Raw genomic sequence first — 43,889 nt, 5'->3', positions numbered from 1 at the left:
GGCCAGGCCTCAGCATTTTATTATGGTGATCCCCTGGGCGAAATGCGCCTGGTAAGCAGAGTTTTTGAAATGTAAGGCCTTTGAATAAGACAAAAGGCTGCCTCATCGCTAACTTTGCAACAGTGCCACAATGTGCGTAATGACCCCCCTGACCTCCAACCCGTCCTCATCGTCATCAGGTATAGCCCTGAAGTTATCCAGCTTATCGAGTTCCTGGAGACACCGCTTGGGGTGTAGTCGCAATCGCATGATCCTGAATTCTTGTTCCAGGACACAGAGCACCAAAGACCCGTCAACGGGCGTGCCCCCAAAATCTACTATGAGCAGCGCACCAGGCTTTATCCCTTCCCGGAAAGAGTAGGTATCACTTCGAAAAAAGAATACTCCCGGCGCTCCTGTATTACAGTGCTGATCGAGTGACAGCCTGTTTTCCTGGTAGTCGGTTGCTGGCGATGGAAAACCCATTTTTAACGGCCTCCGTTGGGGTTAAAAAGCATGAATGTCCGGTTCTCTCCTTCCTGAGTGGAAATGTCTTTAAAAACGGTCACGTAGGTTTCAATCCACTGATTTGCTTGGCGACAACTCCAGTGAAAATTAATCAGCGCAAGCTGGCTGACAAAGGCTTCTGTCGTAACTGTCTGACGACCGTTCGGCTCACGCTTAATGCTCGCACGCCAGGCTGAGTCAATTTCATAGTGTCTAGGCATGAAAAACCTCCGATCAATATAGCTGTATGCATATGGGTCTTCCCTTGTTGTGGTGGCTGAAGGCATGATAATGGTGTATTTAATCGCCAGAGGTCACCGCCATGGACGAAAAGTCCCTCTACGCTCATATTCTCAACCTGTCCGATCCGTGGCAGGTAAAGTCCCTTTCTCTCGATGAAAATGCCGGTTCTGTTACTGTCACTATTGAGATCGCTGAAAACACCCGGCTAGCCTGTCCGACCTGCGGTAAATCCTGTTCTGTTCACGATCACCGTCATCGTAAATGGCGCCATCTTGATACCTGCCAGTTCACCACTATTGTTGAAGCCGATGTTCCACGAATTATGTGTCCGGAGCATGGCTGCCTGACGTTGCCTGTTCCGTGGGCTGGCCCCGGAAGCCGGTATACGTTGCTATTCGAATCGTTCGTTCTCTCATGGCTGAAAATCAGCACCGTTGATGCTGTCAGGAAGCAACTTAAGCTCAGTTGGAATGCGGTTGACGGCATTATGACCCGGGCAGTTAAGCGAGGTCTTGCCCGGATAAAAAAGCCATTATCCGCCCGTCATATGAATGTGGATGAGGTCGCCTTTAAAAAAGGACATCGTTACATAACGGTGATCTCCGATCGCGATGGTCGGGCGCTGGCCTTAACGGATGATCGCGGCACAGAGAGTCTTGCCGGCTATCTTCGCACGCTCACTGATGGGCAGTTGCTGGCTATCAAAACGCTCTCAATGGACATGAACGCGGGCTATATAAGAGCAGCGCGTATCCACTTACCCAGTGCGGTTGAGAAAATCGCCTTTGACCGCTTCCATGTGGCGAAGCAACTGGGCGAGGTAGTTGATAAAACCCGTCAGAATGAACATCCGCACCTCCCTGTTGAAAGCCGACACCAGGCAAAAGGAACCCGCTTCCTGTGGCAGTACAGCGATAAGTGGATGACCGAATCCCGGCAGGAAAAGCTGATGTGGCTGCGTGCACAGATGAAGCTGACGAGCCAGTGCTGGGCGCTGAAAGAGCTGGCAAAGGATATCTGGAACAGGCCATGGAGCGAGGAAAGACGGAGTGACTGGCAGAGATGGTTGGCGCTGGCGGCTAACAGTGACGTTCCCATGATGAAAAATGCCGCGAAAACGATAGGAAAAAGGCTGTACGGGATCCTGAATGCGATGCGACACAGTGTCTCAAACGGAAATGCGGAGGCACTTAACAGCAAGATCAGGCTGCTGAGGATAAAAGCCAGGGGATACCGAAACCGGGAGCGCTTTAAACTGGGGGTGATGTTCCACTACGGAAAGCTGAATATGGCGTTCTGAGCCTTCCCACCATGATCGGGGAAGACCCATGCATATACAGTATAAAGAATCAGTTTTATTCTTCAACACACTGTTTATTATGTTGTAACTACTCCCTACCTTCAGGTTCATGGTTCATTTTGTTAACGGTCTGTTGCTTCACAGCTTTGCTGATAGTCGCCCGGCTACAACCCAGCACTTTTTGAATCTGGCTCCAGGAGCTGCCGCTCGCAATCAGCCTGTTTATGGCGTCATAGCGAGACTGATTAACCTGGCGGCCTTTATACTTCCCTTCCCTTTTCGCCCTGGCGATCCCCTGCTGCTGCCGTTCCCGGCGCTGTTCATAGTCTCGCCTGGCGACGGCGGCCAGCATATCCAGCAACATATCGTTTATGGCCGAAAACATTCGGCTGTCAAAATCATTGTGACCCGATGCGAGCCAGGTTGTCGGAACGTTGACGGCCACAACCCGGATATCTTTCTGCCGGATCATTTTCTTCAGTGTGTTCCAGTCCTCCCCTACCAGGCGTGAAAGCCTGTCCACATCCTCTACCAGCAAGATATCGTTTTGCTGACAATCTTTCAGGAGCCGGAACAACTCAGGGCGTTCAAGCTTAGAACCTGATTCATTTTCAATGTAGTAGTTACAGATGCTCAGGCCGCGCTCGATGGCGAAGGTATTTATCGTGTCCAGGGCGCGTGTTGCATCCTGTTCAGTCGTGGATGCGCGTAAGTAAGCTCTGACAAAGCCTTTCGGTACTGTTTGAGTCATTATAGGGAACCAGTTCATTTTGAGTTAACCAGACACACCCATACAGTACCCATTTCAGTTGGTTCAGGGAAGGCACACTCAAAAAGAACCAGCAAACAGACCCCAGCCCTATAGTGACAACGTCACACTAAAAATTTACAACATAAAGATGATGTAAAGACACACCAAGATTTACACCATAAAGCGCACATAAAGACACAGCAACATTTACCATGTAAAGACACCATAAAGATAAATATATCTTTATTTGTGCTTTACATGGTAAAGCCATTGCATTATAAAGACACTGTAAAGACAAAAGTATCTTTACGAAAAACACACCATGTAAAGACATTCATATCTTTACATGAGCTTTACAACATAAAGAGAGGGATTCTGAAATGGGTAAAATCTTGCTTGTCGTATCAGATAAAGGTGGGGTAGGCAAAAGCACCTACGTGGCTAACACAGGCTCAATGCTGGTCAACAAAGGTAAGTCGGTAATTATCCTGAAGACAGATAAAAACCACGATCTGTTGAGCTGGAACGAAAAGCGGACAGATAACGGCTTACTCACTATCCCGGTTCACGCAGCTTACGGAAACGTCAGCAACGAAATTAAGCGCCTTAGTAAGCTGTGTGAAGTTCTCATTGTCGATTGCCCCGGCCACGACAGCCAGGAGTTCCGTAGCGCCCTGACAGTATCAGATATCGTGGTGACACTGGTTAAGCCGTCCTCTGATTTCGAAAGCGAAACACTGACCAGTGTTACAGAGAAAATCCGCACCGCTCAGAAAGCTAACGCAGCTCTGGAACCGTGGGTGCTGTTCACCAGAATCAACTCAGCGAAACCCCGCCACAGAAAAGCGGCCATTGATCTGGATAAATTACTGCGTTCGGACAACATCTGGATTCAACCTCTGAAAACCCGGATATCCGAGCTGGATGTGTATGAAAGCGCCTGTAATGAAGGGGCAGGGGTACATGACGTTAGCCGGGCATCGAGCCTTTCAACAGCGAAAGCACAGATTGAACTTGTGGCACAGGAAATTGGCATTTTATAGAAATATCAACAATATTCATCGAAATCTTTACATTGTAAATACACCATAAAGATACTATGATATTTACAATTAATGCATACCGTACAAGGGGAAATTTTCATGGCTTTAAAACTAAACCGCCCGAACATCGATGAATCTCAGCAACCAGCAACAAACGCAGAAACCGCGCGTTTTATCTCCGGCGCTACCAGAGCGCCTGTAGCGGGTAAACCAAAGTTGATGAACTTCAGACTGCCAGCGTACTTTGAGGAGATCCTGGAAGCGGAGGCGCAGAGAACAGGCCAGAGCAAGACAACCGTTCTAAAGGCAGCGCTGGCCGCATTCGATAACCTGGACGAGAACCTGAAAAACCACTGGCTGCTTGAATCTGCAAAATTAGGGTAGCGTTATGGCTAAGAAAAAGAGATATGTTGTGATGGTTAGAGATAAACCAAATACAGCGGCAATCAGCGATTATTAGCCTGGTTAGTATGGTTCGCTAACAGGCATAATAAGGCCGTTGCCTATGACTGCGGAGAATGGATTGTCGAACCATCACATTGGTTAAGAATTGGAAATCCAAAATAGAAAGAAACCTAAGGAAAGAAAAATGTTCATATTCAGATATATTAAAACTCTTATTAATATCTACTTGTTATACATCCAACCGATATTGGGGATGTTCCTTATAGGTATAGGCTTATGGGGGTTCTATGCACCTGATGAGGGAACTTGTACTAATCTCAATATTGAGTTATGCGCTGTATCAGCTATTGATGTTCTGAAGCCTGCTATTTTTGTATTTTTAGGCATTATTACCGTTGCCGGATGGTACTTTACCGAACTTCAGCCGAAGCTAAGGGGGGAGGGCAAGTATATGAAGGTAAAAACAGGTGTAAAACCGGAAGATTTCGTTAAGTAAAAACCGAGCCTAAAGACGTTAACCGTGGGGGATTTATGAATAAATCATGGCTTGAACAACAGGTGCAAAATGAAAAATTAAAAAAAGTACAGGAAGAGAAAAAAGATGGCACTATCCAAAAAGGATTGTACAGGGTTCGTATAAAAGACAAATACAGGTGGGATTTGTGGGAAAATGATTTCAGAGTTGTTATTGCTTATTCGAAAGATGATGCAGAGCTAAAATTTACAGAAATGACAGGTTTTAATGAGCATTACTATATAGAAAGCATTGAAAAAATAGTGCTTTCAGATATAGAAAAAATCTTACTGGAAAACTGAAAAGATAGTTATCCAGAGGTTTAGTTAAATAATGGCGTCAGTTTTTCAACCAGTAGCAGATCGCTTAAACCGTCTAAAGAAACAACTTCTATACCAGAATCAACAAGTGAATCAACTCCACATACTTCACCGAAGCCGATAACCATAATCGGCTTTCGGTCTATCAAATCAAAAATCACCAAAGGCAATATTACACTGTTAATCGCTTCAAACTCCTGAAAAAACATTTCAGAGCCGTATTCGCTGGCAGGAAAAAGAATCTCACTTAATCTCAAACCATAAAAAATATGGTAGTGTTCTTTAAGGTTATCCTTTAAAATATTAACAGCCTTAGAATATTTTTCGTTAATAAACTCTTTAACCTGATATTTCATAACTCTCTCCAACAAGAACCGACTGTAGGTCACCGGGCAAACGTTGCGGAATGGCGTCAGAGACGTCATTTTGCGGCGTTTGCCCTATCCTGCATCGCAGTGAAAAGAACTCGCCTCGTGCGCTATGATTAACCGATGATAAAAGGCTGAAAGAAGCACTGCAAGCCGACTGGATAACATTGTTGCTTCACGGCTGATCATCATTGGTTGCCTCAGTGCTAGTGTGCTTTGCATCAGGAACCAGAAGACGATACCACGGCATTTTTTTGTTAAGCAGCTCCATCAGGGGAGTGGCAAACAAACTCAATCCCCACAGCGTTACGATTACTGGAATCGTGAAATTTTGCGGCGTCCAGAACTGGCGCTCAAGGTGGAACCATGTAACAACACAGAGCATTCCACCAATCCAGAAAATAGCTTTACTGAAAGCCCCCAGGACTGCCAGAGAAATAACAGAGACTAAATGCAGTGCGCCAGCCGTAGCAAGACGTAGATAAAACCAGAACCATTTAGCGTGCCGGATAACCGGGTTACCGTTCGTTTCTCGCAATCGTTTTTTACGTTCCCGGATGATTTCTTTTTTCAGCTTACTTCGTTCGGCTCCCTGCGGAAACTCATATATTTTAGCCATGTTTTGCCTCACTTATTCTTTTTTGGTGGAACGACTTTGTCAAACTCCTCTAAAAATGCCATATCATCTTCCGAAAAGGATGAGGATTTTTCATTTATACTAAACTCAAATCTAAGCATGTGAGCCATTCTCCCTTTTTTCCCAACAACAGAGAAAGATAACTGATTTATTTCCGTTTTCTCAATTATCTCATTAATGCTTTTATTGATAACATCACGAACAAAAAATGAGTATTTAGGATACTTATATTTCTTCTCCCCTTCCTCAATAGTATAAAGTCCCATTTCCTCTTTTAAATCATCCACGGATATATCAAAAGATTTTTTTGAACTATTCTGACTGTAATATTTCCTAATGACTTGATAAAGGTTTGTTGAGTTTACACTGTTCAACAACACAACTGATTTCAATACCTGAGTGGTATATCTATTTTCAGAACCAATCAACTTAGAAAAATATCGCTTAGCTGTATTTGTGAATTTTATCCGTACAGTTGCAAGATGATCGTAATAGGCACAGAATTCTGTTAAGTTTAAATCCAAGCGATCAGGTATTTTATTCTTAGATGATAGTATCCCAAGTTCATCAGCCAAATTTTTTAAATCATCTCTGTTTAAAACTAACGTAGTTGAAGAAAGAACTTTAGCTCCCTCTTTCAGAGCTGCATAAGAGGCATATTTATCTAAAGAAGTAGCTTTTGAAAAAAAGTCAGCATCAACCTCCAAAATATCATCATCTAACATTTCCTTTGTATCAATCTGGCAAAGAGCCAGAAAAAGCACTCTTTTTGCTGAAAGGGAAAGGGATGCAAGAGTTACCCCAACTTCATTTCTATGTCTAACTTTCGTTAATCCCGTTACTGTCTTCACGATAAGCCTCATATAACCTTTCCTATGTAGGCAAATCATAACCCCACAAAGGTTGTAATTCAAGACAACAATACAACCTTTAATTAAAAAACCTCTCACCTTTAGATATGAAGATCTGAGGATCTTCATATCTAAAGATAGCAACAACCGCATGTTTCACTTGATGTTCAGTCAAACTGTGGAAACCGTTAAAAATCTTCTCACCTTACGTGAAAAATCCTCTCATCTTTAGTGAAAAATCTAACTACCTTAACTTAAAAATCTTCTCACCTTACGTGAAAAATCCTCTCACCTTACGTGAAAAATCCTCTCACCTTTAGCAATTTTTTTCCATAATTTTCAGGTAATTGAAGCGAGCTAAGTTTTTAAGTTTTTAAGATCAAGAAGAAAATATAAGGCTTTTAATGCACAGCGTCTGTGGATAACTCAGCATAAATCCAGAGGATAGATCCGTCTGGCCTCCCTGAGCACTGCACCACCAAAAATTGAGCAAATATTAACCTTAGCGCGTAAGTGCTCTATTGAAACCCCGTGGAAATTCCGCTTCCTCGCTCACTCGCGGGCTTCGCCCTGTCGTTCGGCTGCGGCGAGCGGTGTAATCTCTCTAAAAGATCCAGACGGGATCCTTTTCCGATCCAATTCTTAAATGCTCTCAAAAGCCCTCAGAGGCGTTTTAACCGCTTTAACCCGGTCATGGTTCAACGGAGCGGGTAAAATGCGCTTAGAACGTCATACAGCTCGTTTTTAACCTGATCCCTAATCAGGGGGTATAACAGAGGCGGCCAAAAAATCCGGCCTTGCTCGTCAGAGTATCTACCGCGCATTATCCCCGAACGGAAACCCGACCATCACAACACTTGCACAGCTTGCAGCAGTAGCCGGGTTACAGTTCACTCTCAGTAAGCCCAACCACTAACCTTTCAGACAAGCCCCTCATACCGGGGGGATTATTTCTTACGCCAGCAAAATTTCACGACCGGCGAGGATGGCCAAGTGTTTTTTGCTGGCAATTTTCGTGCAGCAGCTGGCGCCCGGATTCATTTTTTGCTGTCAGGCATCAATCGGTTTCAGCAACCCGCCCCGTAATTCGCTGCTAACGCATCTCATAACGCGCAGATACAGCGCCCCGCGCCAGTGTTTCACACTGACCCGGCGTACCGTTCGCAAGCTCACGCGCTAACTGCGACAGGCTAAACATCGTCTGATAGTCAGAAATTGGCCTGGCAGGGGTGAGGGGGGTTATCGCTCTCATTCGGGCTTGTTGGTTCGCCAGTCCTGGCGAACGTCTCCGGCGCGATGTTACGACAGCGCATTATGTAACTACAGTTCGCGCCTCTTTCGGAAATCCCTTCATGCGCGGTAAAGCAATATACATCTTTATGTAATCTTTACAATGTAAAGCATTAAAAATGATTCCATAACCATCATTTGATGGTATAATGAATTTGTTGGTTGGGAATGGTTCCCTGCCAGATTCCAGAAGCCCACACGGGCGGGAGCGAAAAATGAATATTCAGGAAGCATTAAACGTTTTTGGTTTATCCGGTGATCTGACTGAAAAGGACATCAAGGCGGCATACAAAAAAGCGGCTTTAAAATATCATCCAGACCGCAATCCATTGGGTGCCGAGCTGATGAAAGCAGTAAATGCTGCGTTTGATTTTCTCATGGCTAACATTGATAAAATCAATCAGTTTCAAAGCACTGATGAAAACGCACGTTACAACTACGGTGAAGATCTGGAAAAAGTTCTGAATACGCTTTCCGGCCTTACAGGGATTGTCTATGAAGTTATTGGTAATTGGGTCTGGATTAGCGGAGAAACTAAAGAACACAAAGACATTTTAAAGGAAATGGGCTGTAAGTGGGCATCTAAGAAAAAACAATGGTTTTACCGTCCTGAAGAACACAAAAGCCGCTGGAACCGTAAAGAACACAGCATTGAAGAAATTCGTGAAATGTATGGTACAGCGGGTAAACGTAAGGCGTCAGGCTGGACACGTGTAGAAGCAAGCGCATAACCGGAATGGGGGCGAAAGCCCCCTAGAACATGGCAAAGATTGATTCGGAGACACGTTGATGAAAAACAAGACCATAACGGAAGCGGAGCTGATAAACATTTTTGAAAGTTACGGAGCCTACATTTGCCCGGATGAGATCGAAGTTACAGCCAAAGAATGCAATGAAAATGGTTCAGTCTTGCACCGTGGCTTAAACGCAGAAGGATGGGCGCATCTTTTTGCGAAGGAAGAAGCATATCAGCAGGAATGCGAAGCCCAGGAAGCTGCAAGTGATGATGGACACTTTGATGAATAGTCTTAAAACTGCCGTAATTCGATTTACGGCTTTTTTATTGAGTTCAAAAGGCTGAATCGATGAAAGAACAGAAAAATTTCTTTGAACGGTATAAACCGGTGTTTGAAATCGTTTGTCGAATCCTGGGGAACGGCTGGCGTGTAAATCTGCTCGATGATTGCCAGTACAGGATTAAGCTAACCTCACCTGATTTTAAAAATTACTCTATACATATTCGAATGGAGAAAGGAAGGTTAGTTATCATTGGAAGCGTAGATAGTCGCAGCTGGAGAAGTCCTTACCATACTTGCACAGTATCGCCAGAGCGTAACCCTGTAGAAATCGCCGCCGATATTGAAAAGAAAATCCTGTCGGATGCTTTAGATAATGTAGATATGGCGCGAGAGTATGAACAACAGTTACAGCAAAAACGCGAGAAAAAACTGATCCTGAAAGGAATGCTATCTCGTTTAGTGCATCTTGAAAGCTGGCATGGGACATTGACCGGGTTTAAAGTTGAGAATGGGTTAGATGGTAACGTATCAGAACGGGGCGACGGATATGAAATGGTAATTCGTGGCCTGAGTGTAGATCAGCTCATAAAGGTAGCGGGGTTTATTAAACAGCTATGAGGCAAAAAATGAATGAAGTCCTGAGCGACAGGAAAAACAAAGGTAATGTAACATACAGGATTGTTGTGTCTGAAGATGCAACACGTTTGTTTATTGAACTTGAAAAACTGATGAAGGTACGCTCTAAAGAAGCGGATAAAAAAACAACTAAAAAGATTGTTTTCCAAAAATCATTTTATTACGAAGAATTCTCGAACGTTAAAGATGAAATTGATGATCCAATTTTATTGAAATTCTATACAGATACTATTGTGAAGGTACAAAATCATGAGTTTTAAGCCAACACCTGAAGAGGTGAAACAAGCACGTATTAAAGCTGGCTTTACGCAGCAGGAAGCCGCTGAACGGTTTGGTTTTACGTTATCAGCCTGGCAAGCCAAAGAAACATCCGGTAAAACGTCTCGTGGTTTAGCCGCTGGTACGTATGAATTACTTTTGCTCCTGGCTGATGAACATCCAGATTACCAGCTCGTTAAGAGAGAAAAAAATCAGGATAAAGTGACTAAATAAATTGCATTACCATCATATGATGGTATAATTTATTTGTAGGTCGGGAATAGTTCCTTACCATGATCCAGTAGCCCAAACGGGCGGGAGACTAAAATGAACACGTATGTTATCACTTTCCAGGCTTTAAACACTAAGAAAGAAAAAATCACCTGCTCTGCTTTTGTCCATTCAGAAACTCTCTTCCTTGCCGTTCATTCTTTCGAAGATAAAAATCGCGGTCGTGGTTATGTTATCACGTCTGTTAGTGAATTGTTGTCCGAGGAACTGACGGCGAAAAATTCCCTCAAGAAAAATATTAACTTTTGGTTTAATGAGTGTGGTTTAAGTAAATCTGAGGTTATAAACGAAGTAATTAACTGGAAGAATTTCGCATATACCCTTAAAGAACTGGAGGAAGCCAAAAATGAAGCGATAAGAGAACTGCGGAGTTAATCAATTAGGGGTGGTATCAGGTTGTGGAGGCAACCTGATACCGTGACACTCAATTCCCTCGCGAGGAATATAAAATGTCGGAACGCATGTTATCAGCAATACAGACTGTTGAAAAGGGTGGGCGTCCGGTTTTTCCCTTGATGCCATTCTCTGCTTTTCCTGAGTACATGGCATTACTCAGAAAAGCCCTGGAAAAGAAAGAAACAAAAGCACTGATAGAAAAACAGGAGGTGCTATGAAAAAACAGGAGTTTTTAGATTTTATCAGTGCAGAACAGAGGCGGGGAGCTGTCCGGTTTTCGCTGGGATTTAACAGCAAAGGGGAAATTGTATTGCACTGGACTAACGAGGCCGGGTTAAGAGTCTGGAGTATACTAAGCGGTAACAGGGGAAAAAGTCCCAGCCGGGCAAACCGGGAAAGAATGAGTAACCTCCGCCGCTGGCTCCATGATGCCCGGCAGGGCATGGAAGGCGACACACCAGAGGCAGAATAAAATTCCCGTTCCTGAATCGCCGAAGCCCTCCCGTTTACGGGAGGTGCTTTTTTTGTATATTCCGTAAAACAGCGCTCGCGCCCCCTGCCAGGCCATTCGCGTAGCGAATTTATTTCCGCCCAAGTTAGCCGCGAATCCGTTGTCTCCGGTCGCAGACGCACCAGATCACAGCCACGATAGCCTTTCATTTTTTGCATTTCGATGGACGCTGAAGCACAATTTATGTGTGGAGGTAGTTCACTGCGATGCAGGATAGGGCAAACGCCGCAAAATGACGTCTCTGACGCCATTCCGCAACGTTTGCCCGGTGACCTACAGTCGGTTCTTGTTGGAGAGTTTTATGAAAAAAGTTCAATTCAGGATTGAAGAAAGCCAACATGATGATCTACTTGATTGTCTTAAAACACTTTATCCAGATGAACCGGGTTTAACCGTGGCAAAAGGAATGAAGCTGCTTGCCAATGCTTTACTGAAAAGCAAGGTTAAAAATGAAGATGTTAATGTGTCAAAAGACAATGATGATTTTATCAAAACCACAATGTATTTGACAGGGAAACAAAGAACTTTAATAGAGAAAGCGGCTCATCGTCATGGCTGGAATTTATCCAGAGAATGTCGTTATCGAATCCAGACGACACTTGAAAATGAACTTGATTTTTTCGATCAGGAACTTCTGGTGATGAATCGTTGCCGTAATGCAATAGATAAAATAGGGCGAAACTTTCATTATATTATCGTTAATGATAATGCCAGAGTACTTGATAAAGATGGGTTCTATCAGGACGCTGAGCGGTTGAGTTCAGAGATAATGAGTCTCAAAAGTGAGTTTGAAAACTACATTATGTTATGCAAAGGGCGAACTGTTTCTAACAAGGTTGAGGTGTAATCATGGGCGTTTATGTTGACAAGGAATTCAGGGTTAAGCGTAAGTCCTCTGAAGCTGGCCGCAAGTCTGCTTTCGCCCATAAAGTTAAAAATGGTGGTAAAAACTATCAACGCAACGTTCAGGAACGTATCAACCGCAAGGGTGCCAGTAAGGAGGTTGTTGTCAAAATCTCAGGAGGTGCGATTACCCGGCAGGGAGTTCGAAACAGTATTGACTATATGAGCCGGGAGTCAGAGCTGCCAGTGATGAGTGAAAGCGGTCAGGTATGGAAAGGTGATGAGATTCAGGAGGCTAAAGAGCACATGATAGATCGTGCTAATGACCCTCAAAATGTTTTCGATGATAAAGGTAAGGAAAATAAAAAAGTAACCCAAAATATTGTGTTTTCACCGCCTGTATCAGCAAAGGTAAAACCTGAAGATCTGCTTGAGTCTGTCAGGAAAACGATGAACAAGAAGTACCCAAATCATCGTTTTGTGCTTGGCTATCATAACGACAAAAAAGAACATCCACACGTGCATGTCGTTTTTCGTATTCGTGATAATGACGGTAAACGAGCTGATATCAGGAAAAAAGATTTACGGGAAATTCGTACAGGTTTTTGTGAAGAGCTGAAGATGAAGGGCTATGACGTTAAAGCCACTCATAAGCAGCAGCATGGACTTAACCAGTCTATTAAAGATGCGCACAAAACAGCGCCAAAACGACAGAAGGGCGTTTATGAGGTTGTTGATGTTGGCTACGACCATTATCAGAACGATAAAACCAAACCAAAGCAGCATTTCATAAAGCTTAAGACACTGAACAAGGGCGTGGAGAAAACATATTGGGGGGCTGATTTTGGTGAGTTAACCACTCGCGAGAACGTTAAGAAAGGTGATCTTGTTAAGCTGAAGAAGTTAGGACAAAAGGAGGTGAAAATCCCTGCACTTGATAAGAACGGTGTACAGCATGGCTGGAAGACTGCACACAGGAATGAGTGGCAGCTAGAGAACCTGGGGGTTAAGGGCATAGACAGAATCTCTTCATCCAGTAAAGAGCTGGTGCTGAACAGCGCGGAGATGATTAAGAAACAGCAACTCCAGATGAGAAATTTCTCGCAAATAAAACAGTCGATGATTCAAAGCGAACAGAAAGTGAAAATCGGAATTCGTTTAGGATAATTCATACTCTCCGGTAACTTATTGATTAAGATCGATTTATTTATCTTGTTAGCAGAGTTTTTGTAAAAAGTAACTAGCGGTAAAAAATTTAGTTAACTTGACTATAAAATAAGCGCATGGTGATCAATCGATCTGCTTTTTTGTTATCAAATAGCATATGTATCTAGATATAAATAAAATACAAGCACAAACAAAATGAAATGTGTCGTAAATGCGATCTAAAGATCTGCTTGTGTGGTTGAACGCAGCACATGTAGCTGATAAAGTTTTTATGAGATGTAAATTTGTCCTTTTGTTTTTTTTCTCTGATTCGGGGTCATCCGAGTCGAGAGAGCGCCTGAAAGGAAAAACTATGGAATGGTATGTTTTGCAATTCACCACTACGAGATTTGCAGCAGTTTTTGCTCATCTCGAACGCCTGAACTTCTCTTACTTCTGTCCTATGGAGACTGAAAGGTATCGTCGCCCGGATAAGATAATTTCATATCGAGAAAGACGTTTGCCGCTTTTTCCCGGTTATCTTTTTATCCAGGCAGATTTTGAAGAGGTTCATTCCACTACAATAACTGCTATCCCTTACGTACAACGCTTTATCTCATTTGGCGGTGAGCCTTTACCTGTACCAGAAGATGTGATGGCGGAGCTTTTGTACAGACAATCACATACAACAGCTCAGGCAAATCTTTTAAGGAAATCAATTCCACACGATTTTGCTGAAATTCTACTCATGGATAATCCGCAGCAAAGAAGTATGGCTTTCATCCACTACATCACAGAGAGAAGCTTAACCCACAAAATGAAACGGAAGAAAAATGACTGCTACCCGAAAAAAAACCGCAACGAGACGCAAGCCCCAACGTAATACACTCTACCTGCCCTCAGCTTCTCGTGAGGAACTGGATAAAATTGCTCTGGAGATTGGCTATCGCAGGGGGCGACGTATTTCAAGCTCTGGTGTTGTCCAGTACCTCATAAAAAAATATTCCAGCCAGGCTATTGAGGAGCTGATAAACGAAGACGATGAAGACGATGACGACTTCGATGACTAACCATTCAGTCTAAACTTTCCGCGCTGTTCTGGCCGGGAGAAAATCATGTTATCTACTACTGCTTTTGCGGCGCTTGCTTTGCAATGCGCGGCCAGCGTTCATCCCGATACTGCGCATGAAGTTGCAAGGGTTGAATCTGGTTTTAACCCATATGCTATTGCCGAGATAATACCGAAGGTTGAACGTAAGCCCGGTGACAAAGGCGTAGTGTCCTACTTTCCCAAAACTAAGGAGGCTGCACTCCAGATCGTAAATCAAATTGAATCACGAAATCATCGTTACTCAGTCGGTCTTATGCAAATAACGAGTACGAATTTTGCAAACTTCAATACAACCGCTGAGAAAATGTTTGACCCCTGCGAAAATCTCAAGGTTTCAGAGCAAATTTTGGTGGATTGTTATAAACGTGGTGGCGATATTTTACGTGGCCTGAGTTGCTATTATTCCGGCAATCCAGAAACAGGAACTAAACCTGAATCAGATTTTAATAACACCAGTTATATACAGCGCATAGGGTTTAATCCGCCTGATAACAAAAAAAACTGGGTGGTTCCTTCAGTTAAAGATGCAATCAGAAAGGAGAATGTAACACAGAGTATCAAACCTAAAGAAGTTACCGTATATCCCCAATATGCCATGCGTGGCACTGTTTTAGATGAAAAGGAAACAAACGATGTTAAAACTCAATAAACGTTATTTAACTCTTTCTGTATTTATGGCTGCATTGATGCTTTGTGTAGCAGAACCCGCCTTTGCTGATGATGTATCCACTAAAACAACTGGCTTCTTGCAGAAGATTATCGATTTTCTGACGGATATCCGTAAGCCAGCAATCACCATCATTGCGCTGGTAATTGGTTATATCGCTATCTTCTCACGCCAGCATGCAGCGTGGATTACGCCTTTAATTATCGGGATTATCATCTTTATTGTTGCGCCATATCTGCCTGACTGGTTAGCGTAATATGTAATAAAAGGGGGCGTAAAAATGAGTACCGTTTTTAAAGGGCTGACACGCCCCGCTTTGATTAGGGGGCTGGGCGTTCCGCTCTACCCCTTTCTTGGAATGTGCGTTATCTGCGTTTTGCTTGGTGTCTGGATTCATGAGGCTATGTATGCCCTCATCCTCCCTGGCTGGTATGCCATCAAGCGAGTTACGAAGATAGATGAACGCTTTTTTGACCTGCTTTATCTGCGAATGCAAATCAAAGGTAATCCTCTGGCAAACAAGCGCTTCAATGCCGTCCATTATGCGGGGAGTTCGTACGACGCAGTCGATATATCGAAAGTGGACAATTTTATGAAGCTTAAAGACCAGTCTTCTCTTGAAGAGTTAATCCCGTATTCATCACACATCACTGATAACCTCATTGTTACCAGAAACCATGATCTACTGGCGACCTGGCAGATTGACGGAGCTTATTTTGAATGTGTAGATGAAGCGGATCTAGCCTTGCTTACTGACCAGCTCAATACGCTGATACGTAGTTTTGATGGGAAACCCGTTACCTTTTATACGCATCGTATTCGGGTTAGAAAAGAAGTGCGACCTGTATTTGACAGCAAGATCCCATTCGTCAACAGAGTGATGAACGATTATTACGAATCGCTTTCGGCGGCTGAGTATTTTGAAAACAAATTATACTTAACCGTATGCTATAAACCGTTCAGCGCTGAAGATAAAGTGACGCATTTTCTTTCAAGGAAAAAGGGTAATAAAAATATCTTCGAAGAACCCATTAATGATATGAATGAAATATGTGGCAGATTGAGCACCTATCTCTCCCGGTTTCATTCCCGTCGTCTTGGGTTATATGAAGAAAATAATATAGTTTATTCAGAACAGCTTACGCTGTTCCAGAAACTGCTATCCGGGCGCTGGCAGAAAGTCAGAGTCACCAATAGTCCGTTTTATACATACCTGGGTGGTAAAGACCTGTTCTTTGGTAACGATGCTGGACAAATCACTGCCTCTGACCATGCCCGGTACTTTCGTTGCATCGAGATCAAGGACTACTTTCAGGAAACGGATGCCGGAATTTTTGATGCACTGATGTATCTCCCGGTTGAGTATGTACAGACTTCCTCTTTAACTCCGATAGACAAGCAGTCTGCAATCAAGGCGCTGGATGATCAGATCGACAAACTCGAAATGACCGATGATGCCGCTAAATCCTTGCTCGCTGATTTGAAAGTTGGTCTCGATATGGTCTCCAGCGGCTATATTTCTTTCGGGAAAAGTCACCAGACACTGATTGTTTACGCAGATTCGCCGGAGCGTCTGGTGAAGGACACCAATATTGTAACGACGACCCTGGAGGATTTAGGGCTGATCGTAACCTATTCAACCTTGAGTCTTGGCGCAGCGTATTTTGCTCAGTTACCTGGTAACTACACGTTACGGCCACGCCTGAGTTCTATCAGCAGTCTGAACTTTGCCGAAATGGAAAGCTTCCATAATTTCTTTACGGGCAAGGAGAAAGGAAATACCTGGGGTAACAACCTTATCACCCTGGGCGGCTCAGGAAATGATATTTATAACCTGAACTATCACATGACTACCGAGCATCAAAATTACTTCGGTAAAAACCCCACGCTGGGGCATACCGAAATTCTTGGTACGTCAAACGTGGGTAAAACGGTAGTGATGATGACTAAGGCTTTCGCCGCCCAGCAGTTCGGAACGCCGGAGTCTTTTCCACCTGAGAGGAAATTAAAGAAGTTAACTACAGTATTTTTCGACAAAGATCGGGCAGCGGAACCCGGTATACGTTCAATGGGAGGTGCTTACTTTCGGGTGAAAGAAGGAGAGCCGACTGGCTGGAACCCTGCGGCTTTGCCACCAACCAAACGAAATATTTCCTTTATGAAAGACCTGGTGAGGCTACTTTGTACGCTTAACAGTGAGCCGCTTGATGATTACCAGAACCGCCTGATTTCTGATGCCGTTGAGCGCCTGATGCAGAGGTCAAACCGCTCTTATCCGATCAGTAAGTTGCGACCACTCATTCTGGAGCCTGATGATACTGAAACCCGGCGGCATGGGCTTAAAGCACGCCTGAATGCCTGGGTGCAGGGAGGGGAATTTGGCTGGGTGTTTGATAACCCGGACGATACGTTTGATGTGGACAACCTGGACGTTTTCGGTATAGACGGAACGGAGTTTCTGGATAACAAAGTACTTTCCAGCGCCGCTTCATTCTATCTCATCTACCGTGTCACCATGCTGGCTGATGGCCGCCGACTCCTTATCTACATGGATGAGTTCTGGCAATGGATTAACAACGAAGCGTTCAGAGATTTTGTTTATAACAAACTCAAAACCGCGCGTAAGCTGGATATGGTGCTTGTCGTAGCGACACAATCGCCGGATGAACTAATTAAATCACCTATCGCGGCTGCCGTTCGTGAGCAGTGCGCAACACATATTTATCTGGCGAACCCCAAAGCGAAACGTAGTGAGTACGTAGACGAGTTGGAAGTGAGAGAACTTTATTTTGACAAAATTAAAGCCATTGACCCGTTATCTCGTCAGTTCCTGGTCGTCAAAAACCCACAGAGGAAGGGGGAAAGTGATGATTTTGCGGCTTTCGCAAGACTGGATTTGGGAAAAGCGGCGTATTACCTACCGGTTCTCAGCGCATCGAAACCCCAGCTTGAACTGTTCGATGAAATCTGGAAAGAGGGTATGAAGCCGGAAGAGTGGCTTGATACCTATCTGGAACGTGCAAACCTGATTTAAGGAATCCCTATGAAAAAGCATATCGTTGCGGCACTTATCGCCTCTGTTACGGTTATTTCTGGTGCTCAGGCTGGTGTTCCCGTTGCCATTGATGCAAACCCTGAATGGGCTGTCGAAGCGCAGCGCTGGACAGAACGCCTCAAACAGTGGCAGGACACCGTGAACCACTACCAGAAACAGATTAATGCCTATAAGCAGGAGCTGCTGACCAAAACGGGCATTCGTGATGTTCAGGGACTGGTGCAGTCTGCGCAATCTGTCAGTAAGGAGCTGGAGAATATTTACGACCAGGGGAACTCCTTCATTGATGATTACATTAAGAACCCGGAAGCCACCCTGTCTGAGCAAGCCAGATCACTACTGGCCGATTATAAGGTGACAAACACCTGTAAGGGGCTGGGATATACGGGCGACCTGGTGCGGGGCTGTGAAGCCTCGTTCCTGTCCCAACTGGCGGGGATCGAGTACGGCAATAAGCTGGAAAGTAAACTGCGTGAAGATAATCAGGAAATGGCCGACCTTATCGACCAGGTGAAGAACGCCCAGGACACGAAAGCCACGCAGGACGCGACAAACGCTGTATCTCTGGCAAGCCTGAAATTTAACAAGCTCAAATTTCAGTATGAAATGTATCGCGATAAGCAGCGCGATCTTGCAGAATACAAGGAGAAAATGTTACAGGCTGCTTTCCAGGAGAAACAATTAGGGGCTGTTAATAAAGAAACTCCAGTTGTTGATTATAAGGCAGCATTTGAGCAGCAGAGTTATGAAATGAACTGAGGGGGCATTTTGAAAAAATATGGATTAGTTGCGGCGTTGGGGCTTACATTCTTTCTTACCGGGTGTGAAGAGGTTAAATCTGTAGACTGGTGGCAGTCTCACGTAGACGATGCAACGAAAAAAGTAGCTGAATGCAAAAAGTCTGGGAGTGATAGCGAAAATTGTAAAAACGCTAAGGAAGGTTTGTTTAGGTATAAGCAATTACATCCTAAGCATGTTGACTATAAAGATGCATTCAAAAATGTATTGGGTAAAGATGGAAGTTAAAAGGAGCCACTATGGCAACTTCTAGGTATTTCCAGGCCGCTCATGACGTTATTGTTAAAACTCTTGACCAGTCTTTGACTGGTCAGTTAGATAACTTTTCTTCAATAGCGTCTCAGTTGGGTAAGTATGGTATTTCCATTTATATATTGTGGTATGCTTATACCACAATAGTTGGGAAGCAAAAAACCGCAGTGCAGGATTTTTTATGGAATCTATGTCGATTCTGGTTAATTCTTGTTTTTGTCAAAAATATGGGGGGGTGGTTAGATAGTGCAACTCAGGCCATTGATGGGCTGAAGGAAACATTTGCAGGAGGTGATCCTTGGAAATGGGTTGACGAGCTTTGGGAGAAAGTTCAGCAGGTAGCTGCATATCTTATGTCCAAAGATACTTCGAAGTATGTGAAAACAGATGGGGCAATCGCATCTTTATTAACATATGCTGGAGGGATAATTGCATTATTGCTAACTTCAATAGTTTATCTCGCCGCCGAAGTTACTATTAAGATACTTACTATTACCGCGCCGTTGTTTATTATTTGTCTTTCATTTGGTTTTTTAAGGCAGATGTTTAATAGCTGGCTTCAGTTAATATTTAGCTCATGCTTCATATTCTTGTTTTGTGGACTGGCAATTAAAGCGGGAATGACGTTCCTTAATGGCATTCTGACAATCTCGATAGCTAACGCAGATGAATTAAATCTGATATCAACAGGTGCTCAGGCCGGGGTTGCAGGTGCATTTATGGCCTGGATTATCTGGCAAGCCAAAACCTATGCTTCCCAGCTCGCAGGGGTAGGTGTTGAAGGCGCGATGCAAGGGGCAGCCGCAATGGGGATTGGTGCTGGCGTGTTCGGCGCTTCCCGTATGGGGCGTAATCTGCTTGGTATGGGTAAAAATGCAGGGATTGGCGCATGGAAAGGCGTTCGCCGTCAGGATGGAGGGTTCAACCAGTCTCCTGGTGTATCCGGTAAGTTGGGGAATCTGACCGGGCAGGGCGTTAATATTGGCGCTAAGAGGCTTCGCCAGGCTGCGATAGATGCGGCGAAAAAGAAATATGGAGGTTAACCGATTTATTATTTAAATCTGTCAACTCTGAGTATTCCGCAGTAAATATTCACTCCTCTATTTAGGTTCTCACATTATGAAACTACTTATCACGGCTATCGTGACGCTTTGCCTTGTCGGATGCCAGGCGTCACATAAACAACCTCCGGTATCCGGAAAAAGCGAACCTGTTAATTCAGCAGAGGTAATGCGCAATGGGGTTTAAACTCTCAGGATTAAAACTTCCCGGTTTTAACAAGAAAAAAGAAGTAACAGACTCTTCAACTACTTTTGAAGAGAAAAATGTATTGATGCAGGAGAAAATGAACCGCATTTATAAATTCGGTGGTATTGCAGGAATTGCCGTAGGTGTGTTGTCTCTGCTGGCACTGAATGGAGCGCTACCGTTAAAGAGTACGGTTGTCGAAGCTTATCTTATTAATGGTGTCACTGGCGTTGCTGAAAGACTGACTTCTGTTAAAAAAGAAAACCTCTCTGAAAATGAAGCGCTGGCGAAATACTTCATTACTCAGTATGTGAAGCGTCGTGAAGGGTATAACTATTTCAGTCTCCAGCATGATTATGATTATGTTCTGTTATACAGCGCTGAGAATGTGGCGACGGATTACAACGCTTTAATCAACGGCAACCAGTCACCAAAGGTTATTTATAATAAAGCGGAAAAAACCGCATCTGTTCAGGATAATCCGTCCGTGATTATCAGTCCGTCATCCCGGCGCGATGATAAGGATATGGGAGCATATATCCGGTTTAAATTAACCATTCGAAATGTCGCGACAGGCCAGGATGATTATGAATACTGGAACGTCCGGTTGACCTACCGTATTGAACCACAGGTCGAAATGGCATCGGGTGACCGAAACAATAACCCGCTTAAATTCGTTGTAACGAGCTATGTACGCGATAAAGAAGTGAAAGGGTGAAAACTATGAAAATGAATAAAGGAGCGCTAATTGTGGCGCTTCTGTTGGTGTCGCACGTCTGCCATGCAGCCGTTACGCCAGCAGCCAGCCGTTTTGATCCCCGTAATCAGATTGTCAGTTATAACCCGCAAAACACGACAGTCATAAACAGTGCGGTTGGCTATACAACCACACTGGTATTTGACGAGGATGAAACGGTCATCAGTGCCAGAACCGGCTTTCCCCAGGGCTGGGAAGTGAACAAAGAAGATAACCTGGTGTATCTCGAAGTGAAGCCCGTCAAACAGACCGTACAGAAGAACAGTACCGATGACAATGGCAACCAGTCTTCAGAGGTGGTCAGTGTAGCCCTTGATCCTGAAAACGACCTGGAACGCTGGCGAACAAACCTGTTTGTTCGCACAACAAAACGTAATTACAGCATGGAGCTGAACGCCCGAACGTTCCGGCAGCCGGATAAGATCGCGTTTGTTGTTAATTACCAGTACCCGCAGGAACGCCGGAAGGAGCAAGCCGAAATCGAGAAGAAACGGATTGAGGCTCTTAACAAGCGGCAGGAGGAGCAGGCAATCAACCGTTCTCTTGAAAATGCGAAGTCGCCCAAGAACTGGGATTACTGGAAGCGGGTAGCTGACGGCAGCCAGTCAATCAGCCCGGATTATGCGTATGACGATGGCCGCTATACCTGGTTTGGCTTCAGCCCCCTGAAGAAAATCCCCAGCGTCTTTGTTATGAGCGGCGAACAGGAAACGCTGACTAACCCGGTAGTCAAAAACAGCGGTAGTTTCACCGTTGTTGGTGTTCCTGTAGACCAGCGCTTTGTTTTGCGTATGGGAAATCAGGTTGTTGGGGTTGAAAACCGGGGCTTTGGCAAAGTCCGTCTTCCGGCAGGAGATACCGTTTCCCCGAACGTTGAGAAAGAGGTGATCCAGTGAGCGAACAGGAAAATAAAATCCCGACCGCTGTAGAAATTGAACAGGCACTACGGGAACGGCATCAGAAAGAAATTGAGCAAAACGATAAAACGGATAAGGGAGATGAAGATGACGGTAAATCAGTAAAACGCCTGGGTATCGAGAAGCTTAAAAAATCGCGTAAGGGGCTGGTGATTATTGTGGCCGCTTTCCTTCTGCTGGCCGCCGGGGTGTCTGTCTACTATATCCCGTCGATTATTCGTGCAATGTCCAGCGGTGATGATAAGCCTGCCAGTAATGCGGTATCTACTGGTTCAGTAAAACGCGCGACAGGACTCAGCGATGATGTTGATCCATTCAACACCAGGGAAGAACCGGCTAAGACGGAAGAACGGAAGGAAAGCAGCGGCAAAGCGGAAACGCCACCGGAAAAAGTACAACAAAACTTCAGTCGTGCGCTGGATGTGGCCTATGGGGGGAGCAGCTCTGCTTCCTCAAATTCCGGTGGTAGCTCATCAACGGCCAGCAATACCAGGAACGAGGGGGACGGCAGTGACAAACAGGCAGAGGTTCAGCCTGTTAATGCAGGGCAACCCGCGCAGCTTTCTAAAATTACGCGCGTTCCTTATGACCCTAACCTTTTCATTCCTGAAAATACCGCGATTAAGTGCTCGCTGGACAGACGATTTATTTCTGATCTGGCTGGCAAGCTGGTCTGTACGATTAATGAGGACGTATACAGTGCAAACAGGAATGTAAAGCTAATTGAAAAGGGAACAGCCGCATATCTGATGTATAAAACGGGCACGTTCAATCATGGTCAGGGAGCCGTGTTTATCGCTGCTACGAAGCTTAGAACACGTAAGGAACCTTTCATTGATATTCCGCTGATTGATACACAGGCGGCGGGAGCGCTGGGTGAGGCCGGGGCTTCAGGCTGGATTGACACACATTTTGCAGATCGCTTTATGGGCGCGATGATGGTTGGCATGATCCCCGATGTGGCACAGGCCGCAAGTGGAGCGGCTAAAAGTAATAAAGACAATCAGACCGACTATACAGCTAACAGTCGCCAGGCTTTTGCTGATATAGCACGCGAAGCGTTTGCAAACAGCGTAAATATCCCTCCAACGCTTTATAAAAACCAGGGGGAAATCATTACTCTGATCGTTGGTCAGGATTTGGATTTCTCCAGCATCTACAAATTAAAAATGGTGGGTACCCGGAGGTAATTTGATAACGCTGGATATCAAAGAGTTTTCAATGCTGTTAGGAATAAGGGAAAGCGAAATATACCATCATATTCGTAAGGGCATACCAATAAATGGCGTTCCTTTCCCCAAACCACTGAAACAAATCAAAACGCATCGATTTAATTACGAAGAAGTCATGCGTTTTATTGAAGATCTTAAAGGAAAAGGTGAATTATGAAGGATGCAGAGAACAGACATATTGTTTATGAAATAATAGATGAATACTTCCACCACTGGCTTAATGAAGTCGATGGTTTAACTGAAATCGCGGTAAATCGGCCTGATGAACTGTTTGTTAAAGTGAGTGGGAAATGGCAGCAGCATGAATTAAAAATGGATTTTAAAGATTGTATGTCATTTGCAGGGGCAATTTCTGATTATCATGATGGTGGGTCGGTTACGCCAGAATATCCCTTACGTTCTGTTACGCTCCCCGGAGGGGAGCGTGTACAAATAGTTATTCCCCCGGCAACGGAACGGGAAACGGTGTCTATTACAATCCGTAAGCCGTCCAGTGTGTTTATCGACCATGATACCTTTGTTAAACAAGGGTTTTACTCAAGGCTAAATCAAGGGGGGAAATTCAGGGATAAAGAAGATGAATTATCTTCAATGTTTAAAGATAATTGTTTTGAACAATTTGTCCCTGAATGCCTGGTTAAGGGTAAAACGATGGTATTTTGTGCCGGAACGGGGGCGGGTAAAACCACCTTTGCAAATGCCTGTCTTCAGTACATACCCCATCATTTACGATGTATTTCAATTGAAGATACAGATGAAGCAAAGTTCAGGTTCCACAAAAATCATGTGAAATTGTATTACCCGTCAGAAGGGGAAAGTAGCACTGTCAGTTCCGCTTCTCTTTTACGTTCTGGTTTTCGTATGAACCCGGACAGAATCCTCATGACTGAGGTTCGCGGCGCGGAAGCCTGGGATTTTCTCAAAGGCTCAAGTTCCGGCCATGCAGGGAACCTTACAACCGTCCATGAGAGCACCCCTGAAGATGCTGTGCTTGGACTGGTTCAACGGTGCTATATGAACCCTGAATGTCAGAATTTGCCTTATAACATTATATTGCGGAGGGTGTTAAGCAACGTCGATGTGATTATGAGTATTAAGTACATCGATGAGGAAGATAACCGATTTGCATCGGGTATTTACTATCGTGATATTCATTTTCAGGAATACTTTGAAAAGCTGAAGGAGTGATTATGTCTCTGAAACTACCCGATAAAGGCCAGTGGGCTTTTATCGGTCTGGTTATGTGTCTTGTGACGTATTATACTGGCTCAGTTGCTGTTTACTTCCTGAACGGAAAAACGCCGCTTTATATATGGAAGAATTTTGATTCCATGCTGCTGTGGCGGATAATAACAGAGAGTAATATACGGACAGATATCAGGTTAACCGCAATCCCCTCTCTTTTATCAGGTATGGTTTCGTCTCTCATTGTGCCTGTTTTTATTATCTGGCAACTGAATAAAACGGATGTTGCTCTTTATGGTGACGCGAAGTTTGCCAGTGATAATGATTTAAGAAAATCGAAACTTCTGAAATGGGAGAAAGAAAACGATACTGATATTCTTGTAGGTGCATATAAAGGTAAATACCTGTGGTATACCGCACCAGATTTTGTATCACTTGGCGCAGGAACCCGCGCAGGTAAAGGGGCTGCAATAGGTATTCCAAACCTGCTGGTCAGGAAACATTCCCTGATTGCATTAGATCCAAAACAGGAACTGTGGAAAATCACCAGTAAGGTACGTGAAAAACTGCTGGGTAATAAGGTCTATCTTCTTGACCCTTTCAACAGTAAAACGCATCAGTTTAACCCGCTTTTCTATATTGATTTAAAAGAAGAGAGCGGGGCTAAAGACCTGCTGAAGCTGATTGAGATCCTGTTCCCGTCTTACGGTCTGACCGGAGCGGAAGCACACTTTAATAACCTCGCGGGGCAGTACTGGACGGGGCTGGCAAAATTGCTTCATTTCTTTATTAACTACGACCCCTCCTGGCTTGGTGAGTTCGGGCTTAAACCTGTTTTCTCAATTGGTTCTGTAGTCGATTTGTACAGCAACATCGACCGGGAGCTGATACTCAGTAAGCGAGAAGACCTGGAGGGAACAAAAGGACTTGATGAAAACGCGCTGTATCATCTGCGCGATGCCCTGACCAAAATCAGGGAGTATCACGAAACCGAAGACGAACAACGTTCGAGTATTGATGGTTCGTTTCGTAAGAAAATGAGTCTGTTTTATCTTCCGACTGTTCGCAAATGTACAGACGGCAATGATTTCGACCTTCGCCAGTTGCGCCGGGAAGATATCACTGTTTATGTTGGCGTTAATGCTGAAGATATGTCCCTGGCCTATGACTTCCTCAACCTGTTCTTTAACTTCGTTGTGGAAGTCACGTTACGAGAAAACCCTGACTTTGACCCGACACTGAAACATGACTGTCTGATGTTCCTGGATGAGTTTCCGTCTATTGGTTACATGCCAATCATTAAAAAAGGTTCGGGTTATATTGCCGGGTTTAAACTCAAACTTCTGACGATTTACCAGAATATCAGTCAGCTTAATGAAATCTATGGTGTTGAAGGTGCCAAAACGCTGATGAGTGCGCATCCCTGCCGGATTATCTACGCTGTCAGTGAAGAAGATGACGCTAAAAAGATTTCGGAAAAGCTGGGCTATATCACCACCAAATCGACAGGTTCAAGCAAGACAAGCGGACGCTCAACGTCGAAAAGCAGTTCAGAAAGTGAGGCGCAGCGCGCCCTTGTGCTCCCGCAGGAGCTGGGAACGCTGGATTTTAAAGAAGAATTTATCATTCTTAAAGGTGAAAACCCGGTTAAAGCTGAGAAAGCCCTCTACTTCCTCGACCCGTATTTTATGGACAGGCTGATGATGGTAAGCCCCAAACTTACCGAGTTAACCGCCTCTCTGAATAAGACTAAAAAAGTATTGGGTGTTAAAGGGCTTAAATATCCTTCTAAAGAAAAAATGCTCTCCGTCGGTGAGCTGGAGTCAGAGGTTTTACTATGAAAAAAATGTTAATGGTCAGTGTCCTTTTTCTCTCTGCCTGTTCCTCTCCGCCTGAACCACCACAGGTTGACTGGGAACAGAATCCTGAAACGGTGAATACACAATTAATGGACTGGCAACCGACATACTCAGTTATTAAATCAGACAAGGTTAATTCATCGTGGGTTAAGGTTATCCATAATTTCAGGCCTGAAAACCGCCTTTACGATGATGCTGTTTTTTATTCTGTTGCACATTCTGATTCAGTGATTGTTGAAACCAGTAACGGAACAGACTTTTTCACAGCTAAAAACTGGTTGAGGGCGAACGGTGCAAACGGTGTCATACAGTATCGTTATAAAATGAACTGTTTTTCTTGCCGGACTACCAGTGTTTATTTATCACGATAACGCCGGATTAATAAAATTCTTGTAATTTTATTGAGCCGGGGTTGAACAACCGCAGGGCGTTAGTTGCCCGTTATCCATGAGGTGTATATGAAAAAGACCGTAACCACGGCAGTGCTGCTTTGTGCGTTCGCTGCCGGAACTGCTCATGCTGAGGAAAAGGCCGACCCGAACGATCCATGTGCAATGGTGTTATGCCTTGCCGGAAAACTTGACGGAAGTAGTCCGGCAGAATGTGACCCGATGTATAAAAGTTTTATGTCAATCAGGAAAAAGAATAAACATGGTTTTTTACCCGATCACACGGCAGATGCCAGAAAGAAAAAACTAAATGAATGTCCTGCGGCTGATGCAGGTACAGTAAGTAAAATTATTTCAAGCTTTGGCCGATTGAAAAACTTTTAATTCTGTTTGATTTAATTCTGATGTGAATACGCAAGTTTCAGGTTTGAGACTGGAACTTGCGAACATTTTTTACAGGGGTGGGAGGATGAAAATTATTAACGTACCTGATGCAAGAAGTGTGAGAATTGCCGGAATTGAAATTATCGATAGTGTCAAATCGGTCGCTTCTGTTTTTACTGAAATTTTGTTGTTTATGGTCTGGTTTCCGGCAATTGTCTATGGGCTTTATCGTTTTGTTATCGTTTTGTGGGATGCTTCCTTAAAGCCGCAATCGCTCATTGAGTTTATTAATTTCATGGTTGAGTTATACAGCTATGTACTTCCTTCGTTGGCTGTTATCGCAGTGGCTTTAGTCGTCGTTTTATCCATTTTTAAAAGACTCTCAGCAATATGGGAGGGAAGAAAGCAATGAGACATTTTTTTAATGTTCTTTCCTTTGCTGTTGCCCTGTTGCCAGCTACATTGTGTGCTGCTCAGATTCAGGGGAAAGTTATTCGCGTTCTCGATGGAGATACCATCGAAGTTAAAACACTACCCGCGAAAATTGTTGTGTATGAAGTTCCGATTCGAGTCCGATTGATAAATATCGATGCACCGGAAAAAAAACAACCCTTTGGTCGCTGGTCAACCAATCAACTTAAAGCCCTGCTGGCAGGGCAATCAGTTACCGTCTCTTATACGCAAACAGATCGCTACGGGCGAGTCCTGGGACGAGTGGTGACAGCGAACGGCACTGAGGCTAACCGCCAGCAAGTGCTAAAAGGGGCTGCATGGGTTTATGACAGGTACAACACCGATAACTCATTACCGGCTCTGCAACGGGAAGCTCAGACACAGAAGCGCGGCCTGTGGGCTGACAGTAATCCCGTTCCTCCGTGGGAGTGGCGTCATAAACAAAACTGACGCGCTTCGCTTGTCCAACCCCTCCTCTGCCTGAAGAAAATCTTCAGGCAACGTCACGGTTTTTAATATACATGGTGCGCATATGGGTAAATTAACTCTGGTAGAGCAGGCTTTACGGCTCCATAAAGAATATTACGGTGAAGATAATTTTGGTACTGTCGTAAAGGATTGTGATTACTATCCTAAAGTGGCAGAGATTTTTATAAACAGAAAGAATCGTAAAATTTATTCGAATCTTGATATCGAACCCGTTGCTTCAACCGTCGTTCATACGGGAAGTAGCCCTGTTATGGCTAAAGCCGGGAGGATTAAAAAGCTTATGTTTAAAGATGGTTCGGGAGCATACCGGATTCATCTTGGTCAAAATGAAGTGGTTCATATTATTCGCTTCATTCTTAACTCTAAAGTCAGAATGGAGTACGCAGTTGGCACAACCAAAAGTATGTCGATGCTTCATAATCTTTGCGAAGCTGGACGCGCTAAATTAAACCGCTCTTTACCCCGTAAAGGTATCTGGAAAATCGGGTGTTACGACGGCGTTTATTATCACGGTAAGGCAAGGAAGGAAGAAATAGAAAACGCTTTACGTTTTTCTGTTCATCCAAAGTTTAATGAGCTGGAGAATGACTTTAATCAGTTCTTTTCGGATATTGATTTCTACACCCGTTATGGTCAGTCAGGAATGCGAAAAGTGCTTTTTACTGGTCCTCCGGGCACAGGGAAAACGACTATCGCAAAAGCTTTGGGGGCAAAATATCAGGATAAATATGTATTTGTTTATGCTGATGATTACTTTAAAGATGTTTGCTATGCCGCAGCTCAAAAGAAAATACCCGTTATCATAATAGCTGAAGAGGTTGATGAACTTTATCGGGCTGATGCCGGAACGTTAAGTTTTCTTGATGGGGCTGATACACCGCGAAATCTTGCCGGGACATATGTTATTTTTTCAACGAACTATCCTAACCGGATTGATCCGCGCATCAGAAAACGCCCTGGCAGAATTGACAGAATCATATCTGTAGGTGCTTTTCGGACTAAAGCCGCTGCCGCTTGTGCCAAAATGTACTTACCAGACGATATAAATATTGACCTTAAAGAACTTGGCGCGGTGCTGGACAGAACGACTCCTGCTGAAATAAAGGAGATAATAAATATTGCTATTGGCATGATTCGCGGAACAAAAAACGAATTAACAGTAGATGTAATCAAGAATGCGCGTGCCTTTTTGAAAGGAACCCTTGACCTTAGTGTGCAGGAGGCAGAAGAAGACATAGAGGAAAGGGAAGAAATCTTTAAAAAGAATGGTGCGCAGCCTGACTATTCAAGTTACCTTGAGGATTGATTAATGAGACTTTTTATTGCAGAAAAACCGTCTTTAGCAAAGGCTATTTTTGAAGGACTGGGCGGAAATCCCAATACAGAAAAGAAAAACGGCTATTTTGAACACGGTTCTGATGTCGTTACCTGGTGTTATGGTCATATGCTGGAGCTTTACGACCCACAGGATTATGACGACAAATATTCCAACTGGCGTTATAGTGATTTACCCATTAAAGCGGTTTATCCGCCAAAATATAAAATCAAGCCTGAATCAGAAGCACAGACCCGCATTATTTTGTCTCTTATCGATAAAGCCGACAGCATCGTTCATTCAGGCGACCCCGATGATGAAGGATGTTTGCTGGTTGATGAGATTCTGGGTTATGCCGGAAACAAGAAACCCGTCCAGCGACTGCTTGTTGCCGACCTCAACCTTGCGCCAGTGCAAAAATCACTGTCGAATTTACAACCTAACGATAAATTTCGCGGTATGACGTTAAGCGCCCTGGCGCGTTCCCTGTGCGATCAGGGTTTTGGCTATAACATGACGCGGGGATGTACATTAAAAGGCCGTGAGAAGGGCTATGACGGCGTTCTGAACGTTGGCCGGGTACAAAGTGCCGTTCTTGGTCTGGTGAACATGCGCACGCTGGCGAACCAGAATCACACAGAAAGCTTTTATTACGATGTATTCGCCAGTCTGTCGATGAACGGGCATCAGATTAAGGCGAAATATCAGACAACAGACGACGATCAGATAGACGAGAAAAAACGCCTGATCTCCGAAGCTCAGGCCGCGCATATTGCCGGACGTGTTACGGGTAAGGATGCTATTGTTACTATCGCGACGACAAAGCCGGAAAATAGCAAGCCTCCGCTTCCGCTTAACCTTTCCACGCTTCAGCAGCTCTGCGCAAAGCGATTTGGTTATTCTGCAAAAGATACGCTCGATGTGATGCAGGGGCTGTATGAAACTCACAAGCTTCTGACCTATCCACGTTCTGACAATCGCTATCTTTCAGATGAGCATTATTACCAGGCCGGAGATATTGCCACTGCTATAGCGGCCACCGTACCCGAACTGGCGTCTGCGATCGTAGATATGGATAAAGGCCAGAAACACAAAGCCTTTAATGCCAGTAAGATTGAGGCGCACCACGCCATCATCCCGACGACAAAAAGCGGAGCCGGTATTCAGCTTAATGAAAAAGAGCGGAACGTTTATAACCTGGTGTCCGTCTACTTTATCGGGCTGTTCTACCCGGATGCGATCCGCAACAAGACGAAAATCCACTTTGATATTAAGGGGGATACCTTTACGGCCACACAGAGCGTTCTGGTACAAAAGGGCTGGGAAGCGCTGGGTAAGGATAGTGATGACGAGGACGAAACCGAAGATGCCGGAACGGACGGTTTTGACCTTTCATTGCTGAAATTTAATGACAGCGGCCTGTGTGAATCGGCAGACGTGGACAAGAAAAAGACTACACCACCTCGCTATTTCACAGAGTCAACGTTACTGGCCGCCATGACGAGTGCGGCAAAATTCATTGATGATCCGGCTCTCAGAAAGGCGCTGGAAGCGAAAGACGAGGGCAGCAGTGATCGTGGCAGTATCGGAACGGAAGCCACCCGCGCGGGTATTCTTGAGAAACTGGCGGCAAATACCGGGCTTATCTCCATCGAAAAAGAAAAGGGGTATTCGGAGCTGGTATGGAAAACCACAAAACAAGGCCAGGAGTTTTGCGCTGCACTGCCTCCTGAAATCACTAAACCGGATATCTCCGCTCTGTGGGCTGAAAAGCAGTCTCAGATCAAAGCCGGAGAGCTGACAGTTGAGGAGTTTATTAAGGAAAATGATGAGTACGTCCAGGGGTTAATCGACGAGCTGGACAGGAACGGAATTTCGATTTCTTCAAATGCCACGCCCTGCCCGGTTTGTAACAACGGTTTCCTGCGTAAGCGTAAGGGGCAAAATGGCTTTTTCTGGGGATGCTCCTGCTACCCTGAATGCAAGACAACATTCCCGGACAAAGACGGCAAACCGGATATGGAAGCAAAATCCAGATCAGAAGGTTCCATGTCCCGGCTCGAAGCCCCCTGCCCTTCATGCAGTAAAGAAATTATTATCCGGCCTAAAGGCTTTTTCTGTTCCGGGTGCGAGTTTAAAATCTGGTCTGAAGTGTCAGGAAAAAAACTGACACAAAATCAGGTTGAGACATTAATCAAAAAAGGTAAAACCGGAGAGATTAAAGGCTTTACCAGTAATAAAACCGGGAAAAAGTTTGACGCTGCAATTGTTTTGCAGGATAAAACTACGGGTAAACTTGGGTTTCAGTTCAGTAAAAAATAAGGATTAACTCGATGAGTGAAAATGAAACGTTTGACGCAACAAAAAAGCTACTCCTGAATATTCGCTCTGTTCGTGTTTTTGCGCGAGAAACCAGCTTTGAACAACTGCTGGAAATGCAGGAAAAGCTTAACGCCGTGATCGAAGAACGTCGTGAAGAAGCAGAGCGTGAGGCAGCAGAACGCGCAGAGCGCGAAAGAAAGCGCCAGGAACTGCTCCAGTTGATTGCCGGAGAAGGTTTTTCACCGGAAGAACTGCTTGGCCTGTCCGAAGATGCGCAAAAAACACGCAAAAAGACGTTGCCAAAAGCGCCGCCTAAATATCAGTTTGATGAAAACGGCGAAACGAAATACTGGTCTGGTCGTGGCCGGACACCAAAACCAATCGACGAAGCGTTAAAAGCTGGCCGTTCTCTTGATGAGTTTCTCATCAAAAAAGATGCTTCCAGCACTGCTGGTGACGAACAGTAATCTAACAAGCCTCTGACACTGCGTCAGAGGCTTTTTTTTAGCAAAAAGGGCGCGGGGGGTTATGGTGAAGAAATCTTTGGATATCTTCGCGGGGATAAGGGAAGTAGTCTCTGATATCTTTGGTTTCTAACTTACCAGTGCAGTGATACGTCTGAAAATAGATCCACTCTGCTATTGTTTTGTAGATGTGATTTCCCATGTTCGCGCTTTGAGAACCATACTGCATGACTTGTGCATCCAGGTCATTACACATCTCCGGCGGAGTGAGTACATGATATGTCCTGCATAACAGCGGGCGGTAATTGTAGATTGAGCATGTTCCCTTCTCAGACAAAAACGGACATTTTGACTCATGCCCGGTCGTAAGCGGGTTGTCTCTGGCAGTAAGTTTACTTGCTTGTGCAATATGTGTTGCCTCAAGCGCGGTTAAATGAACATCCATTTTACAGCACGAAGAGCACCCCTTTTGACAGGAGGTAAACGTGCTCACAAATTCTTTGTTAAAACGATCCAAAAAGGCGTACATCTGTTTTAACTTGAGGTAAATATTACCGGATTGAGTATTGAGTTTATTTATGAGTGCCTTTAACTCATCGAAATACTTATCAGGTACGGGTTTCAGATTGGTATAGCCGGGTAATGTTTCGCCTGGCTCCAGGTGGATCACTGAGTTAGGTTTGATATCCATTGCTTTTGCTTCCTATATTCTTCTCGCGCTGGTTGTTCATTTGACACTAAAACAAGCGTCATACAATGGCAAGGTGTCAAGCCCAGCAGTAAATCACGCTTGCCAGCAAACCAGTTTCCTGCAGCCGGTTTGGCCGTTGATTTTTGCCAGCAATATTACCCGCTCGATGCCCGCCCTGGGCGTGAAATTGCCAGCAAAAAAGATTGCCGCTATCAAAGGTGTGGTTTATATTATCTGTATCGTACGATACAGATAATGGAGAAGCTTAATAGATGACTGAAAAAATCACTGACGAGGAACTGGTAGATTTGTTGGAGGCGCTCAAAAGAGCACATGGTATGGGCGTTTGTTCAAAGGCGGTTAAGCTGGCACAGCGTTGCGCTGATGTGTTCCCTGCTATTGTTGCAGAGTTACAGGAATATCGGAACGCCGCTAAGCGAACTTCAGCATGACAAGAGCCACGGAACGCGCTTACAGCGAGCTACAACAGGCGTTTGATTTCTATAACCAGCGCCTTTTTGACGGCGAACTCCCTGACTGTCTGATTACGTTCCAGCGCGGCAAGAACACAATGGGCTATTTCAGTTACAGGCGCTTTGTTGCTGCTGACGGCAGCGGCAGGATGATTGATGAAATCGCCCTCAATCCTGAATACTTCCCGGTGTACCCGCTTATTGAAGTCATGCAAACGCTGGTTCATGAGCAGTGCCATATGTGGCAGTACCACTACGGCAACCCGTCGCGTAAGACGTACCACAATGCGCAGTGGGCGGCAAAAATGGAAAGTATCGGACTTATGCCCTCCTCCACCGGGAGACCTGGTGGTGCGAAAGTCGGCCAGAAGATTAATGACTATCCGATCCCTGGTGGCCGCTTCCAGCGCGTCACACTGGAACTGTTCCAGGGGCAATTTGCTTTGAGCTGGTTTGATCGCTTCCCTGTCCAGGTCGAACAACAAAAAGATATGACCGCCGTAATAGAGCAATGGCGCGAAACGCTTGCTCTGGCGCATCAAAATGCTGAGGCCGGGATTGATATAGAAGCGGTGCTTTCTATGGCTCTGCTGCCGTCAGTGTCACCGCAGAACGGGAGCCATTCAGATGATATGGCCGGGAGCAATGACAATGATTTGTCAGTTGCAGCATTTGAGGACAAGCCAAAACGAAATAAAGTTAAATATCAGTGTCGCGGGTGTGGCGCTGCCGTGTGGGGCAAAGCCGGACTGAATATTGAATGCGGCGATTGCGAGCTGGCTTTCATCGAAAATTAATTGCCAGCAAATTTTCCCGGTCACATCTGTTGGCCAGTGTTTTTTGCCAGCAAAGTTTCTTCCCGGGTTCGCGCCGGCAGCGCAAAAATGACAGCAAAAGAGGGGTATCATGGGGCATTACACAATCAGAACGAATGACGACGAAGATCAGGCCATTAAAAAGGCGCAGGAAGCGACCGGACAGGCATCAGCCAGCAAAACCTTTATGACGGCTATCCTTGAGCTTCAGCGTAACAGAGACGAGATGGCGCAGCTACGGCGTGAACTGGCGCAGGAAAAAGCGCGGAGTCAGGAGCTGGTATCATCGGTAAAACAATTCCGTTCCAGCCTGAACAATCTGTTTGATCTGGCTGACAACCCTTAAATAACAAGGAGCGAAACGTGCATACCACAAATGCGATTATCCTGTGCCTGGTGTCATATCCCTGCATCGTTGCATGGGTTATCTATAAAAACAGATTTGTCGATTACTTGTTTTTAACTCTGCTTGCTTGTTTGGGGAGCATTTTTTCAGTCGTATTGTATAAACAGCCCGACTACTCATTGACCATATATCAGGCCGTTGCTGTCGGCTATGCTGCCGTGATCATGCCAACGGTGTTAGTTTTGAGTGTCGTTAATATCTTCATGGGAAAAGCAGAGAGAACGTGCAAATGAATACACTGGCTGCACTGGAAAATACGTTTCGTGATATGAGAAAGCATGGCTGCCAAACAGTCATGGTCACGCAGTCTTTAGCTGATTTTGGCCGCTACAGCTATAAACCGCGCCCTGCATTTCAGGACTGGATCGAACGGCTGAAGACTGGCGAACGTCTGCCGCGAGGCCGTTACTTTGTTGGCAAGAAGCCTGGTGGCCGCCTGGTGCTCATTGATGAATTGGGGGGAACATGGACAGAAAAAGTAACAGTGATTCATACCAACGCTGGATGATAGAGAAGGCTGACAAAAGGGAAAGGACGCAAATCAGTATGTCGTTCGTAAAGATGAAGGACGTACTTTTTAACGTGCTGGCTATCGGTACTGTTTTAGCAGCCCTGGTGGTGATCTTTTATGAAGTGCAAAGCAGCTTATAAATTGATGGCCGTTGACAATGAATGTCATACTACCTGACCGGGCAATGCCGGAAGATTTCTTTCACGGGTGATGGTTTGTGATCCCGGCATTGTTCCGGCGCTCTCTCGTAAATTCTCGCGCCCAATCCCCCTCGCAAAACCTCAGAATTCACGTAACGCACCGCGATTTCGGCAACCATCAACCCTAACGTCCTTATGTTGTTGGGTTTGCCGCAGAACAATTTATTCATTTAAAATAGATTTAAACGAAGCGGGAAACCGCAGACGTAAAAAAACCGACTGGTGAGGTCGGCTTTTTTACGGTTCCGGTGCGAGCTGGTAACTCAGCCCGGAAGGGAAACTCTCTACAACTGACAATAGTATGATAATCCGTGAAGCCTGATTATGCAATATGACGGGCAGTGACTGTGCGTTAACGGTTTGCCTGAACGTTAGATAAACGTATAATCAGAGGGTTAGCTCTGTGGTGAGTCTCTCCCTGCATTCCGCTAAATGCGGCATGAACAGGTTCAAAGTCCTGACAGGTAATACAGGTGGTGCTGGTTATCTGTGCTCTGGCAGGAGTGAGACTCTCTACAACTGACAAGACGAAGAGAAGCCGTGGTGACAGGCAGTGTAAGAGCAAGCCACGGTGTCTTTACTCCATTTATGGAGAAAACGGATGATTAACCTGTTAATCATCGTTCTGAGGGCGGTAGCGGCGCTTGCAAACGCGCTGATTGCCATTCTGGAACTGATCCGCCAGTTCATCGACTAATGAACACGGAAACGTAATTAAGGCCGGAGGAACACCACCTCCGGCCTTTAATAAAAATATAGTTTAGTTACAACATTCACTAGTCTGTACTAACCACCACACACCTGACCTTCTGCGCACAAGTTACCTTTAATCACTCCTAAACAGGCATTTCATGAAACTCCCCTGTTCTTGCATCGGTAACAGGGGTCTGACGCTCAGTGGAACGAAAACTCACGTTAAGCAACGTTTTCTGCCTCTGACGCCTCTTTTAATGGTCTCAGATGTCCTTTGGTCACCAGTTCTGCCAGCGTGAAGGAATAATGGCCGAGCATATTGATATGTCCGTGGCAAAGCGGGGAGAGGCGTGCGATATCTTCATCATTCAGTGTTTCACCCTGCGCCCGGAGATGATCCAGGGCTGCCTGCATATAAATAGTGTTCCATAACACGACGGCGTTAGTGACCAGCCCCAGTGTGCCCAGTTGATCTTCCTGACCGTCGGTATATCGTTTTCTTATCTCACCTTTTTGACCGTGACAGATGGCTCTGGCAACGGCATGGCGACTTTCTCCCCGATTAAGCTGGGTCAGAATGCGCCGGCGGTAATCTTCATCATCAATATAATTAAGCAGATACAGCGTTTTGTTGATGCGCCCCACTTCAATGATTGCCTGAGTCAGTCCGGAAGGACGTTCACTTTTCAGCAATGAACGGACCAGCACTGAAACCTGTACTTTGCCCAGCTTCAGGGAGCCAGCGGTCCGGATCATTTCGTCCCACTGAGGGGTTCTAGGGATTTTCCGTCCAAAAACGACAAAGTGCTCTGGAGGCCCCGCCGTCTGTGGCCTCCAGAGGGGTATTACTTTTTTCGAGATCCCTATTTGGGCTCTGTTTGAGTAAGATTTAGTCTTTTTGGGCTAAATCCATGGCATTCGAAGAACGTGTCCAAATCTTGTCCGAGGCAGAACAAGATGAGTTATATGGACCCCCCGCTTTCACCTCCGCCGACCAACGCTTCTTTTTCTCGCTGAACGATAAGGAACTGGCGATCGCTAAAAGCCTCCGTCATCGGGGCCAGCGTTACATGCTGGTGGTACTGCTGGGCTATTTCAAAGCCAAGCCGGTGGTGCTGAATCCCGGCTTTCATCAGATCAAGCAGGACCTCAAATACGTTTATCAAACCGTTCTACCAGGCCCAGGCTGTAGACCCTTTAATCTCACGCCAAAAGAGAACGAACGGATTTACCAACGTGTTTTCCAGCTCTGCAACTACCAGCGCTGGAATGTCAAAGACCATGGAGCGGCGTTGAGAGATTACTTATCCCAGCAAGCCAGAGCCTGGACAGCGCCTAGGCACCTCTTCGATGCGGCCAATGAATATTGTTCGGGGCAGAAGATCGCAATCCCTGCCTACAGCACGCTGCAAAAGATCATCAGTCAGGTGGTGGGAGACGAACAGGAACACATGGCCGCGCACCTTGAGCGTGCAATGTCACGCGGTCTTAAGCAAGCACTGGCGGAGCTCGTGAACGGCACAGGTCCACTGCCGTTCCGACAGTTGCGACAATCGGCTCGTAACTTCACCGGAACCGAGTTGGAGAAAGAACTGATTGTCTATCGCCATATCCAGCATTGGATGCCGGAAGTGGATCTGCTGTTGAGCACGCTATCACTGTCGCAGAAAAATCTGCAACACCTGGCAGAGAAAGTCGACTACTACGGTGCCAAACTGAAACGTCAAACCGTAGGCAGCCAATGGCTGTATTTATTGTGCTATCTTCAAACGCGATGGCAGCAAGCGCTGGAACGTATTGCCGATGGCTTTGTGCATCATGTCAGACAGACCAAACAGAAGGCAAAGGATTATGCGCAGGAAGCGGTGTTTAAGGATTGGCAAAAAGCAGCTAAAAATGTCAGCAAGGCAGCTGAAGTACTGCACCTGTTCATTGATGACAGCATTGATCTGCAACTACCGTTTGCAACAGTAAGACAGCAAGCACTGAGCCTGCTGACCAAAAGGGATCTGGAATCTGTATGTCTCTTCCTGAACGAGCAGCGACGATCGGTCGATGAAGCCATGTGGCAGTACTGCGACGAGAAAGAAAGTCTGCGGAAAGGTTTGCTGCGAGAGTTGTTCCTATGTCTGCGCTTCGAAGGCTGCGACGGCACCCAGCACTTAGCGGCCGCCTTGGCGAAAACACAAAACGAACTCAACGGCCAGGACGCTCAGTTGCAAACTGCCGACACCAGACTCCTTTCCAAAAAATCACGTGAATTCCTGCTGGATGGTGAAGGGAATATCCTGATCGATCGTTATGAGTGGTTCCTCTATCAACAGATTCCTGATCGCCTGAATGGCCAGCTGACGCTGCCTGATATCACTAAATACCGGGCACTCGACGCCGACCTGATCGACGGGGAACATTGGCGAAAAAACAAATATACGCTGCTTCAACAGAGCCATTTTACAAAATTAGCGGAGGAGCCTGAAAAGCTGATCAAACAGATGGCCATGGAATTGGATACCCGTTTGTACGAAGTCGGCGAATATCTTGAACAGGAAGACAACCGGAATATCATCTTGCGTAATCCGCAGGGTAAACGCTTCTGGCGCCTGCCTTCGGCCAGCAAACATCATCTGGTCAACAATCCCTTCTTCCAGCAAATTCCCACAACGGGGATTGCGGATGTACTGCGCATGGTTGATCGTGACACCGGTTTCATTGACTGCTTCGCTCATGTGCTGGGTTCCCAATCCAGAAGCCGTTCCCATGAATATGACCTGTTGGCAATTCTGGTCGGCAATGCAACCAATCAAGGCATTTACGGCATGGCACAGATCTCTGATCGTACCTATGATCAGCTCAGCACTATCCAGGCGAACTATCTTCGCCTGGAAACATTGAATGCTGCTAACGACAACATCAATAACGCGACAGCCAAGCTACCCATCTTCCGGTACTACAACATCCAGGAAGATGTGATCCACGCCAGTGCCGATGGTCAAAAGTTCGAAGCCCGGCGCGAGACCTTCAAAACCCGTTATTCGTCGAAGTACTTTGGCACTCAAAAAGGTGTTTCTGCCATGACCTTGATCGCCAATCACGCTGCGATCAACGCCAGAGTGATCGGCGCCAACGAACATGAATCGCACTACATCTTTGATTTGTTGATGAGCAATACGTCAGACATCATTCCGGATGTGCTCTCAACCGATACCCATGGGGTGAACCATGTGAACTTCGCGTTACTGGATCTGTTCGGATACCAGTTTGCCCCACGCTATGCCCAGGTTGGCAAAGTGATCAATGACATGTTTGATGTCAAGGAAGACAAAGAACACCGAATTCAGCTGTGCTTAAAAAAGCCAATCAATACCCATCGTATTGCGCAGCACTGGGATACCATCCAACGGATTGCAGTATCACTTAAGCAGCGGAAAACAACGCAAGCCACCTTGGTGAGAAAGCTCTCGGAGTACAAGCGCAATCACCCGCTGCTGGAAGCCCTGACGGAATACAATCGCCTGGTGAAAGCGAATTATCTACTGTGCTACATCGATGATGCCAGTTTAAGAAACTATGTTCAGCGCGCGCTGAACCGGGGAGAGGCCTATCACCAACTGCGTCGGGCCGTGAGCAGCGTCAATGGGGATCAGTTCCGGGGCAGTTCAGACGAAGAAATCCAGCTATGGAATGAGTGCGCTCGCCTGGTCACCAATGCCATCGTTTACTTCAACTCCAGGATACTCAGCCAGCTGTTGACCAGCTTCGAATACCAAGGAGATACCAAGAGAATAGATATCGTCAAACAGGCATCCCCTGTGGCCTGGCACAACATTAACCTCAAGGGGACTTACCACTTCGAATTGAGCGAAAAATTGCCAGATCTGGAGGAGCTTATGCGCTCAATCGAGGGATATTTACCCGTCAGCGAAAAGTAATACCCCTCTGGAGGCCACGGACGGCGCGGCCTCCAGAGCACTTTGTCGTTTTTGGACGGAAAATCCCTAGAACCCCATTATCTAAAAATACTTAATTGTCTTTTAACGTCGCTAAATTTTAAATAAATAAGTGAAGAGTGTTAGTGGAGCCACTGATTTAAAGTTGGCAGAGTAAAACTTGAAGTGCGACATAAACCACCTAATTAATTTAAAGGGTTTATGGAGTATATAAAATTGTCATACCATCATCTTAACTTTGAAGATCGTACTGCATTAATGCTTGAGTCAAGAAAAGAAGGCTTTTCAGCCAGAAAATTTGCTGAACTCATTAAAAGACATCCTAGTACGATCTATCGTGAGCTTAAAAGAAATAGCATCAATGACGTTTATCAAGCTCGATATGCTTCTGATAACACCTTCGCTAGACGTAGACGTGGTCACAGAAAACTCAAAATCGATTCAATCCTCTGGAAATTTATTGTTGAAGCGATCCGTTGTTTATGGTCTCCTCAGCAAATAGCAAAGCGTTTAAAGACATTTCCTGATTTGGATCAAACAATGAATGTAAGCCATACAACGATTTATTCAACGATACGAGCATTACCAAAGGGTGAGTTGAAAAAAGACTTATTATCCTGTCTACGTCATGAAAATAAAAAGCGAAAAGCTAACGGTGAACCTAAAAAAGATTCTATATTACAGGATATTAAAACTATTCATGAGCGCCCAGCCGAAGTTCAAGAAAGAAAAATACCGGGTCATTGGGAAGCTGATTTAATTAAAGGTAAAGACAATAAAAGTTCGATAGCAACACTTATTGAACGAAATACACGGCTCTGTATCTTGGCAACATTACCTGATGCAAAGGCAGAATCAGTGCGCAAGGCTTTAACTGAAGCTCTGAAATATTTACCTGCAGAACTGCGTAAAACGTTGACCTATGACCGTGGACGTGAGATGTCAGAACATAAAATACTCGAAGAAGATTTAGGCATAGATGTATATTTCTGTGACCCACATTCACCCTGGCAAAAAGGCACATGCGAAAATATGAATGGTTTAATTAGGCAATATTTACCTAAAGGGATTGATTTAAATCAGGCAGATCAGCATTATTTAAATCAAGTTGCCATGTCACTGAATACTCGTCCTAGAAAGGCGTTAGATTGGCTTACACCATTAGGGAAGGTGCGAATAAGCGGGGAAATTCTTCTCGGCTGACTCAGTCATTTCATTTCTTCATGTTTGAGCCGATTTTTTCTCCCGTAAATGCCTTGAATCAGCCTATTTAGACCGTTTCTTCGCCATTTAAGGCGTTATCCCCAGTTTTTAGTGAGATCTCTCCCACTGACGTATCATTTGGTCCGCCCGAAACAGGTTGGCCAGCGTGAATAACATCGCCAGTTGGTTATCGTTTTTCAGCAACCCCTTGTATCTGGCTTTCACGAAGCCGAACTGTCGCTTGATGATGCGAAATGGGTGCTCCACCTTGGCCCGGATGCTGGCTTTCATGTATTCGATGTTGATGGCCGTTTTGTTCTTGCGTGGATGCTGTTTCAAGGTTCTTACCTTGCCGGGGCGCTCGGCGATCAGCCAGTCCACATCCACCTCGGCCAGCTCCTCGCGCTGTGGCGCCCCTTGGTAGCCGGCATCGGCTGAGACAAATTGCTCCTCTCCATGCAGCAGATTACCCAGCTGATTGAGGTCATGCTCGTTGGCCGCGGTGGTGACTAGGCTGTGGGTCAGGCCACTCTTGGCATCGACACCAATGTGGGCCTTCATGCCAAAGTGCCATTGATTGCCTTTCTTGGTCTGATGCATCTCCGGATCGCGTTGCTGCTCTTTGTTCTTGGTCGAGCTGGGTGCCTCAATGATGGTGGCATCGACCAAGGTGCCTTGAGTCATCATGACGCCTGCTTCGGCCAGCCAGCGATTGATGGTCTTGAACAATTGGCGGGCCAGTTGATGCTGCTCCAGCAGGTGGCGGAAATTCATGATGGTGGTGCGGTCAGGCAAGGCGCTATCCAGGGATAACCGGGCAAACAGACGCATGGAGGCGATTTCGTACAGAGCATCTTCCATCGCGCCATCGCTCAGGTTGTACCAATGCTGCATGCAGTGAATGCGTAGCATGGTTTCCAGCGGATAAGGTCGCCGGCCATTACCAGCCTTGGGGTAAAACGGCTCGATGACTTCCACCATGTTTTGCCATGGCAGAATCTGCTCCATGCGGGACAAGAAAATCTCTTTTCTGGTCTGACGGCGCTTACTGCTGAATTCACTGTCGGCGAAGGTAAGTTGATGACTCATGATGAACCCTGTTCCATGGCTCCAGATGACAAACATGATCTCATATCAGGGACTTGTTCGCACCTTCCTTAGAGAAATTTGCTCAGCTTGTTGATTATCATATGGCTTTTGAAACTGTCGCACCTCATGTTTGAATTCGCCCCATATTTTTGCTACAGTGAACCAAATTAAGATCATCTATTTACTAGGCCTCGCATTTGCGGGGTTTTTAATGCTGAATAAAAGGAAAACTTGATGGAATTGCCCAATATTATGCACCCGGTCGCGAAGCTGAGCACCGCATTAGCCGCTGCATTGATGCTGAGCGGGTGCATGCCCGGTGAAATCCGCCCGACGATTGGCCAGCAAATGGAAACTGGCGACCAACGGTTTGGCGATCTGGTTTTCCGCCAGCTCGCACCGAATGTCTGGCAGCACACTTCCTATCTCGACATGCCGGGTTTCGGGGCAGTCGCTTCCAACGGTTTGATCGTCAGGGATGGCGGCCGCGTGCTGTTGGTCGATACCGCCTGGACCGATGACCAGACCGCCCAGATCCTCAACTGGATCAAGCAGGAGATCAACCTGCCGGTCGCGCTGGCGGTGGTGACTCACGCGCATCAGGACAAGATGGGCGGTATGGACGCGCTGCATGCGGCGGGGATTGCGACTTATGCCAATGCGTTGTCGAACCAGCTTGCCCCGCAAGAGGGGCTGGTTGCGGCGCAACACAGCCTGACTTTCGCCGCCAATGGCTGGGTCGAACCAGCAACCGCGCCCAACTTTGGCCCGCTCAAGGTATTTTACCCCGGCCCCGGCCACACCAGTGACAATATCACCGTTGGGATCGACGGCACCGACATCGCTTTTGGTGGCTGCCTGATCAAGGACAGCAAGGCCAAGTCGCTCGGCAATCTCGGTGATGCCGACACTGAGCACTACGCCGCGTCAGCGCGCGCGTTTGGTGCGGCGTTCCCCAAGGCCAGCATGATCGTGATGAGCCATTCCGCCCCCGATAGCCGCGCCGCAATCACTCATACGGCCCGCATGGCCGACAAGCTGCGCTGAGCCATGGCTGACCACGTCACCCCCAATCTGCCATCGCGCGATTTCGATGTGACAGAGGCGTTTTATGCGAAGCTGGGCTTTGCGACGAGTTGGAAGGATCGCGGCTGGATGATCCTGCAGCGCGGCGGTTTGCAGCTCGAATTCTTCCCCTATCCTGACCTCGACCCAGCTACGAGCTCGTTCGGCTGTTGCCTGCGGTTGGATGATCTCGATGCCATGGTGGCATTGGTGAACGCGGCGGGAGCCGAGGAAAAAAGCACCGGCTGGCCGCGCTTCAAAGCTCCGCAACTGGAGGCGAGCGGCCTGAGGATCGGCTACCTGATCGATCCCGACTGCACGCTGGTGCGGCTGATCCAGAACCCCGACTGACCGCATGCCCGCGAAAATCAAGATTTGCGGGATCAGCACACCCGAGGCGCTCGATGCGACCATCGCGGCGCGGGCGGACTATGCCGGGTTGGTGTTCTATCCAGCGTCGCCCCGTGCGGTTACGTCGAATGTCGCGGGCGCTTTGACATCGCGCGCAGCTGGCCAGATCGCCATGGTCGGTTTGTTCGTCGATGCGGATGATGCTGTCATCGCCGACGCACTGGTGGCAGCCAAGCTGAA

Annotated in this window: 55 protein-coding genes and 4 pseudogenes; 50 read left to right on the top strand and 9 right to left on the bottom strand. The window is 45.8% G+C overall.

What is annotated here, in order from left to right; genetic code table 11:
* Positions 1–75: pseudogene (locus DD606_RS14460) on the top strand (IS6 family transposase); the annotation flags it as partial.
* A gap of 33 nt (positions 76–108) precedes the next feature.
* Here DD606_RS14460 and DD606_RS26205 read toward each other — a convergent pair.
* Positions 109–465, bottom strand: a complete 357-nt coding sequence (locus tag DD606_RS26205; protein WP_004199403.1) for a S24 family peptidase — start codon at positions 463–465, stop codon at positions 109–111.
* Positions 466–467: 2 nt separating this feature from the next.
* Positions 468–707 (bottom strand): hypothetical protein, encoded by a 240-nt coding sequence (locus DD606_RS14450; RefSeq protein WP_001549892.1) that lies wholly within the window; start codon positions 705–707, stop codon positions 468–470.
* 101 nt (positions 708–808) lie between these two features.
* Between DD606_RS14450 and DD606_RS14445 the strand changes: the two genes are divergently transcribed.
* Entirely contained in the window at positions 809–2,029 is a 1,221-nt protein-coding gene (locus DD606_RS14445; protein WP_000343760.1) for an ISL3-like element ISKox3 family transposase, read from the top strand.
* Positions 2,030–2,117: 88 nt separating this feature from the next.
* On the opposite strand, the gene DD606_RS14440 is transcribed toward DD606_RS14445, so the two are convergent.
* Complete coding sequence (locus DD606_RS14440) at positions 2,118–2,780, bottom strand: recombinase family protein (protein WP_001549893.1); 663 nt, start codon at positions 2,778–2,780, stop codon at positions 2,118–2,120.
* A 380-nt stretch (positions 2,781–3,160) separates the two neighbouring features.
* On the opposite strand from DD606_RS14440, the gene DD606_RS14435 reads away from it, so the two are divergent.
* The 4 genes from DD606_RS14435 to DD606_RS14420 all read left to right on the top strand — a co-directional run bounded on the left by DD606_RS14435 (position 3,161) and on the right by DD606_RS14420 (position 5,044).
* On the top strand, positions 3,161–3,823 hold the full coding sequence (locus DD606_RS14435; protein ID WP_000516402.1) for a division plane positioning ATPase MipZ: 663 nt from the start codon (positions 3,161–3,163) through the stop codon (positions 3,821–3,823).
* 99 nt (positions 3,824–3,922) lie between these two features.
* Entirely contained in the window at positions 3,923–4,207 is a 285-nt protein-coding gene (locus DD606_RS14430; protein WP_001185481.1) for a hypothetical protein, read from the top strand.
* A gap of 205 nt (positions 4,208–4,412) precedes the next feature.
* The gene (locus tag DD606_RS14425; RefSeq protein ID WP_000469598.1) at positions 4,413–4,724 is read left to right on the top strand and encodes a hypothetical protein; all 312 of its coding nucleotides are present in this window, start codon (positions 4,413–4,415) and stop codon (positions 4,722–4,724) included.
* 35 nt (positions 4,725–4,759) lie between these two features.
* Positions 4,760–5,044 (top strand): hypothetical protein, encoded by a 285-nt coding sequence (locus tag DD606_RS14420; protein ID WP_001043731.1) that lies wholly within the window; start codon positions 4,760–4,762, stop codon positions 5,042–5,044.
* Between the two features lie 20 nt (positions 5,045–5,064).
* Here DD606_RS14420 and ddp1 (DD606_RS26150) read toward each other — a convergent pair whose 3' ends face one another.
* The 3 genes from ddp1 (DD606_RS26150) to DD606_RS14405 all read right to left on the bottom strand — a co-directional run bounded on the left by ddp1 (DD606_RS26150) (position 5,065) and on the right by DD606_RS14405 (position 7,071).
* Positions 5,065–5,418 (bottom strand): DNA distortion polypeptide 3, encoded by a 354-nt coding sequence (gene ddp1 / locus DD606_RS26150; protein ID WP_000877224.1) that lies wholly within the window; start codon positions 5,416–5,418, stop codon positions 5,065–5,067.
* 187 nt (positions 5,419–5,605) lie between these two features.
* Positions 5,606–6,049, bottom strand: a complete 444-nt coding sequence (locus DD606_RS14410) for a hypothetical protein (RefSeq protein WP_001074369.1) — start codon at positions 6,047–6,049, stop codon at positions 5,606–5,608.
* An 8-nt stretch (positions 6,050–6,057) separates the two neighbouring features.
* Positions 6,058–7,071: a replication initiation protein gene (locus DD606_RS14405; protein WP_001348704.1), complete on the bottom strand. Its 1,014-nt coding sequence runs from the start codon at positions 7,069–7,071 to the stop codon at positions 6,058–6,060.
* A 610-nt stretch (positions 7,072–7,681) separates the two neighbouring features.
* Between DD606_RS14405 and DD606_RS14400 the strand changes: the two are divergent.
* From DD606_RS14400 to DD606_RS14245, 32 genes and pseudogenes are all read left to right on the top strand, one after another.
* Positions 7,682–7,834: pseudogene (locus DD606_RS14400) on the top strand (DNA-binding protein); the annotation flags it as partial.
* A 589-nt stretch (positions 7,835–8,423) separates the two neighbouring features.
* Positions 8,424–8,939: a DnaJ domain-containing protein gene (locus DD606_RS14395; RefSeq protein WP_001025390.1), complete on the top strand. Its 516-nt coding sequence runs from the start codon at positions 8,424–8,426 to the stop codon at positions 8,937–8,939.
* 58 nt (positions 8,940–8,997) lie between these two features.
* Positions 8,998–9,234, top strand: coding sequence for a hypothetical protein (locus tag DD606_RS14390; RefSeq protein WP_000792381.1), 237 nt, complete (start codon positions 8,998–9,000; stop codon positions 9,232–9,234).
* 59 nt (positions 9,235–9,293) lie between these two features.
* Positions 9,294–9,845, top strand: coding sequence for a hypothetical protein (locus DD606_RS14385; protein WP_000662998.1), 552 nt, complete (start codon positions 9,294–9,296; stop codon positions 9,843–9,845).
* Positions 9,846–9,853: 8 nt separating this feature from the next.
* Entirely contained in the window at positions 9,854–10,123 is a 270-nt protein-coding gene (locus DD606_RS14380; protein ID WP_001006717.1) for a hypothetical protein, read from the top strand.
* A complete protein-coding gene (locus DD606_RS14375) occupies positions 10,113–10,355 on the top strand; it encodes a hypothetical protein (RefSeq protein WP_000008707.1) in 243 nt (80 codons plus the stop codon). The genes DD606_RS14380 and DD606_RS14375 overlap by 11 nt, the downstream gene beginning before the upstream one ends.
* Before the next feature lie 93 nt (positions 10,356–10,448).
* Entirely contained in the window at positions 10,449–10,787 is a 339-nt protein-coding gene (locus tag DD606_RS14370; protein ID WP_001099725.1) for a hypothetical protein, read from the top strand.
* A gap of 74 nt (positions 10,788–10,861) precedes the next feature.
* Entirely contained in the window at positions 10,862–11,026 is a 165-nt protein-coding gene (locus tag DD606_RS25965; protein WP_000004083.1) for a hypothetical protein, read from the top strand.
* Entirely contained in the window at positions 11,023–11,280 is a 258-nt protein-coding gene (locus DD606_RS14365; protein WP_004199355.1) for a hypothetical protein, read from the top strand. The genes DD606_RS25965 and DD606_RS14365 overlap by 4 nt, the downstream gene beginning before the upstream one ends.
* Before the next feature lie 340 nt (positions 11,281–11,620).
* Complete coding sequence (gene ddp1, locus DD606_RS14355) at positions 11,621–12,166, top strand: DNA distortion polypeptide 1 (protein WP_001348698.1); 546 nt, start codon at positions 11,621–11,623, stop codon at positions 12,164–12,166.
* Positions 12,167–12,168: 2 nt separating this feature from the next.
* Positions 12,169–13,329 carry a MobP1 family relaxase gene (mobP1, locus tag DD606_RS14350; RefSeq protein ID WP_004199101.1) on the top strand — a complete coding sequence of 387 codons (1,161 nt, stop codon included), beginning with the start codon at positions 12,169–12,171 and terminating at the stop codon, positions 13,327–13,329.
* Positions 13,330–13,681: 352 nt separating this feature from the next.
* On the top strand, positions 13,682–14,191 hold the full coding sequence (locus DD606_RS14345; protein ID WP_000455437.1) for a transcription termination/antitermination NusG family protein: 510 nt from the start codon (positions 13,682–13,684) through the stop codon (positions 14,189–14,191).
* Positions 14,142–14,378, top strand: coding sequence for a hypothetical protein (locus DD606_RS14340; protein WP_001348696.1), 237 nt, complete (start codon positions 14,142–14,144; stop codon positions 14,376–14,378). Before DD606_RS14345 ends, DD606_RS14340 begins: the two co-directional genes overlap by 50 nt.
* Before the next feature lie 45 nt (positions 14,379–14,423).
* Entirely contained in the window at positions 14,424–15,068 is a 645-nt protein-coding gene (locus tag DD606_RS14335) for a lytic transglycosylase domain-containing protein (protein ID WP_000953538.1), read from the top strand.
* On the top strand, positions 15,052–15,342 hold the full coding sequence (locus DD606_RS14330; protein ID WP_000916156.1) for a TrbC/VirB2 family protein: 291 nt from the start codon (positions 15,052–15,054) through the stop codon (positions 15,340–15,342). The genes DD606_RS14335 and DD606_RS14330 overlap by 17 nt, the downstream gene beginning before the upstream one ends.
* 24 nt (positions 15,343–15,366) lie before the next feature.
* Positions 15,367–18,120 carry a VirB3 family type IV secretion system protein gene (locus DD606_RS14325; protein ID WP_015060057.1) on the top strand — a complete coding sequence of 918 codons (2,754 nt, stop codon included), beginning with the start codon at positions 15,367–15,369 and terminating at the stop codon, positions 18,118–18,120.
* Positions 18,121–18,129: 9 nt separating this feature from the next.
* On the top strand, positions 18,130–18,900 hold the full coding sequence (locus DD606_RS14320; protein ID WP_000716326.1) for a type IV secretion system protein: 771 nt from the start codon (positions 18,130–18,132) through the stop codon (positions 18,898–18,900).
* Positions 18,901–18,909: 9 nt separating this feature from the next.
* Positions 18,910–19,167, top strand: coding sequence for an EexN family lipoprotein (locus tag DD606_RS14315; protein ID WP_000759841.1), 258 nt, complete (start codon positions 18,910–18,912; stop codon positions 19,165–19,167).
* A gap of 11 nt (positions 19,168–19,178) precedes the next feature.
* Positions 19,179–20,234, top strand: a complete 1,056-nt coding sequence (locus DD606_RS14310) for a type IV secretion system protein (RefSeq protein WP_000235886.1) — start codon at positions 19,179–19,181, stop codon at positions 20,232–20,234.
* A gap of 194 nt (positions 20,235–20,428) precedes the next feature.
* Complete coding sequence (locus DD606_RS14305; RefSeq protein ID WP_004199085.1) at positions 20,429–21,157, top strand: virB8 family protein; 729 nt, start codon at positions 20,429–20,431, stop codon at positions 21,155–21,157.
* A gap of 5 nt (positions 21,158–21,162) precedes the next feature.
* Positions 21,163–22,092, top strand: a complete 930-nt coding sequence (locus DD606_RS14300; RefSeq protein WP_000783386.1) for a TrbG/VirB9 family P-type conjugative transfer protein — start codon at positions 21,163–21,165, stop codon at positions 22,090–22,092.
* Positions 22,089–23,303 (top strand): VirB10/TraB/TrbI family type IV secretion system protein, encoded by a 1,215-nt coding sequence (gene virB10 / locus DD606_RS14295; protein WP_001295060.1) that lies wholly within the window; start codon positions 22,089–22,091, stop codon positions 23,301–23,303. The genes DD606_RS14300 and virB10 overlap by 4 nt, the downstream gene beginning before the upstream one ends.
* Before the next feature lies 1 nt (position 23,304).
* The gene (locus DD606_RS14290; RefSeq protein WP_000629109.1) at positions 23,305–23,502 is read left to right on the top strand and encodes a DNA-binding protein; all 198 of its coding nucleotides are present in this window, start codon (positions 23,305–23,307) and stop codon (positions 23,500–23,502) included.
* On the top strand, positions 23,499–24,533 hold the full coding sequence (gene virB11, locus DD606_RS14285) for a P-type DNA transfer ATPase VirB11 (protein WP_000650512.1): 1,035 nt from the start codon (positions 23,499–23,501) through the stop codon (positions 24,531–24,533). Before DD606_RS14290 ends, virB11 begins: the two co-directional genes overlap by 4 nt.
* Before the next feature lie 2 nt (positions 24,534–24,535).
* The gene (locus tag DD606_RS14280) at positions 24,536–26,371 is read left to right on the top strand and encodes a type IV secretory system conjugative DNA transfer family protein (RefSeq protein ID WP_000053822.1); all 1,836 of its coding nucleotides are present in this window, start codon (positions 24,536–24,538) and stop codon (positions 26,369–26,371) included.
* A complete protein-coding gene (locus DD606_RS14275) occupies positions 26,368–26,760 on the top strand; it encodes a cag pathogenicity island Cag12 family protein (RefSeq protein WP_000738524.1) in 393 nt (130 codons plus the stop codon). Before DD606_RS14280 ends, DD606_RS14275 begins: the two co-directional genes overlap by 4 nt.
* An 87-nt stretch (positions 26,761–26,847) precedes the next feature.
* Positions 26,848–27,162, top strand: coding sequence for a TrbM/KikA/MpfK family conjugal transfer protein (locus DD606_RS14270; RefSeq protein WP_000754496.1), 315 nt, complete (start codon positions 26,848–26,850; stop codon positions 27,160–27,162).
* An 85-nt stretch (positions 27,163–27,247) separates the two neighbouring features.
* Positions 27,248–27,574, top strand: a complete 327-nt coding sequence (locus DD606_RS14265; RefSeq protein WP_004208538.1) for a hypothetical protein — start codon at positions 27,248–27,250, stop codon at positions 27,572–27,574.
* Positions 27,571–28,065 carry a thermonuclease family protein gene (locus DD606_RS14260; protein WP_001215543.1) on the top strand — a complete coding sequence of 165 codons (495 nt, stop codon included), beginning with the start codon at positions 27,571–27,573 and terminating at the stop codon, positions 28,063–28,065. Before DD606_RS14265 ends, DD606_RS14260 begins: the two co-directional genes overlap by 4 nt.
* A gap of 82 nt (positions 28,066–28,147) precedes the next feature.
* Entirely contained in the window at positions 28,148–29,410 is a 1,263-nt protein-coding gene (locus tag DD606_RS14255; RefSeq protein WP_000517490.1) for an ATP-binding protein, read from the top strand.
* A gap of 3 nt (positions 29,411–29,413) precedes the next feature.
* Positions 29,414–31,741 carry a type IA DNA topoisomerase gene (gene topB, locus DD606_RS14250; protein ID WP_004199098.1) on the top strand — a complete coding sequence of 776 codons (2,328 nt, stop codon included), beginning with the start codon at positions 29,414–29,416 and terminating at the stop codon, positions 31,739–31,741.
* An 11-nt stretch (positions 31,742–31,752) separates the two neighbouring features.
* On the top strand, positions 31,753–32,208 hold the full coding sequence (locus tag DD606_RS14245; protein ID WP_001293458.1) for an H-NS family nucleoid-associated regulatory protein: 456 nt from the start codon (positions 31,753–31,755) through the stop codon (positions 32,206–32,208).
* A gap of 37 nt (positions 32,209–32,245) precedes the next feature.
* On the opposite strand, the gene DD606_RS14240 is transcribed toward DD606_RS14245, so the two are convergent.
* Positions 32,246–32,896 (bottom strand): YkgJ family cysteine cluster protein, encoded by a 651-nt coding sequence (locus DD606_RS14240; RefSeq protein ID WP_000351937.1) that lies wholly within the window; start codon positions 32,894–32,896, stop codon positions 32,246–32,248.
* On the opposite strand from DD606_RS14240, the gene DD606_RS14235 reads away from it, so the two are divergent.
* The 7 genes from DD606_RS14235 to dqlB all read left to right on the top strand — a co-directional run bounded on the left by DD606_RS14235 (position 32,886) and on the right by dqlB (position 35,998).
* Entirely contained in the window at positions 32,886–33,152 is a 267-nt protein-coding gene (locus DD606_RS14235) for a hypothetical protein (RefSeq protein WP_032072053.1), read from the top strand. The two genes, DD606_RS14240 and DD606_RS14235, sit on opposite strands and share 11 nt — an antisense overlap.
* 16 nt (positions 33,153–33,168) lie before the next feature.
* The gene (locus tag DD606_RS14230) at positions 33,169–33,348 is read left to right on the top strand and encodes a hypothetical protein (protein ID WP_023408316.1); all 180 of its coding nucleotides are present in this window, start codon (positions 33,169–33,171) and stop codon (positions 33,346–33,348) included.
* Positions 33,345–34,166 carry a SprT-like domain-containing protein gene (locus tag DD606_RS14225; protein WP_000196235.1) on the top strand — a complete coding sequence of 274 codons (822 nt, stop codon included), beginning with the start codon at positions 33,345–33,347 and terminating at the stop codon, positions 34,164–34,166. Before DD606_RS14230 ends, DD606_RS14225 begins: the two co-directional genes overlap by 4 nt.
* A 109-nt stretch (positions 34,167–34,275) precedes the next feature.
* The gene (locus tag DD606_RS14220) at positions 34,276–34,530 is read left to right on the top strand and encodes a hypothetical protein (RefSeq protein WP_000510385.1); all 255 of its coding nucleotides are present in this window, start codon (positions 34,276–34,278) and stop codon (positions 34,528–34,530) included.
* Between the two features lie 17 nt (positions 34,531–34,547).
* On the top strand, positions 34,548–34,823 hold the full coding sequence (locus DD606_RS14215) for a hypothetical protein (RefSeq protein WP_000557557.1): 276 nt from the start codon (positions 34,548–34,550) through the stop codon (positions 34,821–34,823).
* Complete coding sequence (locus tag DD606_RS14210; protein ID WP_001093608.1) at positions 34,820–35,098, top strand: hypothetical protein; 279 nt, start codon at positions 34,820–34,822, stop codon at positions 35,096–35,098. The genes DD606_RS14215 and DD606_RS14210 overlap by 4 nt, the downstream gene beginning before the upstream one ends.
* Before the next feature lie 804 nt (positions 35,099–35,902).
* Entirely contained in the window at positions 35,903–35,998 is a 96-nt protein-coding gene (gene dqlB / locus DD606_RS26640; RefSeq protein ID WP_000609145.1) for a DinQ-like type I toxin DqlB, read from the top strand.
* 251 nt (positions 35,999–36,249) lie between these two features.
* Here the strand turns inward: dqlB and DD606_RS14200 are convergent.
* Positions 36,250–36,762 (bottom strand): annotated as a pseudogene (locus DD606_RS14200) (Tn3 family transposase); the annotation flags it as partial.
* Between the two features lie 143 nt (positions 36,763–36,905).
* On the opposite strand from DD606_RS14200, the gene DD606_RS14195 reads away from it, so the two are divergent.
* Both DD606_RS14195 and DD606_RS14190 read left to right on the top strand, forming a co-directional pair.
* Positions 36,906–39,923, top strand: a complete 3,018-nt coding sequence (locus DD606_RS14195) for a Tn3-like element IS3000 family transposase (RefSeq protein WP_004199413.1) — start codon at positions 36,906–36,908, stop codon at positions 39,921–39,923.
* A gap of 219 nt (positions 39,924–40,142) precedes the next feature.
* Positions 40,143–41,144, top strand: coding sequence for an IS30 family transposase (locus DD606_RS14190; protein WP_023408311.1), 1,002 nt, complete (start codon positions 40,143–40,145; stop codon positions 41,142–41,144).
* Positions 41,145–41,252: 108 nt separating this feature from the next.
* On the opposite strand, the gene DD606_RS14185 is transcribed toward DD606_RS14190, so the two are convergent.
* Entirely contained in the window at positions 41,253–42,233 is a 981-nt protein-coding gene (locus DD606_RS14185) for an IS5-like element IS5 family transposase (RefSeq protein WP_000019402.1), read from the bottom strand.
* A 234-nt stretch (positions 42,234–42,467) separates the two neighbouring features.
* On the opposite strand from DD606_RS14185, the gene DD606_RS14180 reads away from it, so the two are divergent.
* From DD606_RS14180 to DD606_RS14170, 3 genes and pseudogenes are all read left to right on the top strand, one after another.
* Complete coding sequence (locus DD606_RS14180; RefSeq protein ID WP_023408309.1) at positions 42,468–43,280, top strand: subclass B1 metallo-beta-lactamase NDM-5; 813 nt, start codon at positions 42,468–42,470, stop codon at positions 43,278–43,280.
* Positions 43,281–43,283: 3 nt separating this feature from the next.
* Entirely contained in the window at positions 43,284–43,649 is a 366-nt protein-coding gene (gene ble, locus DD606_RS14175) for a bleomycin binding protein Ble-MBL (protein WP_004201167.1), read from the top strand.
* A gap of 4 nt (positions 43,650–43,653) precedes the next feature.
* Positions 43,654–43,889, top strand: a pseudogene (locus tag DD606_RS14170) (N-(5'-phosphoribosyl)anthranilate isomerase); the annotation flags it as partial.

This window comes from Enterobacter cloacae complex sp. GF14B (genome assembly GCF_004136805.1).
GTDB classification, from domain to species: domain Bacteria; phylum Pseudomonadota; class Gammaproteobacteria; order Enterobacterales; family Enterobacteriaceae; genus Enterobacter; species Enterobacter hormaechei_C.
Note: the sequence above shows the minus strand (reverse complement) of the source record. Positions and strands in the feature narration are given on the sequence as shown.

Coding starts and splice junctions, on each gene's coding strand:
- DD606_RS26205 (WP_004199403.1), bottom strand. CDS start 465: ATGGGTTTTCCATCGCCAGCAACCGACTACCAGGAAAACAGGCTGTCA.
- DD606_RS14450 (WP_001549892.1), bottom strand. CDS start 707: ATGCCTAGACACTATGAAATTGACTCAGCCTGGCGTGCGAGCATTAAG.
- DD606_RS14445 (WP_000343760.1), top strand. CDS start 809: ATGGACGAAAAGTCCCTCTACGCTCATATTCTCAACCTGTCCGATCCG.
- DD606_RS14440 (WP_001549893.1), bottom strand. CDS start 2,780: ATGACTCAAACAGTACCGAAAGGCTTTGTCAGAGCTTACTTACGCGCA.
- DD606_RS14435 (WP_000516402.1), top strand. CDS start 3,161: ATGGGTAAAATCTTGCTTGTCGTATCAGATAAAGGTGGGGTAGGCAAA.
- DD606_RS14430 (WP_001185481.1), top strand. CDS start 3,923: ATGGCTTTAAAACTAAACCGCCCGAACATCGATGAATCTCAGCAACCA.
- DD606_RS14425 (WP_000469598.1), top strand. CDS start 4,413: ATGTTCATATTCAGATATATTAAAACTCTTATTAATATCTACTTGTTA.
- DD606_RS14420 (WP_001043731.1), top strand. CDS start 4,760: ATGAATAAATCATGGCTTGAACAACAGGTGCAAAATGAAAAATTAAAA.
- ddp1 (WP_000877224.1), bottom strand. CDS start 5,418: ATGAAATATCAGGTTAAAGAGTTTATTAACGAAAAATATTCTAAGGCT.
- DD606_RS14410 (WP_001074369.1), bottom strand. CDS start 6,049: ATGGCTAAAATATATGAGTTTCCGCAGGGAGCCGAACGAAGTAAGCTG.
- DD606_RS14405 (WP_001348704.1), bottom strand. CDS start 7,071: ATGCGGTTGTTGCTATCTTTAGATATGAAGATCCTCAGATCTTCATAT.
- DD606_RS14395 (WP_001025390.1), top strand. CDS start 8,424: ATGAATATTCAGGAAGCATTAAACGTTTTTGGTTTATCCGGTGATCTG.
- DD606_RS14390 (WP_000792381.1), top strand. CDS start 8,998: ATGAAAAACAAGACCATAACGGAAGCGGAGCTGATAAACATTTTTGAA.
- DD606_RS14385 (WP_000662998.1), top strand. CDS start 9,294: ATGAAAGAACAGAAAAATTTCTTTGAACGGTATAAACCGGTGTTTGAA.
- DD606_RS14380 (WP_001006717.1), top strand. CDS start 9,854: ATGAATGAAGTCCTGAGCGACAGGAAAAACAAAGGTAATGTAACATAC.
- DD606_RS14375 (WP_000008707.1), top strand. CDS start 10,113: ATGAGTTTTAAGCCAACACCTGAAGAGGTGAAACAAGCACGTATTAAA.
- DD606_RS14370 (WP_001099725.1), top strand. CDS start 10,449: ATGAACACGTATGTTATCACTTTCCAGGCTTTAAACACTAAGAAAGAA.
- DD606_RS25965 (WP_000004083.1), top strand. CDS start 10,862: ATGTCGGAACGCATGTTATCAGCAATACAGACTGTTGAAAAGGGTGGG.
- DD606_RS14365 (WP_004199355.1), top strand. CDS start 11,023: ATGAAAAAACAGGAGTTTTTAGATTTTATCAGTGCAGAACAGAGGCGG.
- ddp1 (WP_001348698.1), top strand. CDS start 11,621: ATGAAAAAAGTTCAATTCAGGATTGAAGAAAGCCAACATGATGATCTA.
- mobP1 (WP_004199101.1), top strand. CDS start 12,169: ATGGGCGTTTATGTTGACAAGGAATTCAGGGTTAAGCGTAAGTCCTCT.
- DD606_RS14345 (WP_000455437.1), top strand. CDS start 13,682: ATGGAATGGTATGTTTTGCAATTCACCACTACGAGATTTGCAGCAGTT.
- DD606_RS14340 (WP_001348696.1), top strand. CDS start 14,142: ATGACTGCTACCCGAAAAAAAACCGCAACGAGACGCAAGCCCCAACGT.
- DD606_RS14335 (WP_000953538.1), top strand. CDS start 14,424: ATGTTATCTACTACTGCTTTTGCGGCGCTTGCTTTGCAATGCGCGGCC.
- DD606_RS14330 (WP_000916156.1), top strand. CDS start 15,052: ATGTTAAAACTCAATAAACGTTATTTAACTCTTTCTGTATTTATGGCT.
- DD606_RS14325 (WP_015060057.1), top strand. CDS start 15,367: ATGAGTACCGTTTTTAAAGGGCTGACACGCCCCGCTTTGATTAGGGGG.
- DD606_RS14320 (WP_000716326.1), top strand. CDS start 18,130: ATGAAAAAGCATATCGTTGCGGCACTTATCGCCTCTGTTACGGTTATT.
- DD606_RS14310 (WP_000235886.1), top strand. CDS start 19,179: ATGGCAACTTCTAGGTATTTCCAGGCCGCTCATGACGTTATTGTTAAA.
- DD606_RS14305 (WP_004199085.1), top strand. CDS start 20,429: ATGGGGTTTAAACTCTCAGGATTAAAACTTCCCGGTTTTAACAAGAAA.
- DD606_RS14300 (WP_000783386.1), top strand. CDS start 21,163: ATGAAAATGAATAAAGGAGCGCTAATTGTGGCGCTTCTGTTGGTGTCG.
- virB11 (WP_000650512.1), top strand. CDS start 23,499: ATGAAGGATGCAGAGAACAGACATATTGTTTATGAAATAATAGATGAA.
- DD606_RS14280 (WP_000053822.1), top strand. CDS start 24,536: ATGTCTCTGAAACTACCCGATAAAGGCCAGTGGGCTTTTATCGGTCTG.
- DD606_RS14275 (WP_000738524.1), top strand. CDS start 26,368: ATGAAAAAAATGTTAATGGTCAGTGTCCTTTTTCTCTCTGCCTGTTCC.
- DD606_RS14270 (WP_000754496.1), top strand. CDS start 26,848: ATGAAAAAGACCGTAACCACGGCAGTGCTGCTTTGTGCGTTCGCTGCC.
- DD606_RS14265 (WP_004208538.1), top strand. CDS start 27,248: ATGAAAATTATTAACGTACCTGATGCAAGAAGTGTGAGAATTGCCGGA.
- DD606_RS14260 (WP_001215543.1), top strand. CDS start 27,571: ATGAGACATTTTTTTAATGTTCTTTCCTTTGCTGTTGCCCTGTTGCCA.
- DD606_RS14255 (WP_000517490.1), top strand. CDS start 28,148: ATGGGTAAATTAACTCTGGTAGAGCAGGCTTTACGGCTCCATAAAGAA.
- topB (WP_004199098.1), top strand. CDS start 29,414: ATGAGACTTTTTATTGCAGAAAAACCGTCTTTAGCAAAGGCTATTTTT.
- DD606_RS14245 (WP_001293458.1), top strand. CDS start 31,753: ATGAGTGAAAATGAAACGTTTGACGCAACAAAAAAGCTACTCCTGAAT.
- DD606_RS14240 (WP_000351937.1), bottom strand. CDS start 32,896: ATGGATATCAAACCTAACTCAGTGATCCACCTGGAGCCAGGCGAAACA.
- DD606_RS14230 (WP_023408316.1), top strand. CDS start 33,169: ATGACTGAAAAAATCACTGACGAGGAACTGGTAGATTTGTTGGAGGCG.
- DD606_RS14225 (WP_000196235.1), top strand. CDS start 33,345: ATGACAAGAGCCACGGAACGCGCTTACAGCGAGCTACAACAGGCGTTT.
- DD606_RS14220 (WP_000510385.1), top strand. CDS start 34,276: ATGGGGCATTACACAATCAGAACGAATGACGACGAAGATCAGGCCATT.
- DD606_RS14210 (WP_001093608.1), top strand. CDS start 34,820: ATGAATACACTGGCTGCACTGGAAAATACGTTTCGTGATATGAGAAAG.
- dqlB (WP_000609145.1), top strand. CDS start 35,903: ATGATTAACCTGTTAATCATCGTTCTGAGGGCGGTAGCGGCGCTTGCA.
- DD606_RS14195 (WP_004199413.1), top strand. CDS start 36,906: ATGGCATTCGAAGAACGTGTCCAAATCTTGTCCGAGGCAGAACAAGAT.
- DD606_RS14190 (WP_023408311.1), top strand. CDS start 40,143: ATGGAGTATATAAAATTGTCATACCATCATCTTAACTTTGAAGATCGT.
- DD606_RS14185 (WP_000019402.1), bottom strand. CDS start 42,233: ATGAGTCATCAACTTACCTTCGCCGACAGTGAATTCAGCAGTAAGCGC.
- DD606_RS14180 (WP_023408309.1), top strand. CDS start 42,468: ATGGAATTGCCCAATATTATGCACCCGGTCGCGAAGCTGAGCACCGCA.
- ble (WP_004201167.1), top strand. CDS start 43,284: ATGGCTGACCACGTCACCCCCAATCTGCCATCGCGCGATTTCGATGTG.